Annotated in this window: 52 protein-coding genes (2 of these 52 running past the window's edge); 26 read left to right on the forward strand and 26 right to left on the reverse strand. The window is 63.3% G+C overall.

The features are described 5' to 3' along the window. A protein-coding gene (locus AC0L3H_RS03165; RefSeq protein WP_473584481.1) for an NAD(P)-binding domain-containing protein crosses the window boundary here: on the forward strand, positions 1–620 show its end. 739 nt of this gene lie to the left of the window's left edge; 620 of the gene's 1359 nt are visible here — the last part of the coding sequence; its start codon lies beyond the left edge, outside the window; its stop codon occupies positions 618–620. Between the two features lie 35 nt (positions 621–655). Here the strand turns inward: AC0L3H_RS03165 and AC0L3H_RS03170 are convergent, their stop codons facing one another. The 3 genes from AC0L3H_RS03170 to AC0L3H_RS03180 all read right to left on the reverse strand — a co-directional run bounded on the left by AC0L3H_RS03170 (position 656) and on the right by AC0L3H_RS03180 (position 3225). Beyond that, positions 656–1681 (reverse strand): serine hydrolase domain-containing protein, encoded by a 1026-nt coding sequence (locus AC0L3H_RS03170; RefSeq protein WP_473584482.1) that lies wholly within the window; start codon positions 1679–1681, stop codon positions 656–658. Between the two features lie 308 nt (positions 1682–1989). Beyond that, positions 1990–2892, reverse strand: a complete 903-nt coding sequence (locus AC0L3H_RS03175; RefSeq protein ID WP_473584483.1) for a dienelactone hydrolase family protein — start codon at positions 2890–2892, stop codon at positions 1990–1992. Positions 2893–3015: 123 nt separating this feature from the next. Further along, positions 3016–3225: a winged helix-turn-helix domain-containing protein gene (locus AC0L3H_RS03180; RefSeq protein ID WP_473494460.1), complete on the reverse strand. Its 210-nt coding sequence runs from the start codon at positions 3223–3225 to the stop codon at positions 3016–3018. Positions 3226–3457: 232 nt separating this feature from the next. Here AC0L3H_RS03180 and AC0L3H_RS03185 point away from each other — a divergent pair, with 232 nt between their 5' ends. Further along, positions 3458–3664 (forward strand): hypothetical protein, encoded by a 207-nt coding sequence (locus tag AC0L3H_RS03185; RefSeq protein ID WP_473584484.1) that lies wholly within the window; start codon positions 3458–3460, stop codon positions 3662–3664. A 337-nt stretch (positions 3665–4001) separates the two neighbouring features. Here AC0L3H_RS03185 and AC0L3H_RS03190 read toward each other — a convergent pair whose 3' ends face one another. The 3 genes from AC0L3H_RS03190 to AC0L3H_RS03200 all read right to left on the reverse strand — a co-directional run bounded on the left by AC0L3H_RS03190 (position 4002) and on the right by AC0L3H_RS03200 (position 8119). Further along, positions 4002–5984, reverse strand: a complete 1983-nt coding sequence (locus AC0L3H_RS03190; RefSeq protein ID WP_473494458.1) for an ABC transporter permease — start codon at positions 5982–5984, stop codon at positions 4002–4004. Next, the gene (locus AC0L3H_RS03195) at positions 5981–7066 is read right to left on the reverse strand and encodes a quaternary amine ABC transporter ATP-binding protein (RefSeq protein WP_128171968.1); all 1086 of its coding nucleotides are present in this window, start codon (positions 7064–7066) and stop codon (positions 5981–5983) included. The genes AC0L3H_RS03190 and AC0L3H_RS03195 overlap by 4 nt, the downstream gene beginning before the upstream one ends. A gap of 75 nt (positions 7067–7141) precedes the next feature. After that, positions 7142–8119, reverse strand: a complete 978-nt coding sequence (locus tag AC0L3H_RS03200; protein ID WP_287298694.1) for an ABC transporter substrate-binding protein — start codon at positions 8117–8119, stop codon at positions 7142–7144. Between the two features lie 83 nt (positions 8120–8202). On the opposite strand from AC0L3H_RS03200, the gene AC0L3H_RS03205 reads away from it, so the two are divergent. Then, entirely contained in the window at positions 8203–8325 is a 123-nt protein-coding gene (locus AC0L3H_RS03205) for a hypothetical protein (protein WP_268931792.1), read from the forward strand. A 252-nt stretch (positions 8326–8577) separates the two neighbouring features. On the opposite strand, the gene AC0L3H_RS03210 is transcribed toward AC0L3H_RS03205, so the two are convergent. The 5 genes from AC0L3H_RS03210 to AC0L3H_RS03230 form a co-directional block, all read right to left on the reverse strand. Continuing rightward, positions 8578–9363, reverse strand: coding sequence for an SDR family oxidoreductase (locus AC0L3H_RS03210; RefSeq protein ID WP_473584485.1), 786 nt, complete (start codon positions 9361–9363; stop codon positions 8578–8580). Between the two features lie 8 nt (positions 9364–9371). Beyond that, positions 9372–10136 (reverse strand): SDR family oxidoreductase, encoded by a 765-nt coding sequence (locus AC0L3H_RS03215; RefSeq protein ID WP_473584486.1) that lies wholly within the window; start codon positions 10134–10136, stop codon positions 9372–9374. 133 nt (positions 10137–10269) lie between these two features. Further along, positions 10270–11778 (reverse strand): sugar ABC transporter ATP-binding protein, encoded by a 1509-nt coding sequence (locus AC0L3H_RS03220; protein WP_287217916.1) that lies wholly within the window; start codon positions 11776–11778, stop codon positions 10270–10272. 34 nt (positions 11779–11812) lie between these two features. After that, positions 11813–12751, reverse strand: a complete 939-nt coding sequence (locus AC0L3H_RS03225) for a sugar ABC transporter substrate-binding protein (RefSeq protein ID WP_023799461.1) — start codon at positions 12749–12751, stop codon at positions 11813–11815. Positions 12752–12882: 131 nt separating this feature from the next. Further along, positions 12883–13893: an ABC transporter permease gene (locus AC0L3H_RS03230; RefSeq protein ID WP_236387908.1), complete on the reverse strand. Its 1011-nt coding sequence runs from the start codon at positions 13891–13893 to the stop codon at positions 12883–12885. A gap of 432 nt (positions 13894–14325) precedes the next feature. Here AC0L3H_RS03230 and AC0L3H_RS03235 point away from each other — a divergent pair, with 432 nt between their 5' ends. Next, positions 14326–15288 carry a sugar-binding transcriptional regulator gene (locus AC0L3H_RS03235; RefSeq protein WP_473584487.1) on the forward strand — a complete coding sequence of 321 codons (963 nt, stop codon included), beginning with the start codon at positions 14326–14328 and terminating at the stop codon, positions 15286–15288. On the opposite strand, the gene AC0L3H_RS03240 is transcribed toward AC0L3H_RS03235, so the two are convergent. From AC0L3H_RS03240 to AC0L3H_RS03265, 6 genes are all read right to left on the reverse strand, one after another. Beyond that, complete coding sequence (locus AC0L3H_RS03240; RefSeq protein ID WP_473584488.1) at positions 15285–16841, reverse strand: xylulokinase; 1557 nt, start codon at positions 16839–16841, stop codon at positions 15285–15287. The genes AC0L3H_RS03235 and AC0L3H_RS03240 overlap by 4 nt on opposite strands. A gap of 19 nt (positions 16842–16860) precedes the next feature. Then, positions 16861–18183, reverse strand: coding sequence for an NAD(P)H-dependent oxidoreductase (locus tag AC0L3H_RS03245; RefSeq protein ID WP_128167747.1), 1323 nt, complete (start codon positions 18181–18183; stop codon positions 16861–16863). A gap of 339 nt (positions 18184–18522) precedes the next feature. Further along, the gene (locus AC0L3H_RS03250) at positions 18523–19629 is read right to left on the reverse strand and encodes a mandelate racemase/muconate lactonizing enzyme family protein (protein ID WP_473494450.1); all 1107 of its coding nucleotides are present in this window, start codon (positions 19627–19629) and stop codon (positions 18523–18525) included. Positions 19630–19889: 260 nt separating this feature from the next. Next, a complete protein-coding gene (locus tag AC0L3H_RS03255; RefSeq protein ID WP_473584489.1) occupies positions 19890–21059 on the reverse strand; it encodes an efflux RND transporter periplasmic adaptor subunit in 1170 nt (389 codons plus the stop codon). Between the two features lie 15 nt (positions 21060–21074). After that, entirely contained in the window at positions 21075–24251 is a 3177-nt protein-coding gene (locus AC0L3H_RS03260) for an efflux RND transporter permease subunit (RefSeq protein ID WP_473584490.1), read from the reverse strand. Beyond that, a complete protein-coding gene (locus tag AC0L3H_RS03265) occupies positions 24245–24502 on the reverse strand; it encodes a hypothetical protein (RefSeq protein WP_023799452.1) in 258 nt (85 codons plus the stop codon). Before AC0L3H_RS03265 ends, AC0L3H_RS03260 begins: the two co-directional genes overlap by 7 nt. 259 nt (positions 24503–24761) lie before the next feature. Here AC0L3H_RS03265 and AC0L3H_RS03270 point away from each other — a divergent pair, with 259 nt between their 5' ends. After that, positions 24762–25343: a TetR/AcrR family transcriptional regulator gene (locus tag AC0L3H_RS03270; protein ID WP_091596146.1), complete on the forward strand. Its 582-nt coding sequence runs from the start codon at positions 24762–24764 to the stop codon at positions 25341–25343. A gap of 507 nt (positions 25344–25850) precedes the next feature. On the opposite strand, the gene AC0L3H_RS03275 is transcribed toward AC0L3H_RS03270, so the two are convergent. The 5 genes from AC0L3H_RS03275 to AC0L3H_RS03295 form a co-directional block, all read right to left on the reverse strand. Beyond that, complete coding sequence (locus AC0L3H_RS03275; protein ID WP_473494446.1) at positions 25851–26873, reverse strand: LacI family DNA-binding transcriptional regulator; 1023 nt, start codon at positions 26871–26873, stop codon at positions 25851–25853. A 69-nt stretch (positions 26874–26942) separates the two neighbouring features. Beyond that, positions 26943–27737, reverse strand: a complete 795-nt coding sequence (locus tag AC0L3H_RS03280) for an ATP-binding cassette domain-containing protein (protein WP_473584491.1) — start codon at positions 27735–27737, stop codon at positions 26943–26945. A gap of 3 nt (positions 27738–27740) precedes the next feature. Beyond that, positions 27741–28727 carry an ABC transporter permease gene (locus AC0L3H_RS03285; protein ID WP_023799448.1) on the reverse strand — a complete coding sequence of 329 codons (987 nt, stop codon included), beginning with the start codon at positions 28725–28727 and terminating at the stop codon, positions 27741–27743. 119 nt (positions 28728–28846) lie between these two features. Further along, entirely contained in the window at positions 28847–29779 is a 933-nt protein-coding gene (locus tag AC0L3H_RS03290; RefSeq protein ID WP_473584492.1) for a substrate-binding domain-containing protein, read from the reverse strand. Positions 29780–30034: 255 nt separating this feature from the next. Next, on the reverse strand, positions 30035–31192 hold the full coding sequence (locus AC0L3H_RS03295) for a fumarylacetoacetate hydrolase family protein (protein WP_473584493.1): 1158 nt from the start codon (positions 31190–31192) through the stop codon (positions 30035–30037). Between the two features lie 255 nt (positions 31193–31447). Between AC0L3H_RS03295 and AC0L3H_RS03300 the strand changes: the two genes are divergently transcribed. From AC0L3H_RS03300 to AC0L3H_RS03330, 7 genes are all read left to right on the forward strand, one after another. Then, a complete protein-coding gene (locus AC0L3H_RS03300; RefSeq protein ID WP_473584494.1) occupies positions 31448–32731 on the forward strand; it encodes an NAD(P)/FAD-dependent oxidoreductase in 1284 nt (427 codons plus the stop codon). Positions 32732–32816: 85 nt separating this feature from the next. Beyond that, the gene (locus tag AC0L3H_RS03305) at positions 32817–33704 is read left to right on the forward strand and encodes an ABC transporter permease (protein ID WP_473584495.1); all 888 of its coding nucleotides are present in this window, start codon (positions 32817–32819) and stop codon (positions 33702–33704) included. Further along, on the forward strand, positions 33701–34579 hold the full coding sequence (locus AC0L3H_RS03310; protein ID WP_473494440.1) for an ABC transporter permease: 879 nt from the start codon (positions 33701–33703) through the stop codon (positions 34577–34579). The genes AC0L3H_RS03305 and AC0L3H_RS03310 overlap by 4 nt, the downstream gene beginning before the upstream one ends. Beyond that, positions 34564–35634 (forward strand): ABC transporter substrate-binding protein, encoded by a 1071-nt coding sequence (locus tag AC0L3H_RS03315; RefSeq protein WP_473584496.1) that lies wholly within the window; start codon positions 34564–34566, stop codon positions 35632–35634. The genes AC0L3H_RS03310 and AC0L3H_RS03315 overlap by 16 nt, the downstream gene beginning before the upstream one ends. 220 nt (positions 35635–35854) lie before the next feature. Beyond that, positions 35855–36463 carry a cupin domain-containing protein gene (locus AC0L3H_RS03320; RefSeq protein WP_473584497.1) on the forward strand — a complete coding sequence of 203 codons (609 nt, stop codon included), beginning with the start codon at positions 35855–35857 and terminating at the stop codon, positions 36461–36463. Continuing rightward, positions 36453–37538, forward strand: a complete 1086-nt coding sequence (locus AC0L3H_RS03325; RefSeq protein ID WP_473584498.1) for an ABC transporter ATP-binding protein — start codon at positions 36453–36455, stop codon at positions 37536–37538. Before AC0L3H_RS03320 ends, AC0L3H_RS03325 begins: the two co-directional genes overlap by 11 nt. Before the next feature lie 32 nt (positions 37539–37570). Then, entirely contained in the window at positions 37571–38998 is a 1428-nt protein-coding gene (locus AC0L3H_RS03330; protein WP_473584499.1) for an aldehyde dehydrogenase family protein, read from the forward strand. A 67-nt stretch (positions 38999–39065) separates the two neighbouring features. Here AC0L3H_RS03330 and AC0L3H_RS03335 read toward each other — a convergent pair whose 3' ends face one another. Further along, on the reverse strand, positions 39066–39758 hold the full coding sequence (locus AC0L3H_RS03335; protein ID WP_128167736.1) for a FadR/GntR family transcriptional regulator: 693 nt from the start codon (positions 39756–39758) through the stop codon (positions 39066–39068). Positions 39759–39936: 178 nt separating this feature from the next. Here AC0L3H_RS03335 and AC0L3H_RS03340 point away from each other — a divergent pair, with 178 nt between their 5' ends. From AC0L3H_RS03340 to AC0L3H_RS03380, 9 genes are all read left to right on the forward strand, one after another. Continuing rightward, entirely contained in the window at positions 39937–40932 is a 996-nt protein-coding gene (locus AC0L3H_RS03340) for an ABC transporter substrate-binding protein (RefSeq protein ID WP_473584500.1), read from the forward strand. 12 nt (positions 40933–40944) lie between these two features. Beyond that, the gene (locus AC0L3H_RS03345; RefSeq protein WP_473584501.1) at positions 40945–41772 is read left to right on the forward strand and encodes an ABC transporter permease; all 828 of its coding nucleotides are present in this window, start codon (positions 40945–40947) and stop codon (positions 41770–41772) included. A gap of 1 nt (position 41773) precedes the next feature. Then, positions 41774–42577 (forward strand): ABC transporter ATP-binding protein, encoded by an 804-nt coding sequence (locus tag AC0L3H_RS03350; RefSeq protein ID WP_027152266.1) that lies wholly within the window; start codon positions 41774–41776, stop codon positions 42575–42577. 6 nt (positions 42578–42583) lie between these two features. Then, complete coding sequence (locus tag AC0L3H_RS03355) at positions 42584–43339, forward strand: ABC transporter permease (RefSeq protein WP_128167733.1); 756 nt, start codon at positions 42584–42586, stop codon at positions 43337–43339. A gap of 2 nt (positions 43340–43341) precedes the next feature. Then, positions 43342–44040 carry a fumarylacetoacetate hydrolase family protein gene (locus tag AC0L3H_RS03360; RefSeq protein ID WP_473584614.1) on the forward strand — a complete coding sequence of 233 codons (699 nt, stop codon included), beginning with the start codon at positions 43342–43344 and terminating at the stop codon, positions 44038–44040. Next, complete coding sequence (locus AC0L3H_RS03365; protein WP_473584502.1) at positions 44033–45568, forward strand: acyl--CoA ligase; 1536 nt, start codon at positions 44033–44035, stop codon at positions 45566–45568. Before AC0L3H_RS03360 ends, AC0L3H_RS03365 begins: the two co-directional genes overlap by 8 nt. Continuing rightward, positions 45568–46545: a 2-dehydropantoate 2-reductase gene (locus AC0L3H_RS03370; protein ID WP_473584503.1), complete on the forward strand. Its 978-nt coding sequence runs from the start codon at positions 45568–45570 to the stop codon at positions 46543–46545. Before AC0L3H_RS03365 ends, AC0L3H_RS03370 begins: the two co-directional genes overlap by 1 nt. Before the next feature lie 227 nt (positions 46546–46772). After that, entirely contained in the window at positions 46773–47126 is a 354-nt protein-coding gene (locus AC0L3H_RS03375) for a SnoaL-like domain-containing protein (protein WP_473584504.1), read from the forward strand. 188 nt (positions 47127–47314) lie between these two features. After that, positions 47315–47671 carry an ArsC family reductase gene (locus AC0L3H_RS03380; protein WP_473584615.1) on the forward strand — a complete coding sequence of 119 codons (357 nt, stop codon included), beginning with the start codon at positions 47315–47317 and terminating at the stop codon, positions 47669–47671. A gap of 16 nt (positions 47672–47687) precedes the next feature. Here the strand turns inward: AC0L3H_RS03380 and AC0L3H_RS03385 are convergent, their stop codons facing one another. Together AC0L3H_RS03385 and AC0L3H_RS03390 are read right to left on the reverse strand one after the other, a co-directional pair. After that, on the reverse strand, positions 47688–49190 hold the full coding sequence (locus AC0L3H_RS03385) for a xylulokinase (RefSeq protein WP_473584505.1): 1503 nt from the start codon (positions 49188–49190) through the stop codon (positions 47688–47690). A 45-nt stretch (positions 49191–49235) separates the two neighbouring features. Then, complete coding sequence (locus AC0L3H_RS03390) at positions 49236–50219, reverse strand: sugar-binding transcriptional regulator (RefSeq protein ID WP_287172033.1); 984 nt, start codon at positions 50217–50219, stop codon at positions 49236–49238. Between the two features lie 138 nt (positions 50220–50357). Here AC0L3H_RS03390 and AC0L3H_RS03395 point away from each other — a divergent pair, with 138 nt between their 5' ends. After that, positions 50358–51686, forward strand: coding sequence for a sn-glycerol-1-phosphate dehydrogenase (locus AC0L3H_RS03395; RefSeq protein WP_473494424.1), 1329 nt, complete (start codon positions 50358–50360; stop codon positions 51684–51686). Positions 51687–51690: 4 nt separating this feature from the next. After that, positions 51691–52500, forward strand: coding sequence for an HAD-IIB family hydrolase (locus AC0L3H_RS03400; protein WP_128245667.1), 810 nt, complete (start codon positions 51691–51693; stop codon positions 52498–52500). Positions 52501–52650: 150 nt separating this feature from the next. On the opposite strand, the gene AC0L3H_RS03405 is transcribed toward AC0L3H_RS03400, so the two are convergent. After that, positions 52651–53571 carry a sugar-binding transcriptional regulator gene (locus AC0L3H_RS03405; RefSeq protein ID WP_473584506.1) on the reverse strand — a complete coding sequence of 307 codons (921 nt, stop codon included), beginning with the start codon at positions 53569–53571 and terminating at the stop codon, positions 52651–52653. Positions 53572–53726: 155 nt separating this feature from the next. Here AC0L3H_RS03405 and AC0L3H_RS03410 point away from each other — a divergent pair, with 155 nt between their 5' ends. The 3 genes in view from AC0L3H_RS03410 to AC0L3H_RS03420 are tightly spaced (at most 59 nt apart) and all read left to right on the forward strand, a layout consistent with a single transcriptional unit that may run on beyond the window. Beyond that, a complete protein-coding gene (locus tag AC0L3H_RS03410; RefSeq protein WP_031255008.1) occupies positions 53727–54614 on the forward strand; it encodes a carbohydrate ABC transporter permease in 888 nt (295 codons plus the stop codon). Position 54615: 1 nt separating this feature from the next. Further along, complete coding sequence (locus AC0L3H_RS03415) at positions 54616–55488, forward strand: carbohydrate ABC transporter permease (RefSeq protein ID WP_473584507.1); 873 nt, start codon at positions 54616–54618, stop codon at positions 55486–55488. A gap of 59 nt (positions 55489–55547) precedes the next feature. Next, a protein-coding gene (locus tag AC0L3H_RS03420; protein ID WP_473584508.1) for an ABC transporter substrate-binding protein crosses the window boundary here: on the forward strand, positions 55548–56965 show its 5' portion. It continues 88 nt past the right edge of the window; the window shows 1418 of its 1506 coding nt (coding positions 1–1418); it begins with the start codon at positions 55548–55550; its stop codon lies off the right edge, out of view.

The raw sequence follows: 56965 nt of genomic DNA on the forward strand, positions 1-56965 counted from the left end.
TGCAGAAGGTCGTCGGCAAGACCGCGCATTTCAAGGACGGCAGCACCAGGGATGTCGACGCCATCATCCTGTGCACCGGCTACCTCCACGCCTTCCCGTTCCTGACCGAGGATCTGAAGCTCAAGACCGCCAACCGGATGTGGCCGGACGGGCTTTTTGAGGGCGTCGTCTGGGAGAAGAACCCGCAGCTGTCCTATATCGGCATGCAGGACCAGTTCTACACCTTCAACATGTTCGACGCGCAGGCCTGGTTCGCCCGTGATGTCATCATGGGCCGGATAAAGCTGCCTTCGGCCGAGGCGATGGCCGAACATGGCGCGAAATGGCGGGCGCGCGAGGAAACGCTGGAAGACGCCGAGCAGATGATCTGGTTCCAGGGCGACTACACCAGGGAGTTGATGGAGCAGACCGATTATCCGGGCTTCGATGTCGAGGCTGTCAATCAGACCTTCATGGAATGGGAGCACCACAAGGCGCAGGACATCATGAGCTTCCGCGACCACGCCTACCGCTCGCTAATGACCGGCACGATGGCGCCGCTTCACCACACGCCCTGGCTGCAGGCCATGGACGATTCGATGGAATCCTATCTCGAGGTGAAAGGCGTCGCGGCGGAGTAGCGGCTTCCTCGCCACCCAGCTTTGCGCGACATGCATCAGTTGCTGCGCGCCTCGCGCACCTCTTTCGTTGCCTCGATGATCCGGCCGAGCAGGGCATGGAGATCGTCGCGGTGGCCGCTGCGGCCGGCGGGGCCGTTTTCATCGGAAGTCATGACCACGGTCAACGCGCGCCCCGGCACGACATAGACCATCTGCCCGCCATAGCCCCACCCGTAGAAGACCGCTTCGCCCGCGATCTGACGGATGAACCAACCATAGCCATAACCATCACCGGTGAAGCGCGAGGCGGTACGTGGCTGCCAGGAGAGCTTGATCCAGTCGGCCGGCACGAGCTGCCGTCCACTGCTGCTCATCCCGCTGCTGCGATAGAGCTCGCCAAAGGCGAGCAGCGAGCGCGGGCTCATGGCCATCTGGTTGCCGCCGAGATAGATGCCCTGCGGGTCGCGGTCCCAGGCGGTGATGGAAAAGCCCTCCTGCGGCCCGAGCCATTCGCGCGCCAGTTCCAGCGTGGAGCGGCCGGTCCGCCGCGTCAGGATCGCCGAAAGGAGATGGGTCGAGCCGGTGGAATAGAGCATGGTACCGCCCGGTTCGTCGTCGAAGGGCATGGCGAGCGCTGCCCGCACCCAGTTGTCGCTTGCCACCCAGCGCCCGTAGTTTGGGCCTGAGGTCCGACCGAGCCCCGCCTGCATGGAAAGCAGATGACCGATCGTAACCTGCTGGAGACGCGGATCGGCGTCGGCGGGCAGGTTGGCCTGAAGAAGCGGAGCGATCTTCTGGTCGGTCCCTTGCAGCACGCCCTTGTCGATGGCGATGCCGACGAGCGCCGAGATGATCGACTTGGAGGCCGATTTTATATTGGCCGGACGTGCCGGGGAGTGGCCGCGAAAACCGCGCTCAGCCACCACCGCACCCTGATGCGCGATGGCAACCGTGCGCAGCGGCGCCAGGTGCTCGGCCTCGTCAAGCAGCTTTCCAAGCCGCTGCTCCAGGCCATCGGCAGCGTGAGCAGCGACGGAAAGGATGAGGAGAAAGGCGAGAATCACGGTGGGGCGCTTCAGCATGAAGCCAGCTTGGGATGCATTTTGGGCAAGACGAAGGTGGGGCGGCGGGCAAAGACGCCTGCCTAGATGGGGTATCGATGGATGTTTTCGAAGACTTCGTGCTCGCGTCGGTGCGAGATTAGACAAACATTGCCGCAAAATTCAGTCCGGTCATGGAGAGCGCGCCAAATTGCCGCGCCGCTTCGTGAAAGAGGCCCATTTCCGCCAGTCTGATTGGTTTAAGGGCGCTTGGGCTGACGACGCGATCTACGCGGTGTTATCCAATTGCCAGCCGTAGTTGCCGATCTTCGTTGAATGAGAGAATGCCGTCATGGCTCCTTCATTTGCTTGTCGAGGAAGGCAAACGCGTCCTTCGCCGACTGTTCGGTCACCTCTGCGCTGTATTGATACACGATCTCCTGGCCATAGACGCCGCGCATGCGCTCCCCCGCGCTGCCCAACTCCCGATGATCCCAAACATGTGTCGCATGGTAGACGATGTGTTCGACCGGATCCCCCTGCGCCTTCCGTTCTTCGAGTAGCGTCTTGCAACCGTTCATCGGCGGTCCACCCTGCGTGTCCTGGTTGCCTATTTCAACCAGCAACGGCACGACGATCTTTTCCGGAATGAAGTGCATGTCGACGGGATGCAACAATCCCGGCATCGGGAAGTTCGCGAAGAGACAAACCGGGTAAACCGACACGATAGCGCGAAATGGCTCGTTTCCATCCGGTCGCGACCGGCTCGATCCCGCGGCGGCGAGTCCTGTCATCGCACCTTGCGAAAAACCCATCAGAGCGACCCGAGCGGGATCGACGAAATGCTGCCGACGGAGGTGGTTTGCAGCATCGAACGCATCCTTCAGGAGCCGAGAAGCAGGGATGGCCAAGGGCCGGACACAGTTGTCGTCGACTCCGCGCGGAGCCAGCGGATCAATGACGAGCGCCGCGTACCCGTGCTCGACGGCACGCCGCGCCCAATCGAACGTGTTCGAGGTGTAGAGATGTCCATAGCAGGTGGGCATGATGACGAGCGCCGGAAAAGGGCCAGCGCCAACAGGCTTGAACATGATGCTTTCGCGTCCGGCCGCAAGGTCCCGCGTCTGGTCCGGAAGCGTCAAATCCGGACTGTCAAAAGGCAGGGCAAACTCATCGAACTGATCATCGGATCCAGCAGCATTTGCCGCCAGCACAACCGCGATTGCGGTAACAGCTAAGAATGGAAAAGACATAGTTCGGCCTTCCTAACTTCCGGTGCGATCACGCCGACGCTTGCGACCCTTTCATTTCTCCGGCAATCCTGCCTTGGCAAGGTCGGCGAGTTCGCGCGAATCTCGGTTATGCACTGGACGAGGCTAGTCGGTCACTGCGATGTCGCCCCACACCGCCTGCATCAACTCGTCTTTGGTGACGAGCGTGCCCGGCCTCAAGGCAAGTAGCCTCAGAACCTCAGCTGCTTGTGGACGCAAAGTCACCGTATGCCCGGCTTGATCAGTCACCGACCCGCACTGGAGATCGACCGTGCGGCCGTCCAGGCGAAGCAACGTCGGTGCCGAGCTGTGCATCGGAACTTTCCCCCTCGAGCGGACGCCCCAGGGTTTTCTCCCGTCGCCAATCTATACCGAAGTCTGCCCCAAAACCAGCATTCGGCAATCGCCCAAGTCTTCCGTTAGCGATCGCAAGATTTCGTCCGGTTTCGTCTGGCGATCGTGTCGATCTCGTTACGACTGGCGCCATCGGGTTCACGCTCTTCTTCGCCCCGGCCGTTCCGGCGGACATTGTTCAGGAATGGAGAAGATGATGATCGAACTCGTAATCGCCGCCTGTCTTGCGACGGGTGAATGCAAGGAAACAAAACTGACTTACGACGCCCGCGACGTGTCGCTGATGACTTGCCTAGTCGCTGGTCAGTCGGAAATCGCCCGCTGGCATCAGCAACATCCGTCCTGGCAGGTGAAGCGCTGGCATTGCGGCGTCGCCAGGCAGCTAGGGGAGGCGATTTGAGGATCCGTTCAGTGCGGCAATGCGGACGGAGGTGCCGACCGCGCCGGGCGGCGTTCCTCATCGCCACTGGCACCAGACGTGGCGTAGAGCGCTTCCGTGGTTGTACGGCAGAGTCGAATCTTTCAGCCGGCTTGGTCGCGCCACTTCTGAACCTCAGTGGTGCCTTTCGGAAGGTCTCGCATCCGAGCCGCCCCGAGCTGAATGTCCGCTCACTTACATCTCACACTGGCAGCTGCCTGTCCGCTATCGGCCCCAGAGCTGACATTTTTGCGATCAGCTTGGCAAGGACAGCTTCTGGAAGCCGACGTTTCGCGGCGCGCGCCCCCTCTATCTCCGGCTACCCCAGCCTTGCGCGTGCCTTCGCCGTCCAGGCGTTGAACAGCCGGTCGGCGACGATGCCGATGAAGGCGATGGCCAGTCCGGCGACGATGCCGCGGCCGGAATCGGCCTTGGACAGCGCGATGAACACCTCCTGGCCGAGATCGCGGGTGCCGACCATGGCGCAGATGATGATCATCGCCAGCGCCATCAGGATGGTCTGGTTGACGCCGAGCATGATCTCAGGCAACGCCAGCGGCAGCTGCACGCGCAGGAACGTCTGGCGCCTGGTGCAGCCTGACACCTTTGCCGCCTCGATCAGCGCCGGCGGCACCTGCCTGAGACCGTGATTGGTGTAGCGGATGGCCGGCACTACGGCAAAGGCGACGGTCGCGATCATCGCCGTCACGTCGCCGACTCTGAATAGCATCACCACCGGGATGATGAAGCAGAACGACGGCAGCACCTGCAGCGTGTCGATAACAGGGGTGACGATCTTCTCGACACGGTCGCTGCGCGATGCCATCAGCCCGATCGGAATGCCGATCAGGCAGGCGATAAAGGCCGAGATGCCGCAGAGGTAGACCGTCGCCATGGTCTTTTCCCAGAGGCCGGTCACCGCGCAGAAGACGGTCAGCGCCGCGACCAGGGCGGCGAGGCGCAGGCCGCCGAGCTGGTAGCCGGCAAGCCCAAGCAGGAACACCGCGCCCAGCCACGGGAAGCCCTCGCAGAAGGCGCGCACCGGGTTCAGCACATTGAGGATCAGCGCCACCCGGAACGCTTCGATCGTGTCGAAGAAGTTGATCGTGATCCAGCTCACCGCTGTCTTCCACAGCGGCGCGGTGGTGAAGGTGATCGCCTTCGGCACCGCAGCGAAGGCCGGAACGAACAGACCAAGCAGTGTCGTGACGGCAAGGACGGCGACGGCCAGCGTCAGATTGGGGTAGCGCCGCCAGAAGCTCGGGCTGACCTCCTGGTAGACATGGCCCTTCGCATGATTGCGCGCGATCGCCTGGCTCAGCCGGTCGAGGGCGATGGCCAGCGCCACGATGGCAAGGCCGGCTTCCATCGCCTCGCCGACCTTCAGCGCCCTGAGCGCCAGAAGCACGTCGTAGCCGAGGCCGCCGGCGCCGATCATCGAAGCGATGATCACCATGTTGAGCGCCAGCATGATGACCTGGTTGACACCGACCATCAATGTCGGACGCGCCGAAGGCAGCAGCACGCGCCACAGTTTCTGGCGCGCCGTGCAGCCGGCCATCTCGCTGAAATCGCCGATTTCGGACGGCACCCGCGACAGCCCCAGCATCGTCGCGCGCACCATCGGCGGCGTCGCGAAAATGGCCGTCGCGATCATCGCCGAAACCGGACTGTTGCCGAACAGAAGAAGCATCGGGATCAGATAGGCGAAGGTCGGGATGGTCTGCATCAGGTCGAGGGCAGGGGAGATCAGCAGCCGCTCCGCCCATGGCTTGCGCCACGCCCAGATGCCGACGAACAATCCGGTGACGATGCAGAACGGCACGGCGATGGAGATCAGCCCGAGCGTCAGCATGGCGCTGGTCCACTGGCCGAACAGCGCGATGTAGAGGAAACAGCCGCCGACCAGCGCGCCGAGCTTCCAGCCGCCGGCGGCACGTCCGGCCAGGAATGCGGCGATGCAGACACCGACCCAGGACAGACGCGGCAGGACGAGCATGTCGGCGCCATGGCCGATCTTGAAATTCTTGGCGAGCAGACCGAGCGCAAAATCGAGCGGCACGCCGAGCGCCGCGGTGATCGAGCGCGTCAGCCAGGAAAAGTTCGACTTTATCAGGCTCATCAACGCGCTGACCCAATCAGCGACCGGAATGATTGCGCCGACCGGATAATTGACCGCCCAGGGCAGCCTGTCCTGCAGCAGGAACACGGCAAGCACGGCGGCAAGGGCGCCGGCCCAGACCACCAGCCAGAGCTGAACCGGCCGCGATCTCGCCTCGCTGGCGCTTGCCGTCACCGTCATGCGTTGGCCCCGGAACGCTCGATGCCGGCCAGAAGATCGATCACCGCTTGCGGCGTGACTTCGCCGATCGGCTTGCCGGTGCCGTTGACGACGGCGAACGGCTTGCCGGCCGAAACGATATCAGCCGAAAAACTCGATATCTTGGCATCCGGCGCGACCACGCCGCCATGCTCGGCGCCGGCGCAGGCGCGCATCAGGCTTCGCGCCGAGATCACCTTGGCGCGGTCGACGTCGCGGGTGAACTCGGCGACATAGTCGGTCGCCGGGTTGACCACCAGCTGTTCCGGGGTGCCGATCTGGATGACCTCGCCGTCCTTCATGATGGCGATGCGGTCGGCCAGCCGGATGGCCTCGTCGAAATCATGGGTGATGAAGACGATCGTCTTGTGCAGCATGGTCTGCAGCCGCATCAATTCGTCCTGCATCTCGCGGCGGATCAGCGGATCGAGCGCCGAAAACGGCTCGTCGAGAAACCAGATTTCCGGCTTGGTGGCGAGGCTGCGGGCGATGCCGACACGCTGCTGCTGGCCGCCGGAAAGCTCACGCGGATAGAAATGCTCGCGGCCGCGCAGGCCGACAAGCTCGATCACTTCGCGCGCGCGCTTCTCGCGCGTCGGCCGGTCCTGCCCTTGGATGCCCAGTGGAAAGGCGATGTTCTCCAGCACATTCAGATGCGGCAGCAGGGCGAAATTCTGGAACACCATGCCCATGCGGTGGCGCCGCAGCTCGATCAGCGCGGCATCGGAGATTTTGAGGAGATCCTTGCCCTCGAACTCGACCTTGCCATGCGTCGGCTCGACCAGCCGCGACATGCAGCGCACCAGCGTCGACTTGCCCGACCCCGAAAGCCCCATGATGATGAAGATCTCGCCCTGGCGGATTTCGAGGTCGACGGCGCGCACCGCGCCGACCAGCCCGGCCGCGGCGACCTCCGCCATGCTGGCCTTGCCGTCGCGCTGGCGGATGAAATTGGCCGCGTTCGCGCCGAACAGCTTCCAGACGTTGCGGCAGGCAAGCTTTATCGGGCGGGCATCCTTCGGCGTGCCTGCCGTTTGCGGCACCTGTTCAGTCGTATCGGCCATGCAGTCGTCCTTCTGGAATATGGGATAGAGACCCGGCCATGAATGACCGGGTCTCGCAGTTTCCAGTTGGAACGATCACTCGGCCGCCCAGGCTTTCCAGTCGGCTTCGTGGGCGGCGATCCAGGCGGCGGCGACGTCTTCCGGCGTCTTGCCTTCAAGATCGATCTGGCCGCTCATCTTGTTGAGTTCGTCGGTGTCGATCGTGTAGTTCTTCGCGACCTTGTAGGCGACCGGCCATTTGTCCTTCATGCCGGCCCAGGAATATTTCCAGATCTCGCCATGCGGCTTGCCGCAGTCATACTTTGCCTCGGGGTTCACACCCCATTTCGGATCGGTGTAGCATTCCGGCGTATAGTCGGGGAATTCGACCCATTCGCCCTTGTATTTGGCCGGTGCCCAATGCGGCGAATAGACCCACAGCATGATCGGCGCCTTGCGCTGATAGGCCGAATCCAGCTCGGCGAACATCGCCGCGTCGGTGCCGGCATGGATGACGGTGAAGGGCAGCTTCAGCGCTGCGGCACGCTCGTCGTCAAAACCTTCCCATGTCACCGGGCCGCCGAGATAGCGGCCGTTCGGCGCCGTTTCGGCGGTCGAGAAGGCTTCGGCGCATTTCGGGTCCTTCAGCGCCTCCCAGTTCGGCAGGCCCGGGCATTTTTCCTTCATGTATTCGGGATACCACCATTCTTCCTTGGCCTTGGGCCCGAGCGGGCCGAGGCGTTCGGTCTGCCCGGTCGCATCCGAGGCCTTCATGGCTTCGCCGGCCGTCGTGTCCCAGAATTCCATGGCGACAGCGAGGTCGCCATTGGTAAGGCCGGTGGTCAGGCTGGAGAGATAATCGGCGGTCGGATACTCGACCGTGTATCCCAGCTTTTCAAGAATGCCGCCGAGGATCTTTGCGTTCAGATTGACGCTGGTCCAGTCGAACAGCGCGATCTTGATAGGGTCGTTCGATTCCGGCGCCGCCGCTTGGGCCGAAGGCGTCAGTGCACTTGCCGCGGCAAGTGTTAAGGCTCCCATTGATAATCTCGAAATCAAACTCCGAAGTGACATGCCTGTGCTCCTGTCAAGCTCTGGTGGAAGTTATCGTTCGTTCCCTTCTTGCGTCTTTTTGATTGTGTTGGAAAAGCTGGTCGTTGCGCAAGTCCATTGGCAGCAAATTGCTGTCGGCGCTGAAGTCGGCGCAGACGGGAATGATGCCCAATTCGATGAAGAGGTCGTGCGACCGCGTCATGGCTGCCGTGCTGCCGAAGCAGTGATCCGCAGATCGATCGCCGCTCTTGCGGCGCCCTCAAGCTTGCGAGCCATCAAGGTCCCATGCTGTCGGCTCTCGGCAGTCGCCGAAGCCATTTTCATGAGATGAAATTATATATACCAACATTCATGTCGCGCAACGACTAATGCCATCTCGATCAGGGCAATCGCTGCAGATTTGGAATTCATTTCAGATTGGCTTCGAAAAGGATGAAGAGACAATTGCAGCGCGCAATTCGAATGCCGTCGGAGCATCCTCACGACATGATCAGGCCGCCATCGACATTGATCGTCTGGCCGGTGATGTAGGCGGCGTCGTTGCTGGCCAGAAAGCTGACCAGGCCCGAAACATCCTCGCCGCTGCCGGCGCGGCCCATCGGGATGTTCTTCACCCATTCTGCCATCAACTCGCCGGGCTTGTAGTCGCCCATCAGTCTGCCCCATGCGGCGTCGTTGTAGGCCCACATGTCGGTATCGATGATGCCGGGGCAGATCGCGTTGACGGTGATCTTCTCCTTGGCCACTTCCTTGGCGAGGCTCTGGGTGATGCCGACGACGCCGAATTTCGAGGCGGCATAATGCGGCGTGTAGATGAAGCCCTGGCGCGCCTGGCCGGAAGCGGTGTTGATCAGCCGGCCGCCGTCGCCATGCTTGCGGATGCGGGCGATCGCCTCCTGGCAGCACAGGAACACGCCCTTGGTGTTGACCGCCATCACCTTGTCCCATTCGGCCTCGGTCATCGCCTCGATCCTGGCGATGGTGATGACGCCGGCATTCTGCACGGAGATGTCGACGCGGCCGAACTGCTGTTCGGCCAGATCGTAGAGGGCGGCGACCTCGTCCTTCCTGGTCACGTCCATGCGCAGCGATGCGACCTTGGCGCCTTCCGCCTTCAGTCCGGCGGCGACCTCGTCGACGCGCGCGTCGATGGCGCTGACGACGACAGCAGCACCCTCCGCCGCGAAGCGCCTGGCCATGGCCGCGCCAATGCCGCCGCTGGCGCCGGTGATGACCGCCGTCTTTCCCTCGAACCGCTTCTGCATGTTCTCTCCTACCAGCAGACGAAGCCGCCATCGACGATCAGGTCGATGCCGGTTACGAAACTCGAGGCGCGGCTGGCCAGGAACACGGTCGGGCCGACCATCTCTTCCGGCGCCGCCATGCGCCCCATCGGCGTGTCGCGCTCGAAGATCCTGACCTGGTCGGCGACCTCCGGCCGTTTGTTCATCGGCGTCAGCGTGTAGCCGGGGCTGACGACGTTGACGCGCAGGCCGCGATCGGCCCATTCCATGGCGAGACTCCTGGACATGTGGATGACGGCGGCCTTCGAAGAATTATAGTGCGCCTGGGTCAGGCCGCGATTGACGATCGAGCCCGACATCGAGGCGATGTTGATGATCGAGCCCTTGCGCCGGGTCAGCATTACGCGTGCTTCGGCCTGGCAGGACAGGAACACGCCGCTGACATTGACGTCGTAGAGCTTCTGCCATTTCTCCAGCGACAGCGTCTCGGCCGGCTCGGCCCCGGCGACGCCGGCATTGTTTACAGCGATGGTCAGCGCGCCGAGTTCCTTCTCCGTGCGTTCGGTCGCCGCTGCCAAATCGGCCTCTGAGGTGACTGTGCCGGTCAGCACCAGTGCCTTGCGGCCGAGTGCCGAGATCCTGTGCGCGGTCTCGTCCAGCCCGCCCTTCGAGGCATGGCCGAAACAGGCGATATCGGCGCCGGCCTCGGCCAAGCCGATGGCGATTGCTTGCCCGATGCCGCTGCCGGCGCCGGTGACGAGAGCAACGTCGCCATGAAGATCGAATAGTTTCATCGAAATGTTTTCCTGTTGAGCCGCCGGTGCTGCCCTGGGGAGGAAGGGCGCCAGTCCTGACTGGCGCCCCGCGCGGTCCGGTGCCTGGGAGGATATCACCTGCTGCGCTCTATTCCGATCCTTTATGCCGCCCTCAGCTTGTGGCGAGCTCCATGACGGCGACGTTGCTTGCTTCGCTGCGGTCGAGAATGCCACGCTGGCGGCCACGGCTCAGCACCAGCACGCGATGCGACAGGCCGAGCACTTCCTCGAGGTCGGAGCTCACCACCACCACCGCCATGCCGGAGCGGGCGAGTTCGGCGATGACATCGTAGATCGCGGCGCGGGCGCCGACGTCGATGCCGCGTGTCGGCTCGTCCAGGATGAACACCTTGGGCGGCCGTGAGATCCATTTGGCGATGATCACCTTCTGCTGGTTGCCGCCGGAAAGCTTGCTGATCGCCTGGTTAGGCCGGCCCTTGACGCCGAGCCGGCCGATGCCGGCCTCGGCGAATTTCTGCACCGCCTTGGGAAACACCCAGCCATTCGGCGCGACATGGTCGAAATTGCCGATCGCCAGATTCTCGCCGATGGTCTGGTCGAGCACCACGCCTTGCGCCTTGCGGTCTTCCGGCACCAGCACGACGCCGGCCTTGATCGCCGCCGCCGGGCCAGTGAGGTGCACCGGTTTGCCGGCGATACGCACCGACCCCGAGGAAATCGGATCGGCGCCGGCAATCGCCCGCACCAGCTCGGTGCGGCCGGCGCCGATCAGCCCGGCGATGCCCAGGATTTCGCCGGCCCTTACCGAAAAGCTGACATTCTGAAAACTGCGTTCCGGCGAGGACAGGTTGTCGACCTCGAGCAACGCCTCGCTGCCCGGCTCCGACAGCGGCGGGAACATCCGCTCGACGCTGCGGCCGACCATCTGCTCGACTATCGTGCGCACCGGAACGTCGGCGCGCTCGTGGCGGGCGACAATGCGCCCGTCGCGCATCACCACGACGCGGTCGGCGATCGCAGCGACCTCGTCCAGCCGGTGGCTGATATAGATGAAGGACATGCCTTCCGCCTTGAGCTTGCGGATCTGCTTGAACAACAGCTCCGTTTCCTCGCTGCCAAGTGCCGCTGTCGGTTCGTCGAAGATCAGAAGCTCGGCATTGAGCGTCAGCGCCTTGGCGATCTCGACCTGCTGCTGGGCGGCGATGCGCAGCGTGCCCACCTTGCGTTCCGGCGAGACATCGAGGCCAAGCCGCTTCAGTTGGGCCGATGCCCGCGCATTCATGGCCGCGCGGTCGATGCGGCCGCCGCGCATCAGCAGGCGCCCGACATAGACGTTCTCGGCAACCGACAGGTCCGGCAGCAGCTTCAGTTCCTGGTGGATCATGCCGACGCCGGCGTCGATGGCCGCGGCGGGAGAAGCGGGGGAATACGGCTTCCCCCGCCATGTGATGCTGCCGGCATCGGGTTTGGTCGACCCGGCGATGATGTTGGAAACGGTGGACTTGCCGGCGCCATTTTCTCCAAGCAGCGCCACGACCTCTCCCGGCCGCACCTCGAAGCTCGCATCGGCCAGGACCTGCACCGGTCCGTAGCTCTTGCAGAGGCCGCTGACGAAGAGCCCCAGATGCGGGGTCTGCGTATGACTGGGATCCAAGGACATCGTTCCGCTCATCAATAATCAGGGATGCCTGGAATCAGGGATGCTTGGCGATAAACTGATCGACATTGTCCTTGGTGGTCAGCGTCGCATCCTGCAGCTGTTCTGCAGGAACGGTTTCGCCGGCCACCAGCTTGATCGCCGCATCGACGGCAAGCCGGCCCATGCCTTGTGTCTGCTGCGTCGCGGTTACGTCGAAAACGCCGCCCTTCAGAGCCTTGAGCGCCGCCACGTCGCCGTCGAAACCGGCGATCCAGACCTTGTGGCCGGGATTGGCGACCTTGACCGCCTGCGCCGCACCGAGCGCCAGCGCATCGGCCTGGCCGATGACGATCGATACGTCGGGATGCGACTGCAGCAGGTCCTGCGTCAGCTTGAAGCCCTCGTCCTGATGCCAGCCTTCGCTCCATAGCTCGCCGACCACCTTGATGTCGGGATAGGCGCTCAGCGCTTCGCCGCAGCCCTTCGACCGGTCGACCTCGGGCGTCGTGCCTTTCTGGCCATGGATGATGATCAGCTCGCCCTTGCCGCCGGCCTGCTTGGCGATGTAGTCGCAAACCGCCTTGGCCGATGCGACGCTGTTGGTGGCGATGAAGGTGTCGCCGGGTGCGCCCTCGGCGTTGCGGTCGACATTGATGACCGGGATGCCGGCGGCTTTGGCAGTCTTGGTCGGCACGGTGGCGGCGGTGGCGCCGGCCGGGATGTAGATCAGCGCATCGATGTTTTGCGTGATCAGGTCCTGCACCTGGCTGACCTGGGTCGCCGAATCGCCCTTGGCGTCGACGGTGACGATCTCGATGCCCTTTTCCTTGCCATAGGCCTCGACGGACTGCTTGATCTGGTTGAAGAAATCGGCCTGCAGGTTGGCGACTGCGAGACCAAGCTTCTTGGCCTCCTTGGCCGAGGCCATCTCGGACAGTCCGAGCAGCGGAATGACGGCTGCGGCAGCAAGCAGCAATGAACGTTTGGTCAGCATGTGTTTCCTCCGTTGATGTTCAATCTGTCCCGCCGGCGCATCACGGCGCCCCTTGGCCGAACAACTCCCAGTTTCGGATCACCGATCCGTTTTCGCCCGGACATCCGGGTGAATCTCCTTGCGCCCACTCTTCATTGGGCTCTGCGCCGCCATGTATCCGTGGCCACCGCCAGCGCGATCACGACGCCGATCACCACTTGCTGGATGAAGGGCGAGACGCCGAGCAGGTTCAGCCCGTTGCGCAGAACGCCGATGATGAGCACGCCGATGGCGGTGCCGCCGATCGAGCCGACGCCGCCCGACAGGCTGGCGCCGCCGATCACCACCGCTGCGATCGTGTCCAGTTCGTAGCCGAAGCCGGAGCTCGGCTGGACGGAATCAAGCCGTGCCGCAAGCACGATGCCGGCGAGCCCGGCCAGCACGCCGCAGACTGCATAGACCCAGTTGGTCAGCGACTTGACCGGTATGCCGGACAGCCTGGCGACCTCGGCGCTGCCGCCGATCGCGTAGAGGCTGCGACCGGTCGCGCGATAGTTGAGGAAGATCGCGAAGATGATGGCCAGAACGATCATCAAGCCGACGGTGACCGACAGGAAGCCGAAATGGCGGATGATCGACAGGCTGGTGAACCAGTCGGGGAAGCCGATGATCTGCGAGCCGTCGGTGATCATATTGGCAAGACCGCGCGCCACCGACATCATCGCCAGCGTGGCGATGAAGGGCGGCAGCTTGGTGACGGTCACGAGCAGGCCTGAAACCAGCCCGCAAAGCCCAGCAACGACAAGCGCTGTGACGATGCCGGCAGGCATGCCGAGATTGAGGTGGTCGGGATGGGCGACGAAGCCCATCACCATGGCGGCGAGCGCCAGCACGGAACCGACGGACAGGTCGATGCCACCGATCAGGATGACCAGCGTCATGCCGATCGCCATGATACCGAGCACCGTGACCTGGTCGAGCACGTTGAGGATGTTGCGGACAGTCAGAAACGTGTCGGTGGTCAGCGACAGCGCAAGGCACAGCAGCACCAGCCCGATCAGCGGTCCCATGGTTCCGGCGAACAGGGCCGAAAGCTTCGCGCCCGCCGCGGCCTGTGCATTTGGGCCGGCCTTCAACTCGCTTGCACCGTTGCTCACAGCCATTTTGTCTCCTCCATCAGCGCTCCGGCGATGCGTCGTCGGCTCACTCTTGTTCACCAGGCACCTCCCTGTGAACAATTTATCTTTGATATGCAATTTTGTTCAGCTAAACTGTTCGTCGGAAAATTGTCAAGGCCCGCCGCATCATTCCAGCCGGTTTGCGCCGCCAGCCGGTTTGCCGTACGAAAGGGCATGAAATGCCGCGTTTTCAGGTCCGGTCTCATCCTGCGGATTCATGTCGGCTGCTTGAGCAGGGCAGGACGGCCAAGACGAAGTAAATGTTGACCATTTTGGCTTTCACTCACGTTGTAGAGGTATCCTGTCGATGTCCTGAATCTCGAATCCCGGGCACGCAGAATAATTTCGCGTCGCTTGGTCGGATAACGCCATTTGAATGGCTTTCAAGGATTCGGACGACCGCGGGAGGGCAAAAAGATGGCGATGACAGACAATGACAAGGCCTCGCGCTTCCCGGATGCCGAGCTGAAGGCGCGTGCCGCGTGGCACTACTATGTCGAGGGTCTGACGCAGGAGAGGATTTCGGAGATCCTCGGCATCGGCCGCATCAAGGTGCATCGCATCCTGTCCGCCGCGCGTGAGGAGGGCGTCGTCCAGTTCCGCATCCGTGACAGCGTCGTCGAATGCCTGGTGCTGGAAGAGGCTCTAAAACAGCGTTTTGGGCTCAGCCAGGCCGTTGTGGTGCCGTCGGCCGCCGACCGAAGCAACGCGCCGCTGATGATCGGCCATGCCGCGGGCGCCTATCTGGCTGACAATGTGAATGCCGGCGATGTCATCGCGCTGGGCTGGGGGCGCACGCTGAAGTTCGCCATCAATGAATTGCCGCGGCGGCCGATCGCCAGGACGACGGTGGTTTCCATGCTGGGCGGCCTCACCCATGCCCAGCCGCTCAACCCGACCGAAAGCGCCTGGGAATTCGCCGAAAAGATCGGCGCCGAGTGCTTTCTGCTGCCGGTGCCGGTCTATGCCGACAGGCCGGAGCAGCGCGAAGCCTTCATGAGCCAGCGCAGCGTTCAGGACGTCGTCTTCCGCGCACGCCGGGCAAACATCGCCGTGCTCAGCGTCGGATCGTTTTCCAATGACAGCCCGATCGCCAATTACGGCTTCATCAAGCCCAGCGAACTCGAAGAGCTTCAGGCGGCCGGCGCAGTTGGCGATATTTTATGCCATTTCATCGACGCCGAGGGCCGGCTCGTCGACCATGAGGTTAACCGCCGGGTCTGCGCCTATCCGCTGCAGGACCTGTCGGACATCCCGGCCATCATCCTGGTCTCGGGAGGGCAGGAAAAAATCGCCATCATGCGGGCGGCGCTTGCCAACACCAGGATATCGGTTCTGATCACCGACGAGGACGCCGCCAAGGGCCTGCTCAACCGCTAAACCTGCCCGACTTCACCGAGCCGCACATGGGTCTCGCGCGTCGCCTGATAGAGGTCGCGGTAGATTGCCTTGCGCGCACGGTAACCGGAGACCAGCCCGTCGACGGGTTCGACATGCCTGGTCGGCGGCGCGGCCATCGCCTCAGCCGCCGTTTCAGGCGAGGCAAACCATCCGATAGCGGAAGCCGCGAGCATGGCGGCGCCGAGCGCTGCGGCTTCGTTGACTGGCGAGACGGAGAGCGGCCGCTCGAGCACGCTTGCCATGATCCGCATCAGCAGGGCGCAGTTGGTGCCGCCGCCGGCGGCGATCATCGCCGCTGGTTTGCCGCCGGCCAGAGTTTCCGCCGCCTGCGTTTGCGCCGCTTGGGTTTCCGCCGCCCGAGTTTCCGCTGCTTGAGTTTCCATTGCCTCGCTGGCGATGGCCTGCTCGAAGGCGATGCCTTCCAGAACCGCTCGAAAAAGGTGCTTCGGCTCATGGTCGAGCGACAGGCCGACAATGGCGCCGCGCGCCGCGCCGTCCCAATAGGGGCTCATGACACCGGCCCAATACGGCAAGACGAGCAGGCCCTCGCTGCCGGCGGCAACGTCGACCGCTGCCTTCTCCAGGGCCGCAGCCGACGGCGAGCCGGTGGTGCGAACGATCCAGTCGACCAGTTGCATGCCGGAGCGCAGCACGGTCTCCAGCATGAAGCCCGAGCCGGTCGGCGAGACCAGCGTTCGAAACGCGTCCGACGTCGTGATCCCATGGGAATAACAGCCGCTGACGATGCCCGAGCCGAGCGAAAGATAGTTTTTGCCTTCGCCATAGACGCCCATGCCGAGGCCCATCGCCTGGCCGTCGCCGGCGCCGGCGACAACAGCCGTGCCGGCCTTCAACCCGATCAGCCGGGCCACGCTTTCGCCAAGCCCGCCGCAGATCGCGCCGGGCGCAACCAGTCGCGGCAACTGGTCCGGCCGCAGCCCCGCGGCCTCGACGAGCTGAGGGTGCCAAGTGCCATTCTTGACGTCGAGCAGCCCGAGCGGATCCGCACTTGCCGTGCTGGTGACCAGACGTCCGGTCAGCCGGTGGACGAAGAAGCCATGCACGTCGACGAGTGCGGCTGCGTCATCAAGCGTCTGCGGCTGGTGCTCGGCAAGCCAGGCGATCGCATAGAGCGCGGGCGTCGGGTCCGGCGGTTTGCCGCTCCAGTCGCGGATCGTCTCGCGGCCGAGCTCCGCCGAAAGCCTGATGACTTGCGGGCGCGCCCGCTCGTCCAGCCACAGGATCGCCGGAATAAGCGGCTTGCCGGCATGATCGATCAGCGTGAATGTTTCGCGCTGGTGGGCGATGGCGATCGCCGCCACCCGGGCAGCGCCAACCGCCTCAGCGACCTGCTTCAAGGCGCCGAGCAGCGCCGTCCACCAATGTTCGGCATCTTGCTCGAAATGGCCGGGCCTGGGATTTGAAAGCGGATAGGCTTCGCGCGCCTGGAACAGCTCCTTGCCGTCGCGCGTGAAGGCAATCGCTTTCACGGCCGTGGTCGAGGCGTCGATCCCGATTACGACATCGTCCATCAGGCGGGAATCCAGCGGATCAGGCGGCGTTCGTAACGAACCGTCCGTCCGACTGGTCGAGACGACGGCGGATCTGGGTTATCACCATCGAATCGTCGGGTACACAATTTTCATAGGTGAGGAAATCGCCTGTCTTGACCGGCTTGACCACCTTGGCGCGTTCGGCGAGGCCGAGCGGCAGGGCGCCGCGGGCGCGCGCGTCCTCCCAGGTCATGGCGAAGCCGCGATAGTCGTTCTCGCCGATCATGCCGAGCGACTGGCCAGGGGCAAGCTCGCTCTTGGCAACCGCCACCGCCTCGGCGACCGGATGGTCGAGCGGCTCCATGTCGGCGCGCTTGTAGACCACGGCGCGCGCCGCCGACAGCGGCACTTCCAGGCTGGTCAGATGATAGGGGCGGAAGATCGTGAAATACGGGCCCTTGCCGACCTTGAGGTCGATCATGCGCTCCAGCACGCGCGGATGCCTGGTCTCGATGATGCAGAACACGCCGGGCGCCACGCCCTTGCCGATCGAATAGTCGACGACGCCCTTGCGGTGCAGCACGCCGCCATCCTCGCGCGGGCAAAGCACGCCGGCGAGTTCCTCCAGCGTCGCGGTCGGGCCGTGCATGCCCGGCACGTCGGGCACCAGGCCGGTGGCGTTGGCGATCGCCACCATCTCGATCGCCGTCTTCGAGCCGTCGACGAACTCGACCAGCATGCGCGCATTCATGTTGCGCTCGGCCGCCTCCTTCTCGTAGTCGGCCGGCATGGCATCGATCTTCAGCGGATTGTTCTTGCCCTTGCCGGCGGCGATGATGTTGAAGCCGAGGCTCCTGGCAAAGCCGATGATCTCCAGCGTGCAGGCCGGCTCGTCGCCGGCCGCACCGGTATAGACGACGCCGGCCTTGCGCGCCTCCTCCTTAAGGAAGCGGCCGATGGTGATGTCGGCCTCGACGTTGAGCATGACGATATGCTTGCCGTTCTTCATCACTTCAAGCGCGAACAGCGTGCCGATGTTGGGATTTCCTGTCGCGTCGATGATGACGTCGATGCGGCCGGCCGCAGCCAACGCATGCAAATCTTCGGTCACCGCGATCTTGCCGGCCTCGATGGCGCGGTCGATCGCCGCCGCATTGCCGGCCTGCACGATATCCGAGCGGTCGTGGCCGGCGAGCAGCGCCGCATCGATCGCCGCCTGCGGCCTGACCTCGGAAATGGCGCCGATCCGCATGCCCGGCATCAGCGCGACCTGGACGACGATGTCGGTGCCCATCTGCCCGGCGCCGGCAAGCCCGATGGTGATCGGTCCCTGCTGTTCAGCGCGCTGCAAAAGTTCCGCTGCAAATTGCGGATGGGCCATGTCGCTTCCTCCAGTTCCTGACGCGCCGCAGCGTCGAAGTCTTCATTTTGAACATTCCTATTTCCAAATGAAAAATATTTCAACCGGCAATTCGGCAGCCGTCCCCATTTGTGCAAGCCTTGGCTTGCGGCTTGGCAGCGCGGTCAGCGAGGGCGCAGAAGGCGGTGATCTCTTGGGATGCAGGCGGCGACGACCGTGACATTCCTTCTCGCAAGCAAGCGAGTGCGAAACGAAAAAACTGTTTCACGACCGCGTCAGCTGCCGCTGCGCCTATCGCCAGCGACGAAGCCGCGCAACAGAGGGCGCCAGCCGGAATGCTGGCGCATGCCAGTATGTCAGTCAGCTGCCGACCTCGAAGAAGGGCGCGCCAAGCAGGTCGGGAACAACGTCGATGCCGAGGCCCGGCCCGTCCGGAATGCCCATGCGGCTGCCCGAAACCGGCGGCTTGTTCGATGCGGTGCGCACCGTCACCCATTCGTGGAAGGCGATGGCGTGCAGCCGGCGCTCCTCCGGCGTCGACAGCGACAGATGCGCCATGGCTGATGTGTCGATCTCGGCGCCGCCGGTGTCCTCGACGGTGATCATGAAGCCCAGGTCGACGGCAAGGTCGCGGATCTGCCGCGTCCTGGTCACGCCGCCGAGCCGCGAGATTTTCAGCGTCAGCCCGTCAGCCGCCCCCTTGCGGTGGATGTCGAGCATGTCGTCCAGCGAGGTGACGGATTCATCGAGCACCATCGGCTTGTCGAGCGAGCGGCGCACCGACATGCATTCGTCGATCGTGGTGCAGGGCTGCTCGAACGTGTAGTCGATGGCGCGCGTCGCGTCAGCGAACTGGCGCGCCTGATAGGGCGTCCAGCCGGCATTGGCGTCGCAGAAGATGACGGTGCCCCTCGGCACTGAAGCGGCGACCGCGGTGACGCGCTCGATGTCGTCATGGACGTTGCCGCCGACCTTGACCTGCAGCCGGTGAAACCCGTCCTTGACGATGCGCTTGGCCAGTGCGGCCATCGCGTCGACGGTGCCATGGGTGACGACCTTGTAGAGTTCCGCCGTCTCGCTCTCGCGCCCGCCGAGCAGCGTCACCAGCGGCACCTCGGCGGCGCGTGACGCGAGATCCGAGCAGGCCATGTCGAGCGCCGACTTGATGTAGGGGTGGCCCTTGAACACAGTGTCCATCAGCCTGCCGATACTGACCAAGGCGCGAGGATCGTGGCCGAGCAGATGCGGCGCAATTTCGATGACGCCGGCGCGAGTGCCGGCCGAGAATGCCGGCGAGTAGAAATTGCCGAGCGGCGCCATCTCGCCCCAGCCGGTCAGCCCGCTGTCGGAGGTGATTGCGACGATCACCGCATCGAACGCGGCGGCGACACGCCCCTTGGACATGCGGTAGGGCCCGTCCACAAAGGGCTGCACGACATGGTAGGCCTTGATGGTTTTGATCCGCAATTTTTCTGTCCGTCGCTGTGACGCCCTGATGAAGCCGCCAACCTGCATCGTCCGCTGGGCTCAACTGCCGTCAGGCCGGTTGCGCGTCAGGCTGGCGCGATCGGCCTTGACGCCTCTGAAGCACACTGTTCGAGGCAGCGCGCATAGGCAAGCAGTTCTTCGAAGCTGTGCCGATGTCGCCGGCCTTGTCGAACTGCTCAGCAAAACGGCGCCCTAGGCATAGCCGGGGGCGCCGCTGGACCGGGCCTGATGGGGGGGTATCAGGTGGCAGGTTTCTGTGGCAGCGGCGAGACAGGCATTCCCGGGCCGATCTTCTGCAGATTGCCTGTTATCACCTGGTCGCCTTCCGCTACGCCGCTCGAGATCGCCACCAGGTCGCCGTTGGTCGGCCCCAGCGAAACAATGCGCTGGTCGACAGTATTGCCCTTGCCGACGACGTAGAGATACTTGCCGAGCTGGCTCGATCCCAATGCCGTCTGCGGCACCATCAGTGCATCTGGCTGCTGCTTGATATGCAGCCTGACACGAACATATTGGCCCGGCAGCAGCGTGAACTTGGCATTGCCGATCGTCGCGCGTGCGGTGATGGTGCCGGTCGAGCGATCGACCGTGTTGTCGATGAAGGTGAGCTGACCTCTCTGGCGCGGTTCCGTATCGCCGGGAAGCAGGACGTCGACATCGATGGGTCCCGTCGCGCGGGCTTCCTCGATCTGTGCCAGATCCGTTTCGCTCGGATTGAAGGTGACATAGATCGGGTCGAGCTGCACCAGCGTGTTGAGCACTGTGCCGGCGACGCTGACCAGCGTTCCGACCGAGGCCTGGTTGCGGCCGACGCGCCCGGCGAACGGTGCCTTGATTTCCGAATAGCTCAGATTGAGCTCGGCGGTCCGCACAGCCGCCTGGTTGACGGCGAGTGATGCCTGGGCCTCGCGCAAGCTGCTGGTGCGCTGGTCGAACGCATCCTTGGCGATGTATCCGCTCTTGGCCAGTTCGGTGCCGCGACCAAGGTTGGATCGTGCATAGTCGAGCGTTGCCTCGTCGCGCTGGACCTGAGCCTTCGCCTGTTCAAGGGCAGCCTGGAAATCCTCTGGAGCGATCTTGTAGAGAAGGTCGCCCTTCTTGACATCGTCGCCGTCTGGCGCGACCTGCTCCTGCAGATACCCCGGCACGCGCGCCTGCAGCGTGATGCTGCGGATCGGCTCGGTGCGAGCGGCATAGTCGAGATAGATCGGGATCGTCTTCTTGACGACGCTCACCACTGGCACCGGCATAACAAAAGCCGCGGGCTCGGGCGCCGCGGGCTCAGGCGTTGCCGCCCCTGCCGTGCCAGCGTTGAGGCCGAAATTACCCATGTCGAGCAAGTGGACGCTGGCCATCGAGACCGCCCCCACGGCAACAGCCGCTCCCAACGCAATTTTCCATTTACGCATGATCATTCTCCAATTCTATTCGGCCGCTTCGGCCAATCGCTCGAAAGCGGGTTCGGCAGTTGGTTCAGTCGGTTCGGCGACAGGCTCGCTCTTGCTGCCGCGCTCGCGCAGCTGCTCGATCACCGCGTAGAAGACCGGCACGAACACCAGCGACAGGATCGTCGCTGCGACCATGCCGCCAAAGACGGTGGTGCCGATCGACTGGCGGCTGGCTGCACCGGCACCTGTCGAGAACATCAGCGGCAGCACACCGAGGATGAACGCGAAGGCGGTCATCAGGATGGGCCGCAGCCGCAGGCGCGCCGCTTCCATTGCGGCGTCGACGATGCTGAGACCTTCCTCGCGCCGGCGCCGGGCAAACTCCACGATCAGAATGGCGTTCTTCGCCGCCAGCCCGATCAGCATGACGAAACCGATCTGCGAATAGACGTCGATCTGCATGCCGCGCATAAGCAAGGCGACAAAGGCGCCGAACAGGGCAAGCGGCACCGCGAGCAGGACCATGAAGGGCATGGCCCAGCTCTCATATTGGGCGGCAAGGATCAGGAAGACGAAGACCATGGCGAGACCAAAGACGATCGAGGCGATCGATCCGGCCTTGAGCTCCTGATAGGTGATGCCCGTCCATTCATAGCCGAAATCCTTCGGCAGCGCCGTGGCGGCGGCACGCTCCATCGCAGCGACCGCCTGGCCCGAGGAGAAGCCCGGTGCGGCACCGCCATTGATCAGGGCCGACGCATTGTTGTTGTAGTGCGGGACGGTTTCCGGGCCGACGATAGGCACCAACTTGCCGAGCGTGCTCAACGGCACCATGCCGCCGGAGGCATTGCGGACATAGAGCCGCGAAATGTCGGCCGCACCCGCACGCGCATCCTTGTCGGCCTGGATCGTCACCCGGAAGGTGCGGCCGAACAGGTTGAAGTCGTTCACATAGAGCGAGCCGAGATAGATCTGCAGTGTGTTGAACACGTCGGGCAGGCTGAGGCCGAGCAGCTTCGCCTTGTTGCGATCGAGGTCGTAGTTGAACTGCGGCGTCGAGGTCGAGAACGACGAGAACAATTGCTGCGGGTTGAGTTCGGGCTGCTTGCGCGCTTCGGCCAGCACGGCCTGCGTCGCGTCGTTGAGCGCAGCGCTGCCGCGACCGGTCAGGTCCTCCACCTGGAATTCAAAGCCGCCGGTCGTGCCGATGCCCGGAATCGAAGGCGGGTCGAAGCTCAGCGCGAACGCTTCAGGAAGTTCCATGAGCTTCGAGCGCACGTCGGCGACGAGCTTCGAGGCGCTCTGGTCAGGGCCGCGTTGGTCCCATGGCTTCAGGATGGCGAATTCCACCGCCGAGTTCGACTGGGCGGCACTGGTGAGGAAATTCAAGCCGCTGATCGAGCCGACGATGTCGACGCCGGGCGTGTTCTGCAGGATGTCGCGCGCTTTGCGGGCCACCGCGTCGGTGCGCTCCAGGGACGCGCCGTCCGGCAACTGGATGACCACGAAGAAATAGCCCTGGTCCTCGACCGGAAGGAAGGTCGAGGGCAGGCGCTGCCAGACGAAATAGGTCGCGACAAGCCCAGCCGCGAATATGCCGAGCATGATCCAGCGCAGGCGGATGAGGAAGCGCACACCATTGGCATAGGCATGCGACAGCCGATCGAAGCCCGTGTTGAACCAGCGGAACAGCACGAATTGCGATGCCGGGCGGTGGCGCAGGAAAGCGGCGCTGAGCGCCGGGGTGAGCGTCAACGAGACGAAGGCGGAGATGCCGAAGGAGATCGCCACCGTCAGCGCAAACTGGTTGTAGAGCCGGCCGGAAACGCCGGGTATGAAGGCGACCGGCACGAACACGGCCATCAGCACGGCGGTCGTGGCGATGATCGGGCCGGTGACCTCGGCCATCGCCGCGCGCGTCGCAGCCAGCGGTTTGAGGCCGGCCTCCAGCTGGCGCTCGACATTCTCGACGACGACGATCGCGTCATCGACGACGAGGCCGATCGCCAGCACCATGCCGAGCAGGCTGAGCATGTTCAGCGAGAAGCCGAACATGTACATGACGACGAGCGTGGCCACCAGCGACACGGGAATCGCGATCGTCGGGATGATCGTGGTGCGCCAGCTCTGCAGGAAGATGAACACCACCGCGACAACCAGGACCAGCGCCTCGCCGAGCGTGACCAGCACGTCGTGCATCGATGCCGAAACGAAACGTGTCGTATCGTAATGCATGGCGTAGCTGACGCCCTTCGGGAAGCGGGCCGACAGTTCCTGCATCTTGTCTTTGACGCGCTGCTGCAGATCGAGGGCGTTCGAGCCCGGCATCTGGTAGACCGCAAGCACCACGGTCGGATCCTCGCCGAAGAACGCCGACGACGAATATTGCAGGGCGCCGAGTTCGATGCGCGCGACGTCGCGCAACCGCACCAGTGAACCGTTCGCGGCATCGGCGCGCACGATGATATCGCCGAATTCCTTGGGATCGCTCAATCGGCCGACGGCATTGACCTGCATTTCGAAAGCGGTGCCGGCCGGTGCCGGCGACTGCCCGATCTTGCCGGCCGCAACCTGGACATTCTGCTCGGCGATGGCGTTTTGGACATCGACGGCGGTGATGCCGAGATTGGCGAGCTTGTCGGGATCGAGCCATACGCGCATCGAATAGCGCCGCTCGCCGAAGATCTGCACGTCGCCGACGCCGGGCAGGCGCTTCAGCGGGTCGACCACTTGCAGGTAGGCGAGGTTGCTGAGCGCGACCGGATCGACAGAGCCGTCGGGCGAGGTGAGGTTGACGATCAGGACGAAGTTCGGATTCTGCTTCTTGATCGTCACGCCGCCCTGGTTGACGATGGCCGGCAGCGAGGACGCCGCCTGTGAGACGCGGTTCTGGACATCGACGGCGGCGGTGCTCAGGGGATAGCCGACCTCGAAGGTGACGGTGATCGTCGAGGAGCCGTCATTGGAGCTCGACGACGACATGTAGGTCATGCCTTGAACGCCGTTGATCTGCTGTTCGAGCGGCGTCGTGACGGTGTCGGCCACGACTTGCGCACTGGCGCCCGGGTAGTTGGCGCTGACCACCACCTGGGGCGGCGTGATGTCGGGAAACTGCGAAACAGGCAGCAGGAAATAGCAGATCGTCCCGGCGAGCACCATGATGATGGCGATCGACGATGCGAAGATCGGGCGGTGGATGAAGAAATTTACCATGACACGCACGCCTCGCCCGATGCTCTTGCCTGGCCAAAGGCCTTGGCCACCCTGGACAGCCGCCGGCTTCGGCTTTGCCCGGAATCCTCCAGGAAACGAGGCGGCGCCTTGCGGCTGCGGCCTTGCGCATCCGCAAGGCTACGCAGCATCGTCTCGAAAGAGCGCGGGTCGACACGGTCGGCCTGCATCAGCATCCGGATCATCGGATCCTTCACAACTTCGTCGATCGTCAAATCTTTGCGCTGCGACATCGTAGCGGCTCCTGGCTTGGCGATCTGTGGCGTACGCCGCAGATCGGGTGGTCTTCCTGTTCGCGGCCAAAGTCGCCTGGGGCGCAGTTTCATGCCTGGGCCGATTTGGCGGAGGCTGTTCACAGGCGCCTGCGAGATTGACACGAGGCAATGGGGGTGTTACCAGTAAGTAACATCTAGAAGTTACAGACCGGTAACACCCTAGTCAAGAGGTGTGCCGAGGGATTTTTCGGAAATCCCGGAAACCAAGGAGGTTTTGATGGAAGACGGCACTGCGGAACGCATCCGCCCTCGGGATCGCATCCTGGAGACGGCACGGGATATGTTCCACAAGCATGGCATCAAGGGCGTTGGCGTCGACGCGATCACTGAGGCCGCCGGTACCAACAAGATGACGCTCTACCGTCATTTCGAGTCCAAGGACGATCTGGTCATCGAGTGCCTGCGGGCGACCGCATGCAGCGCCAACGCGATGTGGCAAAAGTTCGAGGCGGAGCATCCGGGCGACAAGCTTGCGCAACTGCATGCCTGGGTTCGGATGGCAGCCGATTGCCTGATGATGGACGGCCGCGGTTGCGATATGGCCAACGCCGCCATCGAGTTGAGCGAGACCGACCATCCGGCCCGTCGGGTAATCAAGGAACTCAAGCAGGCTCAGCGCGACCGCCTCGTCGGCCTGTGTCGGGATGCCGGCATCGGCCAGGCAGAGCTTCTCGCCGATACATTGTCGCTGCTGCTTGAAGGCGCCCGTGTCAGCCTGCAAAGCGTCGGAGCCGAAGGCCCCAGCGCGCAGTTTGTCCGCATGGCGGAAGGCCTGATCACCTCGTTCAAGGCCAGATAGTCTCGCAAGCGGCGAAACGATCGGTGGCGTGTTCATTGCAAGCCGCGCCGCGAGTGCTCTTTTGCCTTGGCATGTGCTGTCATCTCACGTCTCCGTTGCCGGTCTGTCGCCGCGCTCTTGCGCGCGGCGGTCGCTGCTGGTTGTGAGCAGGCTAGGCCCGATAGCGAATTGGTGAGAGTGACAAGTGTGGCGGGATTCCAATGGGGCTGCGGCGCTGCCCGAACCAGCCATTGGCGATTGCCGCCGCCTTGCCCGACAACCCAAGAACAAAAAAAGCCCGCTGCCGGGAGGAGGTGGCAGCGGGCTCGATTTCGAATACGACGCGGGAGGAGGTGCGCCGCACTCAGCGTCGGCATCGCATCTGGGAGGAGTAGATGGCCGACACCTGCGAAACTAGCGGTTGCCCAATGATTCGGCAATAGCAAAAGATGCATAGCAGATGTGCAGATTCGCGCTATCAACCGAATATTAACCATCGCCGCGACCAACCGTGGCGCTTGCGTGGCATCACTGGACCGGAACGTTCTCCTTGAAGATCAGGCGCGGTTCGATGAATTTCCGCGTCAGATAGGGCGCCGAGGAAGCGATCGAGCCGAGCAGGCGAATGACCGATTGCTCGGCGATCAGCCGTGCATTCTGGTCGATGACGACATCGAGCAGATCGTCGACGAGATAGCCGCGTGTCGCTCTTGTCAGGTCGTGACAGATGAACACCGGCTTCCTTTGCGGTTTGGCTTCCAGCAGCGCTTTCGCCACGCCCGAGCGTCCGGCGCCGACGCAATAGATACCGAGCAGTTCCGGCTCGTTGTGCAGCGCCTTCATCGTCGCCGTGTAGCTGATATCAGGCTCGTCGTTGATCTCGACGGCGCTGGTCACGGTCAAATTGCGGAACTCCTCGCCGAGCACCGAGCGAAAGCCCATTTCGCGTTCCTCATGCCCGCGATAGGAGCGCGAGCCGACGATCATCGCCAGATGGCCCGTGCGACCGCCCAGGAAACGTCCCATCAAAAGGGCTGCGGTGCGCCCTGCGACACGGTTGTCGATGCCGACATAGGCCGATCGCGGCGCCCCCGGAACGTCCGACACCAGCGTGACCAGGCGGATGCCGGCTTCGACGATCTCGCGCAGGATGTTGCGCGTTCTCGGGTGATCGATCGCAATGACACCGACGCCGTTCGCCTTGAGCGAGAGGTTTTCGACGGCCGCCTGCAACGCGTTCGGCGAGATGCCGGCGAGCTTGTGGATCCGACAGGAGGCGACAAGCGGCAGGCGTGCGGCATAGTCCTCGATATGATTTGCCAGATCCATCATGAAGGCGTTCGAGCCGATCGGCAGGAAGAACTCGAGATGCGCCGGCCGCGAGGGCAGCGTGACCTGATCCACGACCGGCAAATAGCCAAGCTGCTTGGCCGCCTCCATCACCCGCTGCCGGTTGGCGGCGCTGGCACCCGGCCGGTTGTTCAGCACCCGGTCGACCGTCGCGGTCGACAGCCCGCAGCTTCTGGCGATGTCCGCAACGGTGGCTTTCATAGTCGCAGTCATAGGAGCCGATGTGATCCTGTACCAGAGATACGGCCAACCCGGCTTCCAACTGGCCACTCAGCCCTGCGATTGCTTCCCCTGCACGATGGCGTCACGGATCTCCTTGTCGGACATGCCGGTGATGATCCGTTCGACTTCCGCGACGTTGGTGTTCTTCGGATCGATATCGTCGGCAACCACCTTGCCGCGGCGCATGACGACGATGCGGTCGACCACCTGGAAAACGTGGTGGATGTTGTGGGCGATGAAGATGCAGGAATGGCCCGAATCGCGGGCGCTGCGCACGAAGCTCAGCACACCTTGCGTCTCGGCGACGCCGAGATTGTTGGTCGGCTCGTCGAGGATGATGAGGTCGCTGTCGAAATGCATGGCGCGCGCGATCGCCACGGCCTGCCGCTCGCCGCCGGAGAGCGAGCCGATTGGTGTGGTCGGCGGGATCTCCTTCGAGATGCCGACCTGCTTGAGCAGGTTCCGGGCGACCACGTTCATCGCCTCCTGGTCCATACGGTTGAGGAAACGCGGCGGCTTGATCGGCTCGCGCCCGAGGAACAGGTTGCGCGCGATCGACAATTGCGTGACCAGTGCGGAGTCCTGGTAGATCGTCTCGATGCCGTGGGCGATGGCGTCGCTGGTGCTGCGCAAGTCCACCTTCTTGCCGCGGATGAAGATGTCGCCGCTGGTCAGCGGGACTGCACCCGACAAGACCTTGATCAGCGTCGACTTGCCGGCGCCATTGTCGCCGAGCAGACCGACGATCTCCCTTTCATTGACATGGAAATTGGCGTCCACGAGCGCCTGCACGCGCCCGTAGGACTTGCGGATGTTTTCCATGCGGACAAGCGGCTCAGCCATGGTTCAAGTCCCCGCCTGATGCCGGCGTTCCAGCCATGAGTGGAGCGCCATCATGCCGAGGATGATCGCGCCGATGAAGATGTTGTAGGCAAGCCCAGGCACGCCGATCAGCACGATGCCGTTGCGCATCACGCGCAGGATCAAGATGCCGAGCACGGTACCGATGATGGTGCCACGTCCGCCGGTCAGCGCCGTGCCGCCGATCACCACCATGGCGATGACTTCGAGCTCGTAGCCGGTGCCGCTGTTCGGATTGGCGGCCGAGGTGCGCAGCGAGCTGATGACGCCGGCAAGCGAAGCCATGATCGACGACAGGATGAACAGGCCGATCTTGACGCCGCTGACATTGACGCCGCGCGCCCTTGCCGCATTGGGGTTGCCGCCGGCCGCCTGGATCCAGTTGCCGGTGCGGCTCTGCGTCAGCACGTAGCCAAGTGCGATCGCGGCTGCGATGAACCAGAACAGCGACATGTAGATGCGGAACGGCCCGATGAAGAAATCACCGACCAGCGCCTCGGCGAGCCAGCTGCCTTCGGCGCTCCAGGTGCGTTGCGGAAATCCGCTGGTGACGAACAGAGCGGTGCCGCGCACCACCAGCAGCATGCCGAGCGTCACCAGGAAGGATGGAATCTTGAGTTGCGTCACGAACCAGCCATTGACCAGCCCGATGAAGGCGGCAACCAGCAAGGCCAACACGAAGCCGGCCTCCAGCGAGGTGAGGCCGCTGTTGAAGAGCGTCCACATCAAGACGGGTGAGAAGCCGAACAGCGATCCGACCGAGAGGTCGAATTCGCCTGAAGTCATCAACAGCGTCATCGCCAGCGCGATCAGGCCGAGCTCGACCGTGAAGGCCAGTATGTTGCTGATGTTCTGCGGCGACAGGAAGTCGTGGTTAAACCCCCAGAACACCGCGAGCTCGACGACAAGCAGCACGAAGGGCCCGAATTCCGGCCTGGCGATCGAGCGTTGGATGATGGAACTGTTTTCCACGTTGGACCCGCGACATGGTTGGAACTGGCCAAGCCCGATACCGCATGAGGCGGTTCGAGGCTCAGCGGGATGATGGGGATGATCGTGGCAGGCGTGCCGCGACCATCCCGATCGCGGTTTTATTTGCCGGACAGGATGTCGTCGTAGACCTGCGCGGTGTCCTTTTCGTAGAGCGCGCCGGTGATCACGTCGAAGCCGGGCGGAATGCCGCTGGCGGCCATGTTGGCGATCGAAAGCGCCACATAGCTGGTCGCCTGCGGATCCTGCCATTGTGCGGCATTGACGTAGCCGGTCAGCACCTCCTGGGTGGTGTCGAGCGAGTTGCCCCAGCCGACGACCGGGATTTCACCCGGCTTGATGCCGGCCTGGTCGAACACCCGCTTGATCGAGCCGGTCACCAGGTCGCCGAGACCGATGATCGCCTTGACCTTGGCCCTGTTGGCGGTGAGATAGTCGACCATGCGGTTAATTGCTTCGGCCTGGTCGAGCGTGGCTTCGGTGATTTCATAGGTGATGCCGAGCGGCTCGAAGACGCTCTTGATGCCCTCTTCTTCCTGGACGCCATAGGTGGCGCCGGGGATTTCAACCGGCATCCAGACAAAATCGCCCTTCTTCACCAGGCCCTTGTCGGCCAGATACTGAGCCCAGTTCTTGCCGAAGGTGACGTTGTCGCCGCCGACATAGGCGTTGAAGTCCGCCTTCGGATCGGGCGTGTTGAAGTTGATGATCGGGATGTTTGCCGCTCGTGCCTCCTTGACGAGTTCGATAAGGCTGCCCGGGTCGGGGCTGGTGGTGGTGATACCGTCGGCCTTTGCCGCGATGGCGGCGCGAACAGCCTCCTGCTGGGACGACACGTCGCCATTGTGGAACGAGGTGTTGACGGTGTTGCCGGTGTCCGTCGCCCATTGCTTGGCGCCGGCGAGGAAGTAGGTCCAGACCGGATCGGCCGGGCCGCCATGCGAAATCCAGTAGAAGGTCTTGGCCTGTGCCGCCGCCGGAATCGCCAGCGCCACGATCAAGCCGAATACAAATAGTCGTAGCCTCGTCAGCATTTGATTTCCTCCCATTTTGAAAACGTCCTCCAGCTCCCGCGACGATCACGGCAAGCCTGACCGTATTCTTGCCAGCGGCGATCTGGATGCATCAGAGCATCCGCTTTTTCGATCAATGGCAAGCCTCCATTTGCCAGTGGTAGTTGGCGCACGACGATGCGCCATCAGCCATCCCATCAGATCGCATCAGTTTGGCTGATATCTTTTGCGGCAAGCGGTCTCGGCGCCGAGGACGAGGCGCAGGCGGGACGGAAGCTAGATGAGGTCGGCCCTGGCAAGGTCGCGCAAGAGATGGCTGGCGCCGTAGGTCCAGTGGGGACAGTCGGGCGACAGCCGCACCCGGTTGATCAGGGCGCCGAATTTCTCCGATGAGATGGTGACGATGTCGCCGACCTTGTGCGTGAAGCCCTTGCCCTTTTCGCCGCGATCCTTTGACGGCACGAACATGGTGCCGAGATAGAGCGCCAGCCCGTCGGGGTACTGGTGATGCGGACCCATGGCGGCGGCGACCAGTTCTTCGGGCGAGCGGCTGATCTCGGCCATCGAACTGGCGCCCTCCAGCGAGAAACCATCCTCGCCCTCGACCTTCAGGCGCACGGTGGCCTGCTTCACGTCACCAATGGAAAAGGTATCGTCGAACAGCCGGATGAACGGGCCGAGCGCGGCCGAGGCGTTGTTGTCCTTGGCCTTGCCGAGCAACAGCGCCGAGCGCCCTTCGACGTCGCGCAGATTGACGTCGTTGCCGAGCGTGGCACCGACGATCTTGCCGCTGCCGGCGGCGATCATGGCGATCTCCGGCTCCGGATTGTTCCAGGTGGAGACCGGATGCAGGCCGACATCGGCGCCGAAGCCGACCGACGCCATCGGCTGGCATTTGGTGAAGATTTCGGCATCGGGGCCGATGCCCACTTCCAGATATTGCGACCAGGCGCCGCGCTGGATGAGCTTGGTCTTGATCTCCATCGCCTCCGGCGAGCCTGGCTTGAGCTTCGACAGATCGTGGCCGATCAGCCCGGCAATGTCGGCGCGAATGGCGTCGGCTTTTTCCGCGGAGCCGCGCGCCTGCTCCTCGATGACCCGTTCGAGCAGGCTGACGACGAAGGTGACGCCCGATGCCTTGACCGCCTGCAGGTCGACCGGAGAGAGCAGGTACGGCTTTTGCGGATCGCGCGCGGCCTGGAAACTGTTGGCGGCGATTGCATCGAGCGATCCGATCGGTTCGCCCGCGGCGGCGTGGACGTAGCCTGCTGGGTCAGGCATCTCGCAGACGTCTCGCACGGTTGGTGCCATGCTGGAGGTGATGTCGAAGACCGTGCCGCCACGTACCGTGACCACCAGCGGATGCGATGCTTCGCTCGTCCGGGCGCGGCCGATGAAGAGGCCCTCGTCGGGCAGGAGGGTGGCGTTCGTCATGGCTTGCGGTCCTCTGCTGTCTTGTTCTGCGTCGCTGCGGACCAATGGTTCATCAAAAGCCCGGGCCGCGGCGGCGGCACTTTCAACAAATTCCCCCCAAAGGTCTATCCCGTTCCTCGCGGTCGAGCCCTGCGCTGCATTTCGCATCGGCGGACGCCATCCTCTTCAATCCCCTGATGCCGAGATCAAAGGCTCTTTCAAAATAATGAAATCGTCACTAGGATTTTCATTTGACGAAGTACATTCAGGTGACTCTTGCCCCTACCGTTTTCCGATCCGATCTGGCGGAAGCCGCCGGCGGCCTCTGCGTTCCGGTCGCTTTTTCCCGGCGGCCAGCGTGCCGATGTCGTCATTGTGGGTGGCGGGATTCTCGGTCTGTCGACAGCCTTGCATGCAGCCCGGTTCGGCCTTGCCGTGCAGGTGCTGGAAGCCGGCGTAATCGGCCAAGGCGCATCGGGCCTGAATGGCGGTCAGATCATCCCCGGCCTGAAATATGATCCGGAATGGCTGCTGGAGCATTTTGGCTCCGAACGCGGCGAGATCCTCGTCAATTTTGCCGCCTCGACGGCGGACGCCGTCTTCGAATTGATCCGCGACGAGAAACTGGCGGTGCCGTTCGTCCGCAATGGCTGGATTCAGGCAGCGCACACCGAGACGGCGCTGAAGGCGGCGGCGAACAGGGACCGGCAGTGGCGGAACCGTGGCGCCGATGTCCGGCTTCTGAGCCAGACCGAGATCGCCGCGTTGACTGGCGCGCAGGGCTATCTCGGTGGCTGGCTCGACCGCCGGGCCGGCGTGATTGATCCGCTTGCCTATACGTCGGAACTGGCACGGATCGCCTCGGCCGCGGGCGTGAAGATCGCCGAACACCAGAAGGTGATGCGCCTCGATTACAACGCCGGCATTTGGCGCATCTCGACGGAGGGCGGCGCCGAACTGCAGGCGAAGGCGGTCATTCTGGCGACGAACGCCTATACCGGCGACCTGCTTCCCGGTCTCGCCGAGACGATCGTTCCGCTGCACTCCTTCCAGATCGCGACAGCACCGCTGCCGCCCGATCTGGCGGCCGGGATTCTACCGGAACGGCAAGCAGTATCGGACTCACGTCGCATCCTCGTTTATTACCGCAAGAGTGCCGACGGGCGGCTGGTGCTCGGCGGGCGCGGCCGAATGGCGCTGCCGACCAGCGAAAGTGATTGGGCGCATCTCGAGCGCGCGCTGCTCCGGCTGTATCCGGCGCTATCGGGAGTCGCAATCGAAAAGCGCTGGTTTGGCCGGGTGGCGATGACGCCGGATCACCTCCCGCATATCCACGAGCCCCAGCAGGGCCTGATGGCCGTGGTCGGCTGCCAGGGCCGTGGCGTCGGCCTGATGACCGCGCTTGGCGAGCGCATTGCTGGCTATCTGGCGAGCGGCGACGCCAGGCAATTGCCGTTCCCGGTCTCGCCGATCCGGCCGATCCCATTCCACGTCTTTCGGCAGGTCGGCGTCGCCGCGACGATCGCCTGGTATCGTATGCTGGATGCATTCGAGCACTGATTTTATGCCGATGCAGGAATCAGCTTGACAGTTTCACGATTCTGAAAAATTCTTAAGTGATTTCAAATTTCGATGGGCAACCCCGATGTCGACCATCGTTGCAAGGCAGCCGCTGCCGGAGTCCCGGTCCTCGACGGGTTTCCGGTTGGCCATGCTGCTGCCGGGCGGGCTGGTCACCTTCTTCCTGATCCTGTTTGCCCTCGGCCTCGTGGTTCTCCTCGCCCTTCGCGGCAATGACGGTTCGCTGCTGGGCGACGGCTTCACTTTTGCGAATTTCATCACCGTGGCATCCGACCCGCTGTACTGGACGGTAACGCTGCGCTCGCTGACCATTGCCGGCCTGGTGACGCTGGCGACGGTCGTCACCGCCTATCCCGTCGCCTACTATCTGGCCTTCCATGCGGGACGGCGGCGCGGGCTGCTGCTGTTTCTGGTGACGCTGCCGTTCTGGACCAGCTATCTCTTGCGCGTTTTCGCCTGGAAGATCGTGCTTGCCTACAATGGCGTGCTGAATTCGGCGCTCATCGAAAGCGGCATCTGGTCCGAACCGACACTGGCGTTTCTCAACACGCCGGCCGCCGTCGTCGTCACGCTGGCTCACGCCTATGCGCCGTTCGCCATCCTGCCTATCTATGTGGCGCTGGACACGATCCCGAAATCACTGCTCGAAGCTGCTTCCGATCTCGGCGCCAGACCGTTCACCAGCTTTCGCCGCGTCGTGCTGCCGAATTCGATGCCGGGCGTGCTGGCGGCGGCTCTCGTCGTCTTCGTGCCGACGGTCGGCGATTATGTCACCCCGGCGCTGGTCGGCGGCCCTGCCAGCACCATGATCGGATCGCTGATCCAGGCCCAGTTCGGCAAGGCAAATGACTGGCCGTTCGGCGCAGCACTCGCCGTTGCCGTCATGCTGGTCATCCTTGCCGTGGTGCTGGTCGTGCGTTCCGCCGACCGCAGGTTTGGCAGCCGCACATGAGCGCCGCGCGCATAGACGCAAAGCAAGGTGGCCGCTGGCTCGGCGCCTACGTGCTTGTCTATCTGGTATTCCTCTATTTGCCGATCTCGCTGATCCCGCTGTTTTCCTTCAACGATTCGATCCAGGCGGCGTTTCCGCTGCAAGGCTTCACGTTTGAATGGTACACGACGCTGTCCGGCAATTCGGCGCTGTCCGGCGCGCTTGCCAACAGCCTCGTCATCGGTGCAATTGCCGCCACCGGTGCCACGCTTTGCGGCATCACCGTGTCCTACATGGATCTTTTTGGCCGTTCGCCGCTTGCCTTCACGATCAGCGCTATCGCGCGGCTGCCGATACTGATCCCCGGCGTCATCGTCGGCATCTCGCTGCTGATCCTGGTCAACCTCATTGGCTTCGGACCGTCACGCACCGCCATCGTGCTCGGCCACATATTGGTGGCGCTGCCGACGACGGTGGTGATCATGAAAAGCCGCTTCGCCGCTATCCCCAAGACCATCCACGAGGCGGCACTCGATCTCGGCGCCTCCGACTGGACGACATTCAGGCGGGTCATGCTGCCGCTCAGCCTGCCCGCCATTGTATCAGCGTTCATGCTGGCCTTCCTGACCTCCTTCGACGAGTTCATCGTCGCCTTCTTCCTCGCCGGCACCGAACCGACCTTGCCGCTTTATATCTGGAGCCAGCTGCGTTTCCCGAAATCGCTGCCGACCGTCATGGCACTGGGCACGGCCATCCTGGCCGTGTCCTTCGTCATCGCGGCAATTGCCGAAATCCTGCGCCATCGCGGGCTCGCCGCCGCTCAGCGGCCAGTGCCCGCCAACCTGTCCAAACCAGAAGAAACCGAAAGAGGAGAACTGCAATGGCATTCGACCTGAAATCGATAAATCGCAAGACAGTCCAAGCCGGATTGGCAGCCTTCGCGCTGGCGCTTTCGTCGACCGTCGCGCTTGCGGCCGACAAGCTGCAATATTTCACCTGGTCGGGCTACGAACTTCCCGACTTCAACAAGAGCTTCCTCGCCGCACACCCCGATGGCGTCGAGGCCTCGATGTTCGGCGACGACGATGACGCCTTCACCAAGGTCAAGGCCGGTTTCCGCCCGGATGTCGCGCATCCCTGCTACGACAAGGTGGCGCGCTGGAACAAGGAAGGCCTGCTGCAGCCAATCGACACCAAGCGCATCAAGAACTGGGATTCGATCTTTCCGGTTTTCAAGAACCTGCCCGACCTGCAGGCCGGCGACGGCAAAGTCTGGATGGTGCCCTGGGACTGGGGCAACACCTCGATCCTTTACCGCACCGATCTGGTGAAGAACCCGGAGCCGAGCTGGAACCTTTTGTGGGACAAGCAATATGCCGGGCGCATGGCGACGATCGATGCCGTCCATGATACACCGGTGGTGGCGGCGCTTCTCGCCGATGTCAATCCGTTCGACATGACGCCGGAACAGATGGAAAAGGTGGCTGAAAAACTGCGCGAGCAGCGCCCGCTGCTCTCCAACTACACCACCGACATGACCTCGGTCGAACAGGCGCTGGCGAGTGGCCAGTTGGTCGCCGCCATGACCTGGAACGCGTCGGCCACCTCGCTGAAGAAGCAGGGCGTGCCGGTCGAGTTCATGAAGCCTAGGGAAGGCATGCTGACCTGGTCGTGCGGCTTCGTCATGCTCAAGGACGCCAAGAATGTCGACCTCGCCTATGATTTCATCAACAGCCGGCTGGAGACGGATTCGGGAAAATACCTGATTCAGACCTATGGTTACGGCAGCTCGAACAGCTCGGCCTTCGCCGCGGTGCCGAAGGAGGAACTGGAAAAGCTGCAACTGCCGTCCGATCCGGAAGTGATGCTGAAGACTACCGTCTTCACCGGGCCGATGAAACAGAATGACGAACTCGCCAAGATGTTCGAGAAGGTCAAGGCAGGCGGCTGAGTTCGCTCTTCCTTCTCCCCTTGTGGGACAAGGTGGATCGGCGCGTAGCGTCGAGACGGTAGAGGGGTGCTGGACAGAATGCGGGGTTTGCCAAGCTGGAACACCCCTCATCCGTCCGAGCGGAGCCTGTCCTCGGGCTTGCCGGAGGCAAGACCCGTGGGCTCGGCTACCTTCTCCCACAGGGGGAGAAGGGAAAGTGCTGGCGAACGAGGAAGTATGCATGGATATACTGGACCAAGCGGCTGAAAAGCCGAAAGACGACGCCGATGTGCGGGTCGGCCGGCGCGTGCGGGCGCTTAGGCTGGAACGCAGTCTTTCGCTGGCCGAGCTCGCCGCCAAGGCCGGCGTTTCGATCGGGGCGCTCAGCCAGATCGAGCGCGGCTTGTCCTCGCTTCGCGTCAAGGTGATCTGGCCGCTCGCCGCCGCTCTCGACATCGAGCCGTCGGCGCTGATTGCTGACGGCAACGATGCCGTCAGCGATCTCTATTGCGTGCGCGCCAACAGTCGGCGCCAGATCCCGGTGAAGTCGGAAGGCATCGCCAAGACGCTGCTGTCGCCGCCGGCCGCTACGCTCACCGGTATGCTGGTGACAGTAGAAGCCGGTGGCGGCACCGTCGAAGCCTACGCCCATCCCGGCCACGAATTCGGTTTCATCTTGTCGGGCGAAGTCGAACTCGTGATCGATTCAACCACCTACGGGCTGAAGACCGGCGACAGCTTCGCCTTCAAAAGCACCTTGCTGCATGCCTTCCGCAATCCGGGCACCGAGCGCTGCCAGATCCTCTGGGTCAACACGACCAAAGCGTCCGAGGTCCGCGATGGCGCCTGATCCTCTCGTCCGGCTGGATGCGGTATCGAAGATTTTCCCCGGCGGCATCGTCGGTCTCGACGCCGTCGATCTCGAAATCGCCCGCGGCGAGTTCCTGACCTTGCTCGGCCCATCTGGCTGCGGCAAGACCACTAGCCTGCGGGTGATCGCAGGATTTGAAAGCCCATCCAACGGACGGGTGCTGCTCGACGGCCGTGACATCACTTCGTTGCGGCCGTTCGACCGTCCCGTCAACACCGTGTTCCAGGACTATGCGTTGTTTCCGCACATGGACGTCGGCGAAAACGTCGGCTTCGGCCTGTCGCTGCGCAAGCTTTCCGGGGCAGAACAGGCAAAGCGCGTCGGCGAAGCGCTCGACATGGTTGGCCTTGCCGAGAAGTTCGGCGCCCGCGTGTCCGAATTGTCGGGCGGCCAGCGTCAGCGCGTGGCGCTTGCCCGTGCGATTGTCTGCGCACCACGTGTGCTGTTGCTCGACGAGCCGCTGTCGGCGCTCGATGCGCATCTGCGCGAACAGATGCAGGTCGAATTGAAGCGGCTGCAGTCGCGGCTCGGCACCACCTTCGTCATGGTCACCCACGACCAGACCGAGGCGCTGTCGATCTCCGACCGTATCGTCGTCATGAACAAGGGCCGCATCGAGCAGATCGCACCGCCGGCCACGCTCTACGACCGGCCCGCCACCAAATTCGTCGCCAGTTTCATCGGCACGATGAACCTGCTGCAGTCGCGCTTTGTCGGCCGTGACGGCGATCGATTGCGTTTCAGCGCCGGCGCCCTGCCGCTCGAAGCCACGTCGGAAACCGGCGAAGCGCCGGGAGAAGGCGCGGTGCGAACCATCGGAGTGCGTCCGGAGGATCTTTTGGCGGCGACCGAAGCAGCGACAGGCACCGCGCCGGTGCGGGTGAGCAGCATCGTCTTTCACGGCCGCACCTTGCGCCTGCACGCCGAATTGGGGCAGGGGATACCAGTGGTGATCGATGCGCCACGCCGGGCGGAAGGCTTTCAATTCAGCGTCGGCGATGTGGCGCATATCAGCCTGCGCCGCGGCGCTAACTGCCCTATGCTGCTCATCTGACCCTATCCTTCCAGAAAACCGGAGCACCACCCATGAGCAATCACTTGAACTTCTTCATCGACGGCAAATGGGTCGCGCCGGTGGTGCCGGCGACGCTGGATGTGATCGATCCGTCCACCGAAGAGGCCTACACCAAAATCTCCGTCGGCTCGAAGGCCGATGTGGATCGCGCCGTGGCGGCGGCCAAGGCGGCCTTTCCGGCCTTTTCGCAAACCAGCAAGGCCGAGCGCCTGAAGCTGCTGAAGCGCATCCTCGAAGTCTACAACGAGCGCTACGAGGACATCGCCCAGGCTGTCAGCCAGGAGATGGGCGCGCCGATCACCTGGGCGCGCGAGGCGCAGGCATGGGCGGGCAGGGCTCATATGGAGTCCACCATCAAGGCGCTGGAGGATTACGAATTCAGCGAGAAGCGCGGCGCCACCATGGTGGTCAAGGAGCCGATCGGCGTCTGCGCGCTGATCACGCCGTGGAACTGGCCGCTTAACCAGATCGTCTGCAAGGTGGCGCCGGCGATCGCCGCCGGCTGCACCGTCGTGCTGAAGCCTTCTGAGATCGCGCCGATCAGCGGCATCGTCTTTTCGGAAGTGATGGAAGCGGCCGGCACGCCGAAGGGGGTCTACAACATGGTCAATGGCACCGGTCCGGATGTCGGACAGGTCATGGCCGGCCATCCGGACGTCGACATGGTTTCCTTCACCGGCTCGACCCGGGCCGGCATCATCGTCGCCAAGACGGCGGCCGAGACGGTCAAGCGCGTGGCGCAGGAACTCGGCGGCAAATCGCCCAACATCGTGCTTGCCGATGCCGACTTCGAGAAGGCCGTGCGCAAGGGCGTCAACGCGTGTTTCGGCAATAGCGGCCAGTCCTGCGATGCGCCGACGCGCATGCTGGTGCCGGCCGCCCGCCACGATGAGGCGCTGCTGATCGCCAAGAAGGCGGCCGAGGCGCACAAGGTCGGCGATCCGCGCTCGGAAGACACCAGGCTCGGGCCGGTGGTCAGCAACATCCAGTTCGACAAGATCCAGCGGCTGATCGAGGCCGGCATCGCCGAGGGTGCAACGCTGGTCACCGGCGGTCCCGGCCGGCCGGAGCATCTTAATCGCGGTTATTACGTGCGGCCGACCGTCTTCGGCCACGTCACGCCGGGCATGACCATCGAGCGGGAAGAAATTTTTGGGCCGGTGCTTTCGGTCATCTCCTATGATGACGACGATGACGCGGTGAAAATCGCCAACGACACCGTCTATGGCCTCGCCGCCTACGTGCAATCAGGGGATATCGACCACGCGCGAAAAGTCGCCGGCCGCCTGCGCGCCGGACAGGTCTCGATCAACTATCCGGAGTGGGACACCTTCGCGCCGTTCGGCGGCTACAAGCAATCCGGCAACGGCCGCGAATATGCCGATTGGGCGATCCACGATTTCCTCGAGATCAAGGGCATCATCGGCTACGGCGCTTAGCGCATAGCCTCGAACAGCGCCGCGCGTCCAAGAAGGACGCGCGGCGCTGTAGTGTGGCCGATACGAACTATTCGGCGGCTTCGCGGACAGGGATCAGGCGCCGCTCGACTTGTTGGAGATGCAGGCGCATCGCTGCCGCCGCACCGCCGAGGTCACGCTCGGCGATCGCCTCGACGATCCGTTCATGGTCGGCGAAGCTGTGATGGTCTGCCGGAGGGCGGACGCCTTCTGAACGGAGACGTCCCCAGACCACGGTGCGGCGCACGGCGTTCAGCACGTCGAACAGGCCGAGCAGAACATTGTTGCGGCTCGCCTGCGCAATCTGCCGGTGGAGCAGATTGTCGACATTCTCATACTGCCGCCACGTGACGGCCTCCCGCGTCTGCACCAGCGATTGCCGCATCGCGGCGATATCCGAAAGCGTGGCGTGCAGCGCCGCTTCGCGCGCAATCTCCGGCTCGAGGATGAGGCGCGCGCGCATCACGTCGGCCGGATTGGTGCGCCCGGCGATTTCCGAAATGCCGATCGTCTCCTCGACCGGCCCGCTGCCGACGAAGGTGCCCCTGCCGACGTGACGCCAGATGCGGCCGTCCTTCTCGAGAACCGCCAGCGCCTTGCGCAGATCGCCGCGCGATACGCCGAGGCTCTCCGACAGTTCCCGCTCGGCAGGCAGCCGCGTCTCACCGGCATGATCCATCTGGGCAAGATAGGCCTGCAGCTGAACCAGGGCGGCGTGGCCGCCATTACCGGGATCGTCCATCAATTTAACCAATCCGCATATGATTTTCCTCTGCCGGTGTTAAAACGATTAGTGGAAACCGTCAAGTGTCGAGTTTTCTGGGCACACCCGTTCGACACGGTGCAATTTCTCCTTGACCAATCTGCTCCATAGTCTTAACCAATCAAGGAAATGGTTACAAAAAACGGGAGGAATGACAATGGCCGGCGTGTCCAGACGTACCATCCTTGCCAGCGCTTTCGCCGCGGTCCTGGCATGTGCAGCGCCCTTGTCGGCCGCAAATGCGGGCGACATGCGCATCGCATTCGGCGACCTTCCGGGCATCGAATCCATCCAGACGCTCGCCGCGATAGAGCGCGCCAAGGAACGCGGCGTGAATGTCGAGCTCATTGTTCTCAATGACGAGGATCTGGCTGCCCAAGCCATTGTCGGCGGCCAGGCCGATGTCGGCATCGGCGCGCCCTATACCTTGATCCAGAAGGTGGGCGTGCCGATCCGCATTTTCGCGCAGATATCGACGCTGCGCTTTTTTCCCGTCGTCAACAGCGAATTCTACAAGGAATGGAAGGATCTCGACGGGCAGGAGGTCGCCGTGCAGGCGCGCGGCTCCGGAACCGAGGCGGTCATGCTGCTGATGGCGAAAAACCACGGCATCAAGCTCGGCAACATCAGCTATGTCCCGGGTTCCGAGGTTCGCCGCAATGCGCTGCTCCAGGGGACCATCAAGGCGTCGATCGTCGATGCCGCCAACAGGCGCGCGCTCGAGGCCGAAGCCCCCGGCAAGTTCATCGTTCTGCCGGTCGAGGATCTCGGCGCCTCGGACGAAGCGCTTTTCGCGACCGCGGACTATCTGAAGAACAACGCCGCCGACGTCGACATCCTGGTCGAGGAACTGATGAAGACCGCGCGCGAGATCACCGCGAGCCCGGCGGTCGCCGTCGAGCTTCGCAACAAATACAAACTGCTGCCGGATCTCGGCGCTGAAGCCGACAGCGAGATCACCGAATACTACAAGGAAACCGCGGAAGCCGGCAGCCTTGCGCTGAACGGCGGCGGAGCCGATGCGGCCAAGGACGACTTTGCCTTCTTCAGCCTTGCCGGCCAGATCGAAGGCGATCCCGCCAGCCTCAAGGTCGAGGACTTCTGGGACGTCTCCGCAATCGACCGCGCCGTCGCCAAGCTCGGCAAGAAATAGGCGGCCTGCCGGATGGCCGTAAGCATCAGAACCGACGGCGAGGCTGCCGGCCTCGCTCCTCTTCCCAATCGCAGCGCAACGGGCGCATCGTGGGACCAGCCGGTCCTGCTCAGGCTGGTGTCGATCGCCCTGTTCGCGGGAATCTGGGAGGTGGCCGGGCGTATTCCGGTCAGCTTCGCCTTCCCGACCTTTTCCGATACGGTCGTCGCGTTCTTCGGACTGCTCGCCGACGGCAGCCTGGCAACCGCCTATCTTTCGACGCTGCAGCCGCTGGTGCTTGGCGTTGTCCTGTCGGCGTTCCTGGGTGTCGGCCTCGGCACGATCTGTGGCCTGTGGCGCACCGGCGAATGGCTGGTGATCCCCGTGTTCATCGTGCTTCAGGCAGCACCGGTCGCCGCCTTCATTCCGATGGTCACCTTTGTCTACGGAATAGGCATGACCGCCAAGACGCTCGCCGTCATGATCCTGGCGCTGCCGGTTATCGTGCTCAACACCTACAAGGCCGTGCGCAACGTCAACGAGTCGCTGCTGGTCATGTGCCGATCGTTCCTCGGCACCCGCTGGCAGACCGTCGCCAAGATCATTCTGCCGGACGCCAGCCCGGTGATTTTTGCGGGCTTGCGCCTTGGAGTCGCTGCCGGCTTCGTCGGCGTGGTGCTCGCCGAACTGCTGATCACCCCGACCGGCATCGGCGACCTCATCACCTTCCACCGCTCGCGCGCCGACTACGCCGAGATGTACGCAACAATCGCCTCGATCATTGCGCTTTCCACCCTGACGCTCGTCTTTCTGCAGTGGGTGGAAGTCCGCGTTTTCAGGCCCGAGAGCAGAGGTGCTTAAGATGGGCGCGACCGCATTGCGAAATGGACCGTCGCCGGTTCCCGCACCGATCGATTCAATCGTGGAAGTGAGGGGAATCTCCAAGACCTACGGCAATGTCGAGGCGCTGCGCGGCATCGACCTCGACTTTCCCAGGGGCAAGCTGACCAGCCTTCTCGGACCCAGCGGTTGCGGAAAGACGACGCTGCTGAAGATCATAGCGGGGCTGATACGGGCCGATGGCGGCACCGTCGCGATCAACGGCAAGCACGTCACAGCACCCGGCCCCGAACGCGCTTTCGTATTCCAGGACTTTGCGCTGATGCCGTGGGCGACGGTGACACGCAACGTGGCCTTCGGACTGGAGTTGCGCGGCACCAACAAGGCCGAGCGCGAGGAGATCGCCCGACGCTACATCGCCGAGGTGGGTCTCGCCGGCTTCGAGGACAAGTACCCGCACGAACTGTCGGGCGGCATGCGCCAGCGCGTCGGCCTGGCGCGCGCCTTGTCGGTCGATGCCGACGTCCTGCTGCTCGATGAACCGTTTTCGGCGGTCGACGAGCAGAACCGGCGGAAATTCCAGGAAGACCTGATTCGGCTGCGCACCAACCAGAACAAGACCTTCATCTTCGTGACGCACTCGATCGAGGAAGCGGTCTACATCTCCGACCGCATCGTCTTGCTGTCGCCGAGACCTGGCCGGGTTTCGCAGATCATCGAACCGGAAATCGATCGCTCCGGCGACCCCGAGCGCATCCATCGCGACAGGCACTATCTCGATACTGTCGAGGAGATCTGGCAGGGGCTGAAGCAGTATGTGGAGTGAGCGGCCGTGACCTTGTTCGGCTACCGTGTGCCAATGATGGCGTCCCTGCTGGTCTGGTGCGTCGTATGGGAAATCGTCGGCCGGCTCGACCTTGTCTTTCTGCTGCCGCCGTTTAGCGACGTGCTGGTTGCAGCGGTCAGCCTGGTGCAGACGCCGTCCTGGCAGAGCGCGACAGTCACGACCCTTCGCGCCTTCGCGACGGGCATGGCCCTGTCGATCGTTGTCGGCGTGCCATTGGGTATCCTGATGGGACGCGTCAAGATCGCCGACGACCTGCTCGGCATGTGGGTCAACATCTTTTCAAGCGCACCGCTCTCGGCGATCGTCCCGGTGCTGATGATCCTGTTCGGCTTCGGCGAGAAGACGATCGTTGCGGCGGTGTTCCTGTTTGCGATCTGGATCATCGTTCTCGACACCCGCGCCGGGGTCCGCCATATCTCGCCGTCGCTGATCGAGATGGCGCGTTCCTACGGCGCCTCGCGCCCGGCTCTCTATAGCAAGATCATCCTGTGGGCGGCCCTTCCGGAAATCCTTGCCGGCATTCGCCTCGGCCTCATCCGCGGCGTTAAGGGCGTCGTCATCGGCCAGTTGCTCGTCGCCATCGTCGGCTACGGTGCGCTGTTCGAGACCTTCTCGCGAAATTTCCGCATGGCCGAATTCTGGGCCTTGACCATCATCCTTTTTGCCTTCGCCCTGCTGATCGCCGAACTGATCGAACGGGCCGAAGCCAAGGTCGAATACTACGCAGGAGCAAGACAGTGAACATGCACGGCACGACTTCAAGCTACGTCATCGAACCGACCGCAATCCCGAGCATCCCGGTGGCGGGAACCGACAAGCTGTTTCCGGTGCATCGGGTCTATTGCGTCGGGCGGAACTATGCCGCGCATGCCGTCGAGATGGGACACGACCCCGACAAGGAGCCGCCATTCTTCTTCCAGAAGAACCCCGACAACCTTGATACGACAGGAGAATTTCCGTACCCTCCGGCCTCCAACGATGTTCATCACGAGATCGAAATGGTCGTGGCGCTGAAGAGCGGCGGTACCGACATCCCGGTCGAAAAGGCTCTGGACTGCGTGTTCGGTTATGGCGTAGGTCTCGATATGACGCGGCGCGACCTGCAAGGGAAGGCGAAGGACATGGGCCGTCCATGGGAGGTCGGCAAGGCCTTCGAGGCATCGGCGCCATGCACGCCATTGGTTCCGGGAAGCTCGGCCGGCCATCCCAGCCAGGGCGCGATCTGGCTGGACGTCAATGGTCAGCGAAAGCAGACCGGCGACCTCAACCAGATGATTTGGAAGGTTCCGGAAATGATCAGCTATCTCTCAGGTCTGTTCACGCTGATGCCGGGGGACATCATTCTTTCCGGCACGCCGGCGGGCGTCGGCGCGGTCGTTCGCGGTGACGTTCTTCGTGGCCATATCGATGGCGTCGGCGACCTAGAGGTTCGCGTTGTCTGAAGCGGCCCCGATCATTGAGCGGCTTGCCGCCGGAGCCGACGATGCGCCGGCGATTTCGGCACCCGACAGGATCACGCTCACGCATGGCGGACTGCGCCGCCTGATCTCCGAGACGGCAGCGCAATTGCATGCACTGGGCCTCGGCCGTGGCGACCGGGTGGCCATCGTGCTGCCGAACGGGCCGGAGATGGCGACGGCCTTTGTCGCAGTGGCGGCGGCGGCGTCGACGGCGCCGCTCAATCCGGCCTACCGGGCCGACGAGCTCGATTTCTATCTGACCGACATCGGCGCCAAGGCGATCCTCGTCGCCGAAGACGAAAGCGGCCCGGCGGTGACCGTGGCCGAGCGCCTCGGCATAGCGGTGCTCAGGCTCACGGCACTGCGTGACGCACCAGCCGGCAGTTTTGATATCAAGGGCAAACCGGTTGGTCCGTCTGTTTCGCCCGGCCTAGCTGAAGACGGCGACATCGCGCTGTTGCTGCACACGTCCGGCACCACGTCACGACCCAAGCTGGTGCCGCTCAGCCACGCCAATCTCGCCGCCTCGGCCGCTCATATCGGCGCGACGCTCGGCCTGACGGCCGGCGATCGTTGCCTCAACATCATGCCGCTGTTCCACATCCATGGGCTGATCGCGGCGGTGCTGTCCTCGCTCGCCGCCGGCGGCAGCGTCTTCTGCACGCCGGGCTTCAACGCGCTGCGCTTCTTCCATTGGCTGGGCGAGGCGCGGCCGAGCTGGTACACGGCGGTGCCGACCATGCATCAGGCGATACTGCCGCGCGCAACGCGCAATGCCGAGGCGCTGGCCGCAGCGTCGCTTCGCTTCATCCGCTCGTCCTCGGCATCGCTGCCACCGCAGGTGATGGCCGAGCTCGAGGCGACCTTCGGCTGCCCGGTGATCGAATCCTATGGGATGACCGAGGCCGCGCACCAGATGGCTTCGAACCGGCTGCCGCCGGGCCTGCGCAAGCCGGGCAGCGTCGGCGCCGCGGCCGGACCGGAGGTGGCGGTGATGGCGCCGGACGGGCGATTGCTGCAGCCCGGTGACACCGGCGAGATCGTCATTCGCGGACCTAATGTCACCGCGGGCTACGAGAACAATCCGGACGCCAATGCCACGGCTTTTGCGCATGGCTGGTTTCATACCGGGGACCAGGGCGTGCTCGACGACGACTTTTATCTGCGCGTCACCGGCCGGCTCAAGGAGATCATCAACCGCGGCGGCGAGAAGATCTCGCCGCTCGAGGTCGACGACGTGCTGATGGACCATCCGGCGGTGGCGCAGGTCGTCACCTTCGCCACGCCGCACGACAAGCTCGGTGAAGAGGTCGCGGCTGCGATCGTGCTGCGCGAGGGCATGGCCGCGACAGAAGCCGACATCCGCAGCTTTGCCGCGACACGGCTTGCCGACTTCAAGGTGCCGCGCATTGTCCTGATCCTGGACGAAATCCCGAAGGGCGCGACCGGCAAACTGCAGCGCATCGGTCTCGCGGCCAAACTCGGTCTTGCAAAACCTGGGCTGGGATAATGCGGATCAGCATTTTTGGCGCTGGCGCGATCGGCGGCTACCTCGCGGCCAAACTTGCCATGGCCGGCCGCGTCGATCTGTCGATCGTGGCGCGCGGCGCGCATCTCGACGCGATCAGGGCAAACGGGCTTCGCCTGATCGAAGACGGTCATGAATCCGTCGCCTCGGTCAGGGCCGCCGCGCAGGCGCAGGAGCTAGGCGCCCAGGATTATGTCGTGCTGGCGCTCAAGGCCCATTCCGTCGCGCCAGCGCTCGACCAGATCGCGCCGCTGCTGGGCGAGGGAACGGCCGTCGTCACCATGCAGAATGGCGTGCCGTGGTGGTATTTCCACAGCATCGGCGGGCCGCTCGAAGGCACGCGGTTGCAAGCGGTGGATCCCGGCGGGGTGATCTGGGACCGGCTTGGGCCGGATCGCGTCATCGGCTCGGTCGTCTATCCCGCGGCAGAGGTGGATGCGCCCGGCCTGGTCCGCCATATCGAGGGAAAGCGGTTCTCGCTTGGCGAGCCCTCGGGCGAGAAGAGCGAGCGTGTCACGCGGCTTGCCGAGGAGATGGTTGCGGCCGGGCTGCAGGCGCCGGTTCGCGACGACATCCGCAGCGAGATCTGGGTGAAGCTGTGGGGCAATCTCTCCTTCAACCCGATTTCCGCGCTGACCGGCAGCACGCTTGCGGCAATCGCTGCCGACGAGGCCACCCGCACGCTTGCCCGCACCATGATGCTGGAGGCGCAGGCGATCGGCGAAAGCCTCGGCGTTCGTTTCCCGATCTCGGTCGACCGCCGCATCAAGGGTGCCGGCGACGTCGGCGAGCACAAGACCTCGATGCTGCAGGATCTGGAGCGTGGCCGGCCGATGGAGATCGACGCGCTGGTGACGGCGGTCCAGGAACTCGGCCGGCTGACTGGCCAGCCGACGCCGACCATCGACAGCGTGCTGGCGCTGGTGCGCCGCCTCGCCATCGAGCGCGGCTGCTATTGATGTACCAATCGTGAAGTTGCCGCCTCGCTCTCCCGGGCGAACGAGTACTTGTATCGACAGAGATCTGGATCGCATGGCTATTGATCGTCGCATCACAAGTGCTTCAGCGGTCAAGGCTGGCGCGCAATACTCATCCTGACATAGGTTGTCAGCTATCGAGCGGACCGCCAGTGGCAGGTTAGCAAACGGTTCCCTATTTGGAACGCGTCTGAACAGGAGGAACACGCATGACCACCGCGGAAATTGCCAAGGATTTCACAGAGCTGCTCAAGCAGGGTCAGAACCATATTGCGGCTGAAAAGTACAATGCCGACGACGTCGTCAGCTACGAAGCAATGGAAGGGCCGATGGCCATCTGCAACGGCAAGGAAGCCGTGAGGCAGAAGGGCCAGTGGTGGGAAGAGAACAACGAAGTTCATGACGGCTCGGTCGAGGGCCCATATGTCAACGGCGACCAGTTCGCAGTGCGCTTCAAGTTTGACATAACGCCCAAGGCTACAGGCGAGCGCGTCAGCATGGATGAGGTTGGTCTGTACACGGTCAAGAACGGCAAAATTGCCGAAGAGCGCTTCTATTATTGAGGCCGGAACCGGATTTCGGAAGCTCTGTCACTCGCTGCATCGTTGGTGATCAGGCATGGCGGCCAGGACGATGCCCTGGCCGCCATGTGAGCAAGCTCAAATCCCCTTCACATATGGTCGCTGGCAATGCTTGAACGGTGGTTTACGGTGCGGCAGATTCGATGAGCGACCAGCCGAGGGCCAAAATATTGACGATCACCATGTACGGCATCACCAATTGCGATACGATCAAAAAGGCGCGCATCTGGCTGGAAAGCCACGATGTCGCCTATCGTTTTCACGACTACAGGGTCGAGGGGCTGGAGGCGGATAGGCTCGACGGCTGGTCCGGCAAGGTCGGCTGGGAAATCCTGCTCAACAAGTCGAGCACGACGTTTCGCGAACTGTCGGACACGGACAGGCTGAGCCTCGACGAGAGGAAGGCCAAGGCGCTGATGCTGGCCAAACCGACGATGATCAAGCGGCCGGTCCTCGATCTCGGCGATCGTATCCTCGTCGGCTTCAAGCCTGATGTCTATCAGCAGGCGGTAGGCGGGTTGAAGTAGCCGGACGGGATGCTTTTCACGCTCCAGCTCGCCAGGCGAATCGGGTCGCGGAAAAGACCTTGGCCTGTCTGGCCGAGAGCGCGTCCCACGCTGCGCGGCAGCCGGGGTCGGGCTCGATTGTCTCGGCGATGCTCGTCATCGCATCCGCAGCCTCGGCAAAACCCTCGAACCATCCGATGCCGACCGCCGCGCTGATCGCTGCACCGAGCGACGAGGCTTCGGCATTGTGACCCTTATGGATCGCGATCCCGGTTGCGTCCGCGATCATCTTTGTCCAAAGCCTGCTGTTGGCGCCGCCGCCGATCGCCACCATTTGCGCCGGCGAAAGACCATGGCTGCGCATCTCTTCAAGAGCCCGGGCGGTTTGCAGCGTCATTGCCTCGAGCCCTGCACGATAAAAATGACCGAGCGTGTGCGAGGGGTGCATGCCGATGAAGCTGGCGCGTGCGCTCGGATCCCAGTGCGGGTCCATGCAACCGACGAGGGTGGTGCCGGCGAGAAGCCCGTCCGAGCCGATCGGCACGGCCGCCGCTTCCCTTTCGAGGCGGTCGAAGATCGCCGGATCGGAGCGCCCGCCGGCAAACATGTCGACGAACCAGTTGACGAAATAGACACCCGCCCGCTGCACGGCCTCGAGGAAATAGCCATCGCCGGTTGGCGAGGTCATGGTGCGCCAGAAGGCGCCGACCACCGGTTCTGGCGACCAGATTCCCGCGATGATCGCGGTTCCGAGATTGAGATAGACGACGCCGTCGCGCATGGCATTGACGCCCAGCCCGGCGCATTGCCCATCGCCGCCGGCGGCAATCACCGGGGTTCCTTCGGCGAGGCCGGTTGCGGCGGCTGCGGCGGCATGAACGGTCCCGACCCGCGTGCCGGACCGCACCGCATCGGGAAGTTGCGACGGTTTGATGCCGAGATGATCGAGGATCGGCTGCGACCATGCCTTGCGCGAGATGTCGAAGAGACCGAACGGATCGGCGCTGGTCCAGCTCGCGCTTGGCGTTCCCGTCAGTCTCAGCGTCAGATAGCCATGCACGTCGAGGATTTTGTTCGCCTGGTCCAACCGTTCCGGCTCGTTCTCGCGCAGCCATTTCAGGCGATAGACGACCGGCGTCACGTCGATCGGCTTGCCGGTGATCTGGTGCAGCCGCTCACGGCCGATCTCCGCCGCGAAACGGTCGACCAGCCCGGCGGCGCGTTCGTCGAGCCACAGGCTGGCGGGTCCGATCGGCGCGCCGGCGCCGTCGATGAGGGCAACGGTCTCGCGCTGGTTGGAGATCGCGATCCCGGCGATGCGTGTCGCGTCGACCGCGTCAACAAGCTGTCGCAGCGCCGCTGTTGCGGCCCGCCACCAGTCGGTGACCTCCTGCTCGACATAGTCCGGCCTCGGCTTCATCAGTTCGAGCGGCGCCCGGCCTTCCGCCACGGCTCGTCCGTCCCGGCTCCAGGCAATCGCCTTGCAGGATTGGGTGGAACTGTCGAGGCCGACGACAAGAGGTCCGTCGCTGCTGCCCATGATTGTCCTCCCGAGACGATGAGTTCCACCGGTGCTGGTTACCGGCTATTCCAAGAGACTGTTCGCGGTGGCCATGTCGGTGACAAAATGTGTCGCATATCCGCCGCCGAGCCCGGCCCTGATCGCCGCCATCTTGCGGGCGCCACCGGCGGCGCAGATGCGGACCGGCACCGCTTTCAATTCATCGAGCGTGATGCCGACGGTGCGTCCGTCGAGCGGTGTTGCGAAAGGGGCTCCTTGGGCGTCGATGAACCGCCCGATGATGACGCCGAGCGCTCCCTGCTCGATCATGCCGGCAAGTGCGGCGGCATCCGATATCCCGGCTCGGGCATAGGTGCTCTCCGGCCCGATATCGCCGATCCCGAAGATGACTTTGCCGGCGGCATGGATCATGCGAAACTGGTTGACGAGCATCGGCTCCTGCATGAGTTGGTCGTGCAGTTCGTCGGTGGAGACGATCGCTGGGGCAAGCAGGTTTATGCAGCGGGCGCCGAGCCGGTTGGCCATCAGCGAGGTGCAGAATTCCGGCGAGAAATCGCTGGTGCCGATCGAGCTTCCCGAGAGCTGGACGACGGTGAGGTTCCGATCATGCCGTAGTCGTGGGATCGAGCGGGCGGCAGCGAGCACCGTTTTTCCCCAGGCAACGCCGATCGTGTCGCCCGGATCGACCATCGACGCCAGCAGCCGTCCTGCCGCTTCGCCGATGCGGCGGTCGGCATCGTTTGGATCGAGGTCGGGGATAACCGCGGCGCCGCGAAGCCCGTATTTTTCCATGAGACGCCGCGAGGTCAAGGTGCGGGCAAAAGCGTCGTGGTCGACCTGCACGGCGACAAGTCCGCTTTCGCGCGCCTCCTGCAGATAGTGCACCACGCTCGCCCTGGAGACGTTCATGACCTTGGCCACATCGCTCTGGTTGAGCTGGTCGACATAGTAGAGCCAGGCAGCCCACGCCACCGCGCTGTCGAATTCGGGCGGCAGTGCCGAGAGCCCAGATGGTCGGACCATGTCGATGTCGGCATTGGCATTCATGTCCCTTTTTCCGCAGGTTTGCAGAACGAAGTCAAGCGTCGCGGGCAAATGCTTGACAAAAGACAGTGATAGGTGACTATTGTTTATAACGCCAACGCTCCTGCGCCTCGATTACAGGGTCGCCAGCATGAGGACGTCATGACCAATCCGGCAGCCGGATCCTGGACGGCATTGATCGACGACATTCTGGATGGGCGCTGGACCAACCCTGAGACCGGTGAAAAGGCGGTGGTGCCGTATGACCGGATTGTCATCGAAGAAAGCCTCGACGGGCGGGCGGCCGATCTGGTTTCGGAACTCGATCTGGGGGAGCGGTTCACGGTCGTTGCGGATGCCGCCACCTATGAGGCGCTTGGCCAACGCGTTGCGCGCGAACTGAAGACGCTCGGCCCCGTCGATGTGGTGATCCTGGATCATCCGCATGCCGACATGGCCAATGTCGAAAGCCTCGCCGTCAAACTCGCCGATGCGGATGCCGTGGTCGCGGTCGGTTCCGGCACCATCAACGATCTCTGCAAGTTCGTCACCGGCAGGAATGAGCGGCGCTATTGCGTGTTCGGGACGGCCGGTTCGATGAACGGCTACACATCGACGACTGCGTCCATCACACTTGAAAGCGGCCTGAAGGTATCGCTGCCTTCCCACGCCCCATCAGGCTTTTTCGTCGATCTTGGCGTCTCCGCTGCCGCCCCGACCTACCTGTCGGCGGCGGGGTTCGGTGACTGCCTTTGCCGCTCGGTCGCCCAGATCGACTGGTGGATGTCGCACCGCCTGCTTGGCACTGCCTACCATCAGGTCCCTTTTCTCATCCAGGAAAAGGATGAGACGGCGCTCAACAAGCGAGCCGGAAATCTTGCCGAACACGACATCGAGGCCAATGGCTACCTCTATCGCGTGCTGACGCTCTGCGGTCTCGGAATTTCCTTCACCGGCGTCTCCAATCACGGTTCCATGGGCGAGCATCAGATATCGCACTACATCGACTGTTTCGCCGGCGAGCGTCACCCCGGCACGCTGCACGGCACCCAGGTCGGCGTCGCTTCGCTGACCATGGCGCGATTGCAGCAGGCAATGCTTGCAAGCGACAAGCCGCCGGTGGTGAAGGCGACGAAGATCGATCCTGACGACATGATCCGTCGCATGGGCCCGGCTGTCGCCGCACAATGTCTCGACGAACTGAAGAAGAAGGCCTTCGACGAGACTGCCGCCGCGGCATTCAACGAGCGGCTGCAGGAGCTCTGGCCGACACTCAGGCAGGAGCTCAAGCAATTCATGGTGCCTGTCGACGAGATGCAGCGCCTGCTGAAATCGACCGGCGGGCCGATTTCAGCGGCCGAATTGGGCACGCCGGCCGATTTCTATCGCGAAGCCGTCGTTCATTGCCGGGAGATGCGCAATCGCTTCTCGTTCCTCGACATTGCTGCGGATGCAGGAATGCTGGAGGATTTTGCGCGTGGGGAAGCCTGACCGGATGCGCGACCTCGCCGAATTCGGACCCGAAACTGCATCGCGCATTCGCGGCGTCTTCTGCGATATCGACGACACCTTGACCACTGAGGGTCGTCTTCCGGCCGATGCCTACCGTGCGCTCGAACGCCTGCACGAAGCGGGCCTTGTCGTTGCTCCCATTACCGGGAGACCGGCAGGCTGGTGCGACATGATTGCCCGGTTCTGGCCGGTCACCGGCGTGGTCGGCGAAAACGGCGCTTTTTACTTCGCTTATGACCAGGCAACGCGAAAGATGATCCGGGTTTTCGCGGCAAGCGCTGACGAACGCCGGGAAAACAGGCGCAGGCTCACCGAGCTGGAAAAGCGCATTGTCCAGGAAGTGCCGGGTTCGGCGGTATCCGCCGACCAGCAATATCGCGAAGCCGACCTGGCCATCGACTTTTGCGAGGATGTTCCGGCGCTGCCGCTGTCCGATGCCAGGCGCATCAAGCAGATTTTCGAGGAGGCCGGCGCTGTCGCCAAGATTTCGTCGATCCATGTGAACGGCTGGTTTGGCCGATACGACAAGCTGGCGATGACGCGCCGCTTTGCAAGCGAGAGGCTGGGAACCGATCTCGATGCTGAAAGGCAGGCCTATGCTTTCGTTGGAGACAGCCCGAACGACGCCCCGATGTTCGGGTTCTTTCCGAACGCGTTCGGGGTCGCGAATGTGGTGGATTTCCAGGGACAGATCGACGCCGAACCCGCTTTCGTCGCCAGGTCGCGGGGTGGCCGCGGCTTCGTCGAGATTGCCGATATGATCCTGGCGAACCGGAGGTCGGGATTGGGCTGATCGGCGGGCGCGAAAATGCGGACTGCAAAAGACGCAAAAAAGGATGTTCTGCAGGCGATGGAACCGAACCAGGGACGGCTTAGGCAAGTGGGCGCGATGCGCCAGGCAACATCGCACGGCAGCTTCGGCTGCCGCCGCAACCCCGGCCGGTCACAGCGAACTGCCCGTCCCCTGGTCGGTGATGAGGCCGGTGAAGAATCCCTTTTCCAGGAGCTTGGTCATGATGCCGACCTTGTTCTTTCCGCCGGAAACGAGGATGCGCTTGGGAATGTTCAGCGTGTCGCGAGGATAGACCCCAACAATGCGCTCGTTGACGGGATGGTCGATGAGTTCGGCGTCCCGGTCGAAGAAATAGCCGAGAAAGTTCCCGATCGGCTTCAGTCTCAGGATATTGTCGAATTCCTCGTCGGTCATGTAACCGACGCTCCGCAGCGTCGAACTGGTTGTGCCGCCGACGCTCATCAGCGCAAGGTCGGCGTTCAGCGCCTTCTGGATAACCTCGCGCGCGCTCGGTTGCTGCAGGATCGTCTCACGGCTTTCACGGCTGTCGCAGATGATGGGTCCGGGGAGATAATAGGATTCGGCCTGGGTGCGCTGGGCAAAGACGGCGGCGGCGTCGTATTTGTCGATCGACGACCGGCGCGACAGCGAGCCGAGAAGCGGCACGACGGTAACGTTCCTGAGCGCCACCGGCTCGATGTTGGAAGCGAGCCATCGCATGGTTCGGCCCCACGCCATGGCGACCGTCATGTCGTCCCTGAGCAGCGTCTCGACGGTCTGCGCGGCATAGATGCCGATCACTTCGGAGAGCCCGAGTTCCGACCCGGTGTCATCAGGTGTGACGCTGCATATGTCGAGCCGGTACTTCCGCCTGAGCTGTTCTTCCATTTCGAGCGCCTGGGACGTCCCGGCATTGATGCGGATCGAGACGATGCCGCGCTCCTTCGCCTCGGCCAGCAGCCTGTGGATCTTGGTGCGGTTGATCTGCAGCCGCTCGGCGATGGCCTGCTGCGTTTCGCCCAGCACGAAATACTGATGGGCAACCCGTGCCAGCAGACCGATCGACGTCATGAGGGTCCTCCGATGCTTGCGGCGCACCCTTCCGAATGCCGCTGTAGCCGGCCAACAAGTGCTTGCCACAGACAGGGCGACGATATAGCATTTGAACAAATGCACAAGATATGAACATTTGTGCATCGCAAAACGAAGCGGTTCGGGAGGAACGCGTGCGGGTTGCCCAAGCCAGACGTTTCGTCATTTCGGATCACCCGCTGCCCTGGCTGCTGCCGCTGGTGGCGATCCTGCTTGTCTTCACCGTGTATCCCCTCATCTACAACATCTGGCTGAGCTTCCATGAGTTCGTCCCGCGCCGGCGGGCGCTCGAATTCGTCGGAACGGAAAACTGGGTGCAGCTGTGGAACGACACGCGGTTCTGGCAGTCGCTCGTCATCACCTTCACCTATTTCGCCATCGCGCTGATCTTCGAGCTGGTGCTCGGCATGGCGATCGCGCTGCTCCTGGACAGCGACGGCTTCGGTTTCGGATTCCTGCGCGGCGTACTGACGATGACGCTCGTCATCCCGCCGGCCATTGTCGGCATGATGTATCTGCTGATGGAGGATCCGCAGTTCGGCGTGATCAGCTATCTCCTGCAGTCGATCGGACTGCTCAATTCGAACAACCCCATCCTCGCCACCGCGTCGACCGCGCTTGCCGGCGTTCTCGTCGCGGAAATCTGGCAGTGGACCCCGTTCATGGTCCTCATCTTCCTTGCCGGTCTCAGGGCGCTGCCGCCGGAGCCTTACGAGGCCGCTATGATCGACGGCGCCTCGTCGTTCCAGATCTTCCGGCGCATCACCCTGCCGATGATGTCAAAGGTGATCGCCATCGCCGTGCTGGTCCGCGGCATCGATCTGTTCCGCGTCTTCGACTACGTCTTCGTCATGACCTCCGGCGGGCCGGGAGCGTCGACCTACTCGCTGTCCCTCTATGCATGGCAGCAGACGTTCAGCTTCGTAAAATGGGGCTATGGAGCCACGCTCAGCCTCGTCACCCTGGTGATCATCCTCGTCATTGCCAACCTCTTCATCCGTATCGCCAAGGTGAGGTGGTAGAATGAGCGGCTCCTTCTCGACCCGCATGCTTCGCACCATCGCCGCCTGGGTTGTGGTCGCGATCTTCTTCTTTCCGATCTACTACTGGACGTCGGTGGCGTTCAAACACGGCAACGACATCTTCAACCGGCCGCCGAAACTGTTCGCCTTCACGCCGACCTTCGACAATTTCCAGAAGGTGTTCGGGATTTCGCTCGGCAGCGGCGGCATCACCGTGACGCCGGGCGGCGGCAATTTCTACATGGCGCCCCGCGTCTGGGATTCGATCGTCATCGCGACGCTGTCGACCGTGCTCGCTGTCGCCATCGCCACGCTTGCCGCCTATGCCCTGTCGCGCATGAACTTCCGCGGCCGGCACAGTTTCGTCGGCTGGGTGTTGTCGACGCGCATGATGCCGCCCGTCGCGGTCGCGGTGCCGATGTTCTTCATCTACAAGAATTTCGGTCTCATCGACACCTATACCGGCATGGTGCTGATCCACGCGCTGATGAACCTGCCGCTCGCCGTCCTCCTGATGAAGAGCTTCTTCGACGACATTCCTTCCGAGATCGACGAGAGCGCGATCGTCGACGGCGCCAGCCGCTTCATGATTTTTCGCAGGATCGTGCTGCCGATGGCCAAGGGCGGCATCGCCGCCACGGCGGTGCTCTGCTTCATCTTCAGCTGGACCGAATTCCTGTTTGCGCTGACCCTGACCACCACGTCGCTCAAGACCGTGCCTGTCGTCTCGTCGACCTTCGTCACCTCGATCGGCACCGCCTGGGGCAACATGGCCGCGCTTGGCGCCGCCTCCATCATTCCCGCTTTCATCTTCATTCTGTTGGTTCAGAAGCACCTCGTGCGCGGTCTCACGATGGGATCGTTGAAACAATAGATGGGAGGCTCGAATTCGCAGCCTTGAGAAAATCGCGAATTAAACCGGAGGAGTAGACAATGAAAGACAGCATCAGAAAGGCGCATCTTGCTTCTGTCACCGACCGCTTCGTTCGCGGACAGATAGACCGCCGCTCGTTTCTGCGGGCAGCAAGCATACTCGGCCTCGGCGCCGGCGCGCTCGGCATGGGTTTTGGACGGCGTCCGTTCTACGGCATCAGCCAGGCATCGGCTCAGGAACAGGAACTAAAACCCAGCGCCGAAATCACCAAATGGCTCTCGGATGTCGGCAAGCCCTTTGCCGGAACGACGCTTCGTCTCGCCACCGAATCGACGCCGCCGTCCAATGCCATCGCCACGCAGCTCAAGCAGTATTTCGAGGAGGCTACCGGCATCAAGGTCGAGATCGAAGTGCTGCCGCTCGAGCAGGTGCTGCAGAAGCTGACCCTTGACGTCGCTTCGAGCCTCGGCACTTACGACCTCTACTATATCGACCAGAGCTGGGCGGCGAGCTTCAGCCAGGACGTCTTCGATCCGCGCGAGCAGCTCAAGAACGCCGACCTGGCAATGCCGAACTACAACATCGACGACTTCCTGAAGCCGCTCGTCGACGGTATCGCCATGTACGAGGACCGCATGGTCGGCGTACCCTACGACATCCCGATCTTCATCATGCAGTACCGCAAGGACGTCTGGGACGAGCTCAAGCTGCCGCCTCCGGCGACACTGGACGATTTGCTGAAGGCGTCTGCGGCGATCACCGACGCCAAGGGCCCGAACATGTACGGCACCAGCGGCCAGATGAAATCGGGCCATTACAGCCTCGAATGCGATTGGACGGCGTGGCTTTGGGGCCATGGCGGTTCGATTTTCGGCCCCGACGGCAAGTTCACCGGCAATGACGACGCCGGCTTGGCCGCCATGGCCTACTGGGACAAGCTCAAGGCGACGATGCCGCCCGGCGTCGACGGCTGGACATGGGATGGCGAGGGCCAGTCGGTCGGCCAGGGCGTCGCCGCCTCGATGCTGTCCTGGGGCGAATTCTTCCCGTTCTTCGACGATCCCAAGGCCTCCAAGGTTTCGGGCCTGATGGAAGCGATGGTTCCGCCGAAACCTGCCGCGACGCTGCGCACCGTCGAGCAGACCGGGTTCGGCGAGATTCCGGGCGTTGGTCACCAGGGCGGCTCTTCGCTCGCGGTATCGAAATACTCGAAGAGCCCGGACGCCGCCTGGATCTTCATGCAGTGGGCGACCTCAGCCGATACCCAAGCGCTGATAACGGTTCTGGGTGGCGGTACCGGGCCAACGCGCACCAGCGTCTATGACGATCCGCGCGTGCTGGCCAATGCGCGTGTCGGCGCCGGCACGACCCGCCACTTGCCGGTCGTGCGCGACACCATCGCCAACTACATGGGATCCGAGCCCGACCTGCCGGCATGGGCAGAACTCTCGAGCGACATGATCCCGGTTGCGCTGGG

Source organism: Mesorhizobium sp. WSM4816, assembly GCF_055811535.1.

Excerpts from the sequence above, each read along its gene's own strand:
- AC0L3H_RS03390 (WP_287172033.1), bottom strand. The coding sequence starts at position 50,219 with ATGAATGCCAATGCCGACATCGACATGGTCCGACCATCTGGGCTCTCG.
- AC0L3H_RS03375 (WP_473584504.1), top strand. The coding sequence starts at position 46,773 with ATGACCACCGCGGAAATTGCCAAGGATTTCACAGAGCTGCTCAAGCAG.
- AC0L3H_RS03290 (WP_473584492.1), bottom strand. The coding sequence starts at position 29,779 with ATGCTGACGAGGCTACGACTATTTGTATTCGGCTTGATCGTGGCGCTG.
- AC0L3H_RS03370 (WP_473584503.1), top strand. The coding sequence starts at position 45,568 with ATGCGGATCAGCATTTTTGGCGCTGGCGCGATCGGCGGCTACCTCGCG.
- AC0L3H_RS03240 (WP_473584488.1), bottom strand. The coding sequence starts at position 16,841 with ATGGACGATGTCGTAATCGGGATCGACGCCTCGACCACGGCCGTGAAA.
- AC0L3H_RS03225 (WP_023799461.1), bottom strand. The coding sequence starts at position 12,751 with ATGCTGACCAAACGTTCATTGCTGCTTGCTGCCGCAGCCGTCATTCCG.
- AC0L3H_RS03415 (WP_473584507.1), top strand. The coding sequence starts at position 54,616 with ATGAGCGGCTCCTTCTCGACCCGCATGCTTCGCACCATCGCCGCCTGG.
- AC0L3H_RS03385 (WP_473584505.1), bottom strand. The coding sequence starts at position 49,190 with ATGGGCAGCAGCGACGGACCTCTTGTCGTCGGCCTCGACAGTTCCACC.
- AC0L3H_RS03405 (WP_473584506.1), bottom strand. The coding sequence starts at position 53,571 with ATGACGTCGATCGGTCTGCTGGCACGGGTTGCCCATCAGTATTTCGTG.
- AC0L3H_RS03275 (WP_473494446.1), bottom strand. The coding sequence starts at position 26,873 with ATGAAAGCCACCGTTGCGGACATCGCCAGAAGCTGCGGGCTGTCGACC.
- AC0L3H_RS03340 (WP_473584500.1), top strand. The coding sequence starts at position 39,937 with ATGGCCGGCGTGTCCAGACGTACCATCCTTGCCAGCGCTTTCGCCGCG.
- AC0L3H_RS03195 (WP_128171968.1), bottom strand. The coding sequence starts at position 7,066 with ATGGCCGATACGACTGAACAGGTGCCGCAAACGGCAGGCACGCCGAAG.
- AC0L3H_RS03265 (WP_023799452.1), bottom strand. The coding sequence starts at position 24,502 with ATGTCGCAGCGCAAAGATTTGACGATCGACGAAGTTGTGAAGGATCCG.
- AC0L3H_RS03295 (WP_473584493.1), bottom strand. The coding sequence starts at position 31,192 with ATGACGAACGCCACCCTCCTGCCCGACGAGGGCCTCTTCATCGGCCGC.
- AC0L3H_RS03235 (WP_473584487.1), top strand. The coding sequence starts at position 14,326 with ATGGCGATGACAGACAATGACAAGGCCTCGCGCTTCCCGGATGCCGAG.
- AC0L3H_RS03330 (WP_473584499.1), top strand. The coding sequence starts at position 37,571 with ATGAGCAATCACTTGAACTTCTTCATCGACGGCAAATGGGTCGCGCCG.
- AC0L3H_RS03220 (WP_287217916.1), bottom strand. The coding sequence starts at position 11,778 with ATGTCCTTGGATCCCAGTCATACGCAGACCCCGCATCTGGGGCTCTTC.
- AC0L3H_RS03360 (WP_473584614.1), top strand. The coding sequence starts at position 43,342 with ATGCACGGCACGACTTCAAGCTACGTCATCGAACCGACCGCAATCCCG.
- AC0L3H_RS03325 (WP_473584498.1), top strand. The coding sequence starts at position 36,453 with ATGGCGCCTGATCCTCTCGTCCGGCTGGATGCGGTATCGAAGATTTTC.
- AC0L3H_RS03270 (WP_091596146.1), top strand. The coding sequence starts at position 24,762 with ATGGAAGACGGCACTGCGGAACGCATCCGCCCTCGGGATCGCATCCTG.
- AC0L3H_RS03320 (WP_473584497.1), top strand. The coding sequence starts at position 35,855 with ATGGATATACTGGACCAAGCGGCTGAAAAGCCGAAAGACGACGCCGAT.
- AC0L3H_RS03175 (WP_473584483.1), bottom strand. The coding sequence starts at position 2,892 with ATGTCTTTTCCATTCTTAGCTGTTACCGCAATCGCGGTTGTGCTGGCG.
- AC0L3H_RS03280 (WP_473584491.1), bottom strand. The coding sequence starts at position 27,737 with ATGGCTGAGCCGCTTGTCCGCATGGAAAACATCCGCAAGTCCTACGGG.
- AC0L3H_RS03215 (WP_473584486.1), bottom strand. The coding sequence starts at position 10,136 with ATGAAACTATTCGATCTTCATGGCGACGTTGCTCTCGTCACCGGCGCC.
- AC0L3H_RS03255 (WP_473584489.1), bottom strand. The coding sequence starts at position 21,059 with ATGCGTAAATGGAAAATTGCGTTGGGAGCGGCTGTTGCCGTGGGGGCG.
- AC0L3H_RS03230 (WP_236387908.1), bottom strand. The coding sequence starts at position 13,893 with ATGGCTGTGAGCAACGGTGCAAGCGAGTTGAAGGCCGGCCCAAATGCA.
- AC0L3H_RS03400 (WP_128245667.1), top strand. The coding sequence starts at position 51,691 with ATGCGCGACCTCGCCGAATTCGGACCCGAAACTGCATCGCGCATTCGC.
- AC0L3H_RS03310 (WP_473494440.1), top strand. The coding sequence starts at position 33,701 with ATGAGCGCCGCGCGCATAGACGCAAAGCAAGGTGGCCGCTGGCTCGGC.
- AC0L3H_RS03345 (WP_473584501.1), top strand. The coding sequence starts at position 40,945 with ATGGCCGTAAGCATCAGAACCGACGGCGAGGCTGCCGGCCTCGCTCCT.
- AC0L3H_RS03305 (WP_473584495.1), top strand. The coding sequence starts at position 32,817 with ATGTCGACCATCGTTGCAAGGCAGCCGCTGCCGGAGTCCCGGTCCTCG.
- AC0L3H_RS03350 (WP_027152266.1), top strand. The coding sequence starts at position 41,774 with ATGGGCGCGACCGCATTGCGAAATGGACCGTCGCCGGTTCCCGCACCG.
- AC0L3H_RS03335 (WP_128167736.1), bottom strand. The coding sequence starts at position 39,758 with ATGGACGATCCCGGTAATGGCGGCCACGCCGCCCTGGTTCAGCTGCAG.
- AC0L3H_RS03200 (WP_287298694.1), bottom strand. The coding sequence starts at position 8,119 with ATGTCACTTCGGAGTTTGATTTCGAGATTATCAATGGGAGCCTTAACA.
- AC0L3H_RS03315 (WP_473584496.1), top strand. The coding sequence starts at position 34,564 with ATGGCATTCGACCTGAAATCGATAAATCGCAAGACAGTCCAAGCCGGA.
- AC0L3H_RS03395 (WP_473494424.1), top strand. The coding sequence starts at position 50,358 with ATGACCAATCCGGCAGCCGGATCCTGGACGGCATTGATCGACGACATT.
- AC0L3H_RS03170 (WP_473584482.1), bottom strand. The coding sequence starts at position 1,681 with ATGCTGAAGCGCCCCACCGTGATTCTCGCCTTTCTCCTCATCCTTTCC.
- AC0L3H_RS03245 (WP_128167747.1), bottom strand. The coding sequence starts at position 18,183 with ATGGCCCATCCGCAATTTGCAGCGGAACTTTTGCAGCGCGCTGAACAG.
- AC0L3H_RS03210 (WP_473584485.1), bottom strand. The coding sequence starts at position 9,363 with ATGCAGAAGCGGTTCGAGGGAAAGACGGCGGTCATCACCGGCGCCAGC.
- AC0L3H_RS03185 (WP_473584484.1), top strand. The coding sequence starts at position 3,458 with ATGATGATCGAACTCGTAATCGCCGCCTGTCTTGCGACGGGTGAATGC.
- AC0L3H_RS03190 (WP_473494458.1), bottom strand. The coding sequence starts at position 5,984 with ATGACGGTGACGGCAAGCGCCAGCGAGGCGAGATCGCGGCCGGTTCAG.
- AC0L3H_RS03260 (WP_473584490.1), bottom strand. The coding sequence starts at position 24,251 with ATGGTAAATTTCTTCATCCACCGCCCGATCTTCGCATCGTCGATCGCC.
- AC0L3H_RS03180 (WP_473494460.1), bottom strand. The coding sequence starts at position 3,225 with ATGCACAGCTCGGCACCGACGTTGCTTCGCCTGGACGGCCGCACGGTC.